Annotated in this window: 56 protein-coding genes, 1 riboswitch and 1 other annotated feature (1 of these 58 only partly in view); of the genes, 37 read left to right on the top strand and 19 right to left on the bottom strand. The window is 42.0% G+C overall.

Annotated elements, in window-relative coordinates:
* The 6 genes from ACEQ1T_RS00365 to menC form a co-directional block, all read left to right on the top strand.
* Positions 1-1,345 carry the 3' portion of an isochorismate synthase MenF gene (locus tag ACEQ1T_RS00365; protein ID WP_370221398.1) on the top strand. The gene continues 62 nt to the left of window position 1, outside the view, so 1,345 of the gene's 1,407 nt are visible here — the last part of the coding sequence; the start codon falls outside the window, past its left edge; it ends in the stop codon at positions 1,343-1,345.
* Complete coding sequence (menD, locus tag ACEQ1T_RS00360; protein ID WP_370221397.1) at positions 1,342-3,087, top strand: 2-succinyl-5-enolpyruvyl-6-hydroxy-3-cyclohexene-1-carboxylic-acid synthase; 1,746 nt, start codon at positions 1,342-1,344, stop codon at positions 3,085-3,087. The genes ACEQ1T_RS00365 and menD overlap by 4 nt, the downstream gene beginning before the upstream one ends.
* A gap of 6 nt (positions 3,088-3,093) precedes the next feature.
* Positions 3,094-3,933, top strand: coding sequence for a 2-succinyl-6-hydroxy-2,4-cyclohexadiene-1-carboxylate synthase (menH, locus tag ACEQ1T_RS00355; RefSeq protein ID WP_206839249.1), 840 nt, complete (start codon positions 3,094-3,096; stop codon positions 3,931-3,933).
* A gap of 77 nt (positions 3,934-4,010) precedes the next feature.
* Positions 4,011-4,832 carry a 1,4-dihydroxy-2-naphthoyl-CoA synthase gene (gene menB / locus ACEQ1T_RS00350; protein ID WP_206839248.1) on the top strand — a complete coding sequence of 274 codons (822 nt, stop codon included), beginning with the start codon at positions 4,011-4,013 and terminating at the stop codon, positions 4,830-4,832.
* Positions 4,833-4,913: 81 nt separating this feature from the next.
* Complete coding sequence (locus ACEQ1T_RS00345; protein WP_370221403.1) at positions 4,914-6,401, top strand: o-succinylbenzoate--CoA ligase; 1,488 nt, start codon at positions 4,914-4,916, stop codon at positions 6,399-6,401.
* A 1-nt stretch (position 6,402) separates the two neighbouring features.
* Positions 6,403-7,509 carry an o-succinylbenzoate synthase gene (gene menC, locus ACEQ1T_RS00340; protein WP_370221396.1) on the top strand — a complete coding sequence of 369 codons (1,107 nt, stop codon included), beginning with the start codon at positions 6,403-6,405 and terminating at the stop codon, positions 7,507-7,509.
* Positions 7,510-7,880: 371 nt separating this feature from the next.
* On the opposite strand, the gene ACEQ1T_RS00335 is transcribed toward menC, so the two are convergent.
* Positions 7,881-8,039 carry a DUF1540 domain-containing protein gene (locus tag ACEQ1T_RS00335; RefSeq protein WP_113885567.1) on the bottom strand — a complete coding sequence of 53 codons (159 nt, stop codon included), beginning with the start codon at positions 8,037-8,039 and terminating at the stop codon, positions 7,881-7,883.
* A 185-nt stretch (positions 8,040-8,224) separates the two neighbouring features.
* On the bottom strand, positions 8,225-9,262 hold the full coding sequence (locus ACEQ1T_RS00330) for a metal ABC transporter substrate-binding protein (RefSeq protein ID WP_370221395.1): 1,038 nt from the start codon (positions 9,260-9,262) through the stop codon (positions 8,225-8,227).
* A 332-nt stretch (positions 9,263-9,594) separates the two neighbouring features.
* Here ACEQ1T_RS00330 and ACEQ1T_RS00325 point away from each other — a divergent pair, with 332 nt between their 5' ends.
* Complete coding sequence (locus tag ACEQ1T_RS00325; protein ID WP_370221394.1) at positions 9,595-10,158, top strand: beta-class carbonic anhydrase; 564 nt, start codon at positions 9,595-9,597, stop codon at positions 10,156-10,158.
* Here the strand turns inward: ACEQ1T_RS00325 and yidD are convergent.
* Entirely contained in the window at positions 10,155-10,394 is a 240-nt protein-coding gene (gene yidD, locus ACEQ1T_RS00320; protein ID WP_206839241.1) for a membrane protein insertion efficiency factor YidD, read from the bottom strand. The genes ACEQ1T_RS00325 and yidD overlap by 4 nt on opposite strands.
* 140 nt (positions 10,395-10,534) lie before the next feature.
* On the opposite strand from yidD, the gene ACEQ1T_RS00315 reads away from it, so the two are divergent.
* Complete coding sequence (locus ACEQ1T_RS00315; protein WP_370221393.1) at positions 10,535-11,008, top strand: S-ribosylhomocysteine lyase; 474 nt, start codon at positions 10,535-10,537, stop codon at positions 11,006-11,008.
* Between the two features lie 73 nt (positions 11,009-11,081).
* Here ACEQ1T_RS00315 and cls read toward each other — a convergent pair whose 3' ends face one another.
* Positions 11,082-12,530, bottom strand: coding sequence for a cardiolipin synthase (gene cls, locus ACEQ1T_RS00310; RefSeq protein WP_206839238.1), 1,449 nt, complete (start codon positions 12,528-12,530; stop codon positions 11,082-11,084).
* 90 nt (positions 12,531-12,620) lie between these two features.
* On the bottom strand, positions 12,621-12,803 hold the full coding sequence (ytzI, locus tag ACEQ1T_RS00305; protein ID WP_206839237.1) for a YtzI protein: 183 nt from the start codon (positions 12,801-12,803) through the stop codon (positions 12,621-12,623).
* A 130-nt stretch (positions 12,804-12,933) separates the two neighbouring features.
* Between ytzI and ACEQ1T_RS00300 the strand changes: the two genes are divergently transcribed.
* Positions 12,934-13,371 carry a Dps family protein gene (locus tag ACEQ1T_RS00300; protein WP_206839236.1) on the top strand — a complete coding sequence of 146 codons (438 nt, stop codon included), beginning with the start codon at positions 12,934-12,936 and terminating at the stop codon, positions 13,369-13,371.
* Positions 13,372-13,520: 149 nt separating this feature from the next.
* On the opposite strand, the gene ACEQ1T_RS00295 is transcribed toward ACEQ1T_RS00300, so the two are convergent.
* Positions 13,521-13,778 (bottom strand): DUF6154 family protein, encoded by a 258-nt coding sequence (locus ACEQ1T_RS00295; RefSeq protein ID WP_053434021.1) that lies wholly within the window; start codon positions 13,776-13,778, stop codon positions 13,521-13,523.
* A gap of 277 nt (positions 13,779-14,055) precedes the next feature.
* Here ACEQ1T_RS00295 and ACEQ1T_RS00290 point away from each other — a divergent pair, with 277 nt between their 5' ends.
* A complete protein-coding gene (locus ACEQ1T_RS00290) occupies positions 14,056-14,385 on the top strand; it encodes a hydrolase (protein ID WP_243505549.1) in 330 nt (109 codons plus the stop codon).
* Between the two features lie 28 nt (positions 14,386-14,413).
* Here ACEQ1T_RS00290 and ACEQ1T_RS00285 read toward each other — a convergent pair whose 3' ends face one another.
* Positions 14,414-15,292, bottom strand: coding sequence for a DUF6612 family protein (locus tag ACEQ1T_RS00285; protein ID WP_206839234.1), 879 nt, complete (start codon positions 15,290-15,292; stop codon positions 14,414-14,416).
* Positions 15,293-15,447: 155 nt separating this feature from the next.
* On the opposite strand from ACEQ1T_RS00285, the gene ytkD reads away from it, so the two are divergent.
* On the top strand, positions 15,448-15,915 hold the full coding sequence (gene ytkD, locus ACEQ1T_RS00280) for an RNA deprotection pyrophosphohydrolase (protein WP_206839233.1): 468 nt from the start codon (positions 15,448-15,450) through the stop codon (positions 15,913-15,915).
* 28 nt (positions 15,916-15,943) lie between these two features.
* On the opposite strand, the gene ACEQ1T_RS00275 is transcribed toward ytkD, so the two are convergent.
* Genes ACEQ1T_RS00275 through ACEQ1T_RS00265 form a run of 3 tightly spaced genes read right to left on the bottom strand, consistent with a single transcriptional unit; the run spans position 15,944 to position 18,528 of the window.
* A complete protein-coding gene (locus tag ACEQ1T_RS00275; RefSeq protein ID WP_206839232.1) occupies positions 15,944-16,753 on the bottom strand; it encodes an ABC transporter permease in 810 nt (269 codons plus the stop codon).
* Positions 16,731-17,510 (bottom strand): ABC transporter ATP-binding protein, encoded by a 780-nt coding sequence (locus tag ACEQ1T_RS00270; RefSeq protein ID WP_206839231.1) that lies wholly within the window; start codon positions 17,508-17,510, stop codon positions 16,731-16,733. Before ACEQ1T_RS00270 ends, ACEQ1T_RS00275 begins: the two co-directional genes overlap by 23 nt.
* Before the next feature lie 22 nt (positions 17,511-17,532).
* The gene (locus tag ACEQ1T_RS00265) at positions 17,533-18,528 is read right to left on the bottom strand and encodes an ABC transporter substrate-binding protein (protein WP_206839229.1); all 996 of its coding nucleotides are present in this window, start codon (positions 18,526-18,528) and stop codon (positions 17,533-17,535) included.
* A 165-nt stretch (positions 18,529-18,693) separates the two neighbouring features.
* Here ACEQ1T_RS00265 and ACEQ1T_RS00260 point away from each other — a divergent pair, with 165 nt between their 5' ends.
* Positions 18,694-19,509, top strand: a complete 816-nt coding sequence (locus ACEQ1T_RS00260; RefSeq protein ID WP_370221392.1) for an alpha/beta hydrolase family protein — start codon at positions 18,694-18,696, stop codon at positions 19,507-19,509.
* 49 nt (positions 19,510-19,558) lie between these two features.
* Positions 19,559-19,801: a DUF2584 domain-containing protein gene (locus ACEQ1T_RS00255; protein WP_206839226.1), complete on the top strand. Its 243-nt coding sequence runs from the start codon at positions 19,559-19,561 to the stop codon at positions 19,799-19,801.
* 445 nt (positions 19,802-20,246) lie between these two features.
* Here ACEQ1T_RS00255 and pckA read toward each other — a convergent pair whose 3' ends face one another.
* The gene (gene pckA / locus ACEQ1T_RS00250) at positions 20,247-21,833 is read right to left on the bottom strand and encodes a phosphoenolpyruvate carboxykinase (ATP) (RefSeq protein WP_206839224.1); all 1,587 of its coding nucleotides are present in this window, start codon (positions 21,831-21,833) and stop codon (positions 20,247-20,249) included.
* Between the two features lie 218 nt (positions 21,834-22,051).
* Here pckA and ACEQ1T_RS00245 point away from each other — a divergent pair, with 218 nt between their 5' ends.
* The 3 genes from ACEQ1T_RS00245 (at position 22,052) to asnB (ending at position 26,698) form a co-directional block, all read left to right on the top strand.
* A complete protein-coding gene (locus tag ACEQ1T_RS00245) occupies positions 22,052-22,426 on the top strand; it encodes a thiol-disulfide oxidoreductase DCC family protein (protein WP_206839222.1) in 375 nt (124 codons plus the stop codon).
* 105 nt (positions 22,427-22,531) lie between these two features.
* Positions 22,532-22,647, top strand: a riboswitch (SAM riboswitch).
* Between the two features lie 440 nt (positions 22,648-23,087).
* Entirely contained in the window at positions 23,088-24,284 is a 1,197-nt protein-coding gene (gene metK / locus ACEQ1T_RS00240) for a methionine adenosyltransferase (protein ID WP_370221391.1), read from the top strand.
* A gap of 509 nt (positions 24,285-24,793) precedes the next feature.
* Complete coding sequence (gene asnB, locus ACEQ1T_RS00235) at positions 24,794-26,698, top strand: asparagine synthase (glutamine-hydrolyzing) (RefSeq protein WP_370221390.1); 1,905 nt, start codon at positions 24,794-24,796, stop codon at positions 26,696-26,698.
* 39 nt (positions 26,699-26,737) lie between these two features.
* Here asnB and ACEQ1T_RS00230 read toward each other — a convergent pair whose 3' ends face one another.
* Positions 26,738-27,589 carry a C39 family peptidase gene (locus ACEQ1T_RS00230; RefSeq protein WP_206839219.1) on the bottom strand — a complete coding sequence of 284 codons (852 nt, stop codon included), beginning with the start codon at positions 27,587-27,589 and terminating at the stop codon, positions 26,738-26,740.
* A gap of 81 nt (positions 27,590-27,670) precedes the next feature.
* Positions 27,671-28,192, bottom strand: a complete 522-nt coding sequence (locus tag ACEQ1T_RS00225) for a gamma carbonic anhydrase family protein (RefSeq protein ID WP_206839218.1) — start codon at positions 28,190-28,192, stop codon at positions 27,671-27,673.
* 176 nt (positions 28,193-28,368) lie between these two features.
* Here ACEQ1T_RS00225 and ACEQ1T_RS00220 point away from each other — a divergent pair, with 176 nt between their 5' ends.
* Positions 28,369-29,172, top strand: a complete 804-nt coding sequence (locus ACEQ1T_RS00220; protein WP_370221389.1) for a lysophospholipase — start codon at positions 28,369-28,371, stop codon at positions 29,170-29,172.
* Between the two features lie 85 nt (positions 29,173-29,257).
* A complete protein-coding gene (locus ACEQ1T_RS00215; RefSeq protein ID WP_370221387.1) occupies positions 29,258-30,352 on the top strand; it encodes a tetraprenyl-beta-curcumene synthase family protein in 1,095 nt (364 codons plus the stop codon).
* Positions 30,353-30,379: 27 nt separating this feature from the next.
* On the opposite strand, the gene ACEQ1T_RS00210 is transcribed toward ACEQ1T_RS00215, so the two are convergent.
* Together ACEQ1T_RS00210 and ACEQ1T_RS00205 are read right to left on the bottom strand one after the other, a co-directional pair.
* Positions 30,380-30,952, bottom strand: a complete 573-nt coding sequence (locus ACEQ1T_RS00210) for a class I SAM-dependent methyltransferase (RefSeq protein ID WP_019383011.1) — start codon at positions 30,950-30,952, stop codon at positions 30,380-30,382.
* Positions 30,949-31,917 carry a TIGR01212 family radical SAM protein gene (locus ACEQ1T_RS00205; RefSeq protein ID WP_370221385.1) on the bottom strand — a complete coding sequence of 323 codons (969 nt, stop codon included), beginning with the start codon at positions 31,915-31,917 and terminating at the stop codon, positions 30,949-30,951. Before ACEQ1T_RS00205 ends, ACEQ1T_RS00210 begins: the two co-directional genes overlap by 4 nt.
* A 203-nt stretch (positions 31,918-32,120) precedes the next feature.
* Here ACEQ1T_RS00205 and ACEQ1T_RS00200 point away from each other — a divergent pair, with 203 nt between their 5' ends.
* The 3 genes from ACEQ1T_RS00200 (at position 32,121) to ACEQ1T_RS00190 (ending at position 34,114) form a co-directional block, all read left to right on the top strand.
* A complete protein-coding gene (locus ACEQ1T_RS00200; RefSeq protein ID WP_009333375.1) occupies positions 32,121-32,384 on the top strand; it encodes a YtzC family protein in 264 nt (87 codons plus the stop codon).
* 14 nt (positions 32,385-32,398) lie between these two features.
* The gene (locus ACEQ1T_RS00195) at positions 32,399-32,581 is read left to right on the top strand and encodes a glycogen biosynthesis protein GlgD (protein ID WP_206839210.1); all 183 of its coding nucleotides are present in this window, start codon (positions 32,399-32,401) and stop codon (positions 32,579-32,581) included.
* Between the two features lie 351 nt (positions 32,582-32,932).
* Positions 32,933-34,114 (top strand): MDR family MFS transporter, encoded by a 1,182-nt coding sequence (locus ACEQ1T_RS00190; RefSeq protein WP_370221383.1) that lies wholly within the window; start codon positions 32,933-32,935, stop codon positions 34,112-34,114.
* A gap of 46 nt (positions 34,115-34,160) precedes the next feature.
* Here ACEQ1T_RS00190 and ACEQ1T_RS00185 read toward each other — a convergent pair whose 3' ends face one another.
* A complete protein-coding gene (locus tag ACEQ1T_RS00185; RefSeq protein WP_370221381.1) occupies positions 34,161-34,622 on the bottom strand; it encodes a hypothetical protein in 462 nt (153 codons plus the stop codon).
* Positions 34,623-34,654: 32 nt separating this feature from the next.
* On the opposite strand from ACEQ1T_RS00185, the gene ACEQ1T_RS00180 reads away from it, so the two are divergent.
* From ACEQ1T_RS00180 to ACEQ1T_RS00155, 6 genes are all read left to right on the top strand, one after another.
* Positions 34,655-36,016: a sigma-54-dependent Fis family transcriptional regulator gene (locus ACEQ1T_RS00180; RefSeq protein ID WP_206839208.1), complete on the top strand. Its 1,362-nt coding sequence runs from the start codon at positions 34,655-34,657 to the stop codon at positions 36,014-36,016.
* A 329-nt stretch (positions 36,017-36,345) separates the two neighbouring features.
* Positions 36,346-37,665 (top strand): GntP family permease, encoded by a 1,320-nt coding sequence (locus ACEQ1T_RS00175; RefSeq protein WP_009333370.1) that lies wholly within the window; start codon positions 36,346-36,348, stop codon positions 37,663-37,665.
* Positions 37,666-37,723: 58 nt separating this feature from the next.
* Entirely contained in the window at positions 37,724-38,500 is a 777-nt protein-coding gene (locus ACEQ1T_RS00170) for a 3-hydroxybutyrate dehydrogenase (RefSeq protein WP_370221380.1), read from the top strand.
* A 111-nt stretch (positions 38,501-38,611) separates the two neighbouring features.
* Positions 38,612-38,835 (top strand) — a binding site (T-box leader).
* 175 nt (positions 38,836-39,010) lie between these two features.
* The gene (gene leuS, locus ACEQ1T_RS00165; RefSeq protein WP_370221379.1) at positions 39,011-41,428 is read left to right on the top strand and encodes a leucine--tRNA ligase; all 2,418 of its coding nucleotides are present in this window, start codon (positions 39,011-39,013) and stop codon (positions 41,426-41,428) included.
* A 165-nt stretch (positions 41,429-41,593) separates the two neighbouring features.
* Positions 41,594-41,899 carry a rhodanese-like domain-containing protein gene (locus tag ACEQ1T_RS00160; protein ID WP_370221377.1) on the top strand — a complete coding sequence of 102 codons (306 nt, stop codon included), beginning with the start codon at positions 41,594-41,596 and terminating at the stop codon, positions 41,897-41,899.
* Positions 41,900-42,001: 102 nt separating this feature from the next.
* A complete protein-coding gene (locus ACEQ1T_RS00155; protein WP_009333366.1) occupies positions 42,002-42,184 on the top strand; it encodes a sporulation protein Cse60 in 183 nt (60 codons plus the stop codon).
* Between the two features lie 29 nt (positions 42,185-42,213).
* Here ACEQ1T_RS00155 and ACEQ1T_RS00150 read toward each other — a convergent pair whose 3' ends face one another.
* On the bottom strand, positions 42,214-43,482 hold the full coding sequence (locus tag ACEQ1T_RS00150) for an NAD(P)/FAD-dependent oxidoreductase (RefSeq protein WP_370221376.1): 1,269 nt from the start codon (positions 43,480-43,482) through the stop codon (positions 42,214-42,216).
* Positions 43,483-43,868: 386 nt separating this feature from the next.
* Between ACEQ1T_RS00150 and ACEQ1T_RS00145 the strand changes: the two genes are divergently transcribed.
* Positions 43,869-45,485, top strand: coding sequence for an oligosaccharide flippase family protein (locus ACEQ1T_RS00145; protein ID WP_370221375.1), 1,617 nt, complete (start codon positions 43,869-43,871; stop codon positions 45,483-45,485).
* Between the two features lie 92 nt (positions 45,486-45,577).
* On the top strand, positions 45,578-46,297 hold the full coding sequence (locus tag ACEQ1T_RS00140; protein ID WP_370221373.1) for a pseudouridine synthase: 720 nt from the start codon (positions 45,578-45,580) through the stop codon (positions 46,295-46,297).
* Positions 46,298-46,363: 66 nt separating this feature from the next.
* Here the strand turns inward: ACEQ1T_RS00140 and ACEQ1T_RS00135 are convergent, their stop codons facing one another.
* Entirely contained in the window at positions 46,364-46,585 is a 222-nt protein-coding gene (locus tag ACEQ1T_RS00135) for a DeoR family transcriptional regulator (RefSeq protein WP_026041817.1), read from the bottom strand.
* Positions 46,586-47,043: 458 nt separating this feature from the next.
* Between ACEQ1T_RS00135 and ACEQ1T_RS00130 the strand changes: the two genes are divergently transcribed.
* The 5 genes from ACEQ1T_RS00130 (at position 47,044) to dat (ending at position 52,787) form a co-directional block, all read left to right on the top strand.
* Positions 47,044-48,318, top strand: coding sequence for a M48 family metallopeptidase (locus tag ACEQ1T_RS00130; protein WP_370221372.1), 1,275 nt, complete (start codon positions 47,044-47,046; stop codon positions 48,316-48,318).
* A gap of 107 nt (positions 48,319-48,425) precedes the next feature.
* On the top strand, positions 48,426-49,142 hold the full coding sequence (locus tag ACEQ1T_RS00125; RefSeq protein ID WP_206839197.1) for an ABC transporter ATP-binding protein: 717 nt from the start codon (positions 48,426-48,428) through the stop codon (positions 49,140-49,142).
* A complete protein-coding gene (locus ACEQ1T_RS00120; RefSeq protein ID WP_206839196.1) occupies positions 49,132-50,310 on the top strand; it encodes an ABC transporter permease in 1,179 nt (392 codons plus the stop codon). Before ACEQ1T_RS00125 ends, ACEQ1T_RS00120 begins: the two co-directional genes overlap by 11 nt.
* 101 nt (positions 50,311-50,411) lie before the next feature.
* A complete protein-coding gene (gene pepV, locus ACEQ1T_RS00115; RefSeq protein WP_370221371.1) occupies positions 50,412-51,830 on the top strand; it encodes a dipeptidase PepV in 1,419 nt (472 codons plus the stop codon).
* 87 nt (positions 51,831-51,917) lie between these two features.
* Complete coding sequence (dat, locus tag ACEQ1T_RS00110) at positions 51,918-52,787, top strand: D-amino-acid transaminase (RefSeq protein ID WP_370221370.1); 870 nt, start codon at positions 51,918-51,920, stop codon at positions 52,785-52,787.
* A 56-nt stretch (positions 52,788-52,843) separates the two neighbouring features.
* Here the strand turns inward: dat and cysK are convergent, their stop codons facing one another.
* Positions 52,844-53,776 (bottom strand): cysteine synthase A, encoded by a 933-nt coding sequence (cysK, locus tag ACEQ1T_RS00105; protein WP_206839192.1) that lies wholly within the window; start codon positions 53,774-53,776, stop codon positions 52,844-52,846.
* Between the two features lie 255 nt (positions 53,777-54,031).
* Between cysK and thpR the strand changes: the two genes are divergently transcribed.
* The 3 genes from thpR (at position 54,032) to ACEQ1T_RS00090 (ending at position 56,810) form a co-directional block, all read left to right on the top strand.
* Positions 54,032-54,610 (top strand): RNA 2',3'-cyclic phosphodiesterase, encoded by a 579-nt coding sequence (gene thpR / locus ACEQ1T_RS00100; RefSeq protein WP_206839191.1) that lies wholly within the window; start codon positions 54,032-54,034, stop codon positions 54,608-54,610.
* Positions 54,611-54,853: 243 nt separating this feature from the next.
* Complete coding sequence (locus ACEQ1T_RS00095) at positions 54,854-55,831, top strand: nuclease-related domain-containing protein (protein ID WP_206839190.1); 978 nt, start codon at positions 54,854-54,856, stop codon at positions 55,829-55,831.
* The gene (locus ACEQ1T_RS00090) at positions 55,821-56,810 is read left to right on the top strand and encodes a diacylglycerol kinase family protein (RefSeq protein WP_370221369.1); all 990 of its coding nucleotides are present in this window, start codon (positions 55,821-55,823) and stop codon (positions 56,808-56,810) included. Before ACEQ1T_RS00095 ends, ACEQ1T_RS00090 begins: the two co-directional genes overlap by 11 nt.
* Positions 56,811-56,892: the final 82 nt, after the last annotated feature.

Genomic DNA, 56,892 nt, shown 5'->3' with positions numbered 1-56,892 from the left:
AGCTTTGTCAAAGCCTGTTTTAGTGAGCGAAGTTCAAAAAATAAATCATATAGACCCCCTTTCTTTTTATGCGGCAGGAAAGAGCCGTTTTTTTGGTGAACGCTTTTTCTGGAAGGATCCTTCTGGTGAAACTTATATAATCGGGCTCGGGATTTGCAGGCAAATCCAGTCAGATCAAAGTATAGGAAGATTTAAACGTGTTGAAAAGGAATGGAAGCGTTTTATTAATAACAGCATTATTTTTAACCCTTATGATAAAAATGCTACAGGGCCCGTGATGTTTGGCGGCTTTTCTTTCGATCCGCTAAAGAAGAAAACAAAGCTTTGGTCGAAATATTCCGATTCCCTTTTTCATGTGCCGACTTATATGTACAGTGAAATGAATGGACAGGCCTATCTGACAACAAATGTTGTCTGCACTCAGCATGATGGTGATTCTCTTTTTGAAAAGATAGTGGCCGAACGAGGCATGATAATGGCTTCAATCAAAGATTATCATCCTGAGAGTGTAAATACTCTTCAGGAGGAAGAGGATATAAATCCGGAAAAATGGATGGAGACAGTAGATGCGGTTGTGGATGAACTTAAATCCGGATCTTTAAAAAAGGTTGTGCTTGCCCGGGAATCAAGGCTCATTTATGATAAGCCAATTGAGATTGAAAGAGTTCTCTTGAATCTGATGGAAATGCAGAGAGAAAGCTTTGTCTTTGCTTTTGAATCGAACGGTGACTGCTTTATTGGAGCCTCCCCAGAACGGCTTATAAAGAAATATGGAGAAAATGTTTTCACAACTTGTCTGGCAGGTTCCATCCCAAGAGGCAAAACAGCAGAGGATGATCATATCCTGGGCGATGCTTTATTGCATGATCAGAAAAATTTAAAAGAACATCAATATGTGGTTGATATGATTAAGGAAGCAATGGGGGAATCCTGCTCAGAAGTTGAATTGCCTGAAGAGCCGCAGCTGATGAAGATGAGAGATATTCAGCACTTGTATACCCCTGTAATAGGAAAAACCAAGGGAGATGCTTCCCTTCTTGCATTAGTTGACCGTCTGCATCCGACTCCTGCTCTTGGAGGTCTTCCTAAAAGAGAAGCAGTGGAAAAAATAAGAGAAGTAGAAGAACTGGATCGGGGCTTTTATGCTGCTCCATTAGGATGGATGGACTTCAGGGGAAATGGCGAATATGCTGTTGCAATCAGATCTGGTCTTATTCAGGGAAATGAAGCATCCTTGTTTGCAGGCTGCGGAGTGGTGCAGGATTCAAATGCCGAAAGCGAGTATCAGGAAACAAAAATTAAATTCCGGCCAATGCTTACGGCTCTTGGGGGTTATGAAAAGTGAATCATCAGGAAGCTTTAACTTCATATATAGCCGCATTTGTGGCTGAATTAGTAAAAAGCGGGGTAGAGGATGTCGTGGTCAGTCCCGGCTCCCGTTCTACCCCAATGGCTATGGTAATGGCAGAGCATCCGGAGCTTCGTGTACATATCCATGTGGACGAGCGCTCGGCTGCCTTTTTTGCGTTGGGGATTGCTAAGGCATCCCAAAGACCGGCAGCTTTGCTGTGTACATCTGGAACGGCTGCAGCCAATTACTATCCTGCCATTGTGGAAGCCCGGTATTCCAGAGTGCCGCTGATCGTGCTTACTGCGGACCGGCCTCATGAACTAAGGGATGTTGGTGCTCCACAGGCGATCGATCAGATCCATTTGTATGGAAAAAATGTAAAGTGGTTTGTTGAGATGGCTCCTCCAGAGAATACGGCTGAAATGCTTCGTTATGCCCGCACAGTATGCGCAAGAGCAGCTTCTGCTGCCCAGAGCTCACCAGCAGGTCCTGTTCATCTTAATTTTCCTTTCCGTGAGCCTTTAGTGCCGCAGCTTGACCGCAATGATCTATTTGAGCTGAGTGACCGCACCGAAGGTTATGTGAATATTCATAGCGGCCAGTTTGGTTTACCTAATGAAGAGTACAAGGAAATGGCACAGTTGTTAAACTCGGCACAAAAAGGGATTATTGTCTGCGGTCCTTTGGAGAAAGCTGACTTCCCTGCAGCCGTGATTAAGCTGGCGGAAATGCTGAACTATCCAATCATTGCTGATCCATTATCCCAGCTAAGAAGCGGGCTTCACGAAGGAAGCTTCATTATTGATGCATATGATAGCTTTTTGAAAAATGAGGATGCAAAAAAGGCGCTCAAGCCGGATGTCATTATACGGTTCGGTGCTATGCCTGTATCGAAGCCGTTGACCATTTTTATGAAAGAAAACAGCACTGCCCGCCAGATTATTGTTGATGGAGGCGGCGGTTGGCGGGATCCTTCACTGCTTTCGACCGAAATGATTCATTGTGATGAGCTTCTATTCTGCGAGTCTGTCACGTCATATTTAAACACTTCAGAGAATGATGAATTCATTGCTTTATGGAAAAAAATCAATGATCTAACCAGATCAAGGCTTGCGGATATTAATGAAGTGGATGAATTGAGCGAGGGTAAATTATTTTTCCAGCTTGCGGAATTGCTGCCGGAAGGCTCTGCTCTATTTGTAGGAAATAGTATGCCTATACGGGATCTGGATACATTCTTCCATTATAATCAAAAGGGCATTAGAGTAATGGCCAACAGGGGAGCAAATGGCATTGATGGCACCGTTTCAACTGCTCTTGGTGCTGGAATGGCATCACAGCCGCTGTATTTAGTGCTTGGCGATTTAACCTTTTTCCATGACTTAAATGGCTTAATTGCCTCTAAACAGTATGGAATAGATATCAATATACTGCTGATTAATAATAATGGAGGCGGAATTTTTTCATTCCTGCCGCAGGCAAATCACCCCAGAAATTTTGAAAAACTGTTTGGAACACCTCTTGATCTGGATTTCAGCCATGCCATTAAGATGTTTGGCGGTCAATATGACTTAATCTTAGATTGGGAACATTTTATTTCCGCCTTCCAGCAGAACATGGACAGATCAGGCATAAAGGTAATGGAGATTACGACAAATCGGGACAGAAATTTAACCGAGCATCGAGAATTGTGGGAATCTGTTTCCCGGGAAATAAGTCGATTGCTGGAAGGGTGAATGCCGATGAAATATGTCATTAATGGAGTTCAATATCATGTCGATACATGGGGAACGGGATTTCCGCTTCTGCTTCTTCATGGCTTCACAGGAAATAGTGAAGGTTGGAAAGAATTCGCTCCCTTCTGGAAGGATCATTCGAAAACAATAGCTTTGGACATCATCGGACATGGGAAATCTGGATCACCACCTGATATTGGCCATTATCAAATAGAAGAGTCGGCCGCAGTGATTAACAGTCTATTAGAAAAGATGGAAATCGGGAAGATCGATGTTCTTGGATATTCTATGGGAGGGCGCCTTGCGCTAACTTTTGCGGTTAAATACCCTGAAAAGGTCCGCACTCTGATTTTGGAAAGTGCTTCTCCTGGGCTTAGGACGGAAAAGGAGCGGCACGAAAGAAGAATTCAGGATAAAAAATTGTCTAAAAGAATCCGGCAGGAAGGCATTAAGAATTTTATTGACTATTGGGAGAACATCCCTTTATTTCAAAGCCAAAAAAGTCTTCCAGAAAAAATCCGAGCCAGAATAAGAAGCCAGCGTTTGGCCAATTCTATTGATGGTCTGGCAAACAGCCTGAATGGCATGGGCACTGGTGCTCAGCCATCCTGGTGGGACGGGCTTGCTCATCTCGAAATGCCTGTACTTCTGATTACTGGAGAACTGGATCAAAAATTCTGCAGAATTGCGGAAGAAATGTCAAAAATTTTGCCAAATGTTCATTGGAAGACCGCTGAAGGTGCAGGACATGCAATTCATGTGGAGAAACCTGAATTATTTGGTACAATAGTAAGTGGGTTTTTGTCGCATACAGGGGAGATTAATACAAATAGCAGCAAAGATTGAGGAATAATATCATTTGCTGCAGAAAAAGCCGGTGCGGCAATTAACGCTTTCTAATACATATTAAGGAGGATTCATGTATGTCAGCTGTTGAATGGGTTGCAGGAAAACAGTACGAAGAAATCATTTATGAAACATACAATGGAATTGCGAAAATTACGATTAACAGACCGCAAGTCCATAATGCCTTTACTCCAAGAACGGTAATGGAATTAATTGATGCATTTGCGTACGCACGCGATGATGAAAATGTAGGTGTAATTGTCCTAACGGGTGCCGGAGACAAAGCATTTTGTTCAGGCGGAGACCAATCTGTCAGAGGACATGGCGGATATGTAGGCGACGACCAGATCCCCCGTTTAAATGTACTGGATTTGCAGCGCCTGATCCGTGTTATTCCTAAGCCGGTTATTGCAATGGTAAAAGGCTATGCGATTGGCGGAGGACATGTCCTTCATATCGTATGTGACTTAACGATTGCAGCAGATAACGCTGTATTCGGACAAACAGGACCTAAAGTAGGAAGCTTCGATGCAGGTTATGGTTCAGGATATCTTGCCAGAATCGTGGGCCATAAGAAAGCACGCGAAATTTGGTATCTGTGCCGCCAGTACGGGGCTCAGGAAGCTTTAGATATGGGGCTTGTTAATACAGTGGTGCCGCTTGAGAAAGTGGAAGAAGAAACAATTAAGTGGTGTGAAGAAATACTTGAGAAGAGCCCGACGGCTATCCGCTTCTTGAAGGCTGCCTTCAATGCCGATACTGATGGGCTTGCAGGAATCCAGCAATTCGCCGGAGATGCAACACTTCTATACTATACAACGGATGAAGCGAAAGAAGGCCGTGACGCATTTAAAGAAAAACGCAAGCCTGACTTCGGCCAATTCCCGCGTTTCCCTTGATTGAATATGAATTTTTTCAGCTTGATGGCTTGCCATCAGGCTGTTTTTATATGAAGAATCGCATGAAATGAGGAGTTTATGATGGAAGCGCAATTAGTGCCGAATTTTCTTCAAAAGCGGACTTTTTTAACCCCCGATCGCCCTGCCCTTTCCTTTTTGGGGAAAACCTATACATTTTCGGAAGTATATGAGCGTGCATACACGATAGCGGGACAGTTGCAGGCTGCTGGATGCATGAGAGGACAATTTGCAGGTGTCCTTCTCCGAAATCATGAAGACACTGTTTTTATTCTTTTGGCCCTGCAGCTACTCGATGTAAAGGCCGTCATATTAAATAACAGGCTGACTGCGGAGGAATTGATTTGGCAAATGAATGATTCGAAGTCCGCTTTCCTCTTAACTGAGAATACATTTAGTGAAGTAAGCCAAAGAGTTGTAAACTCTTTAGGAGAAATTTCGGCAATCTATAAAGAAGAGCTATTCAGGAAAGTTCCCCATGAGCCGTTATTAGTAGAAGAGATAAGTCTTGATGAGGTTTGTACGGTCATGTATACATCCGGTACAACCGGCAATCCGAAAGGTGTACTGCAAACCTATGGAAATCATTGGTGGAGTGCAGTGGGGTCTGCATTGAATTTAGGGTTGAATGAAAACGACAGCTGGCTGTGTGCTGTCCCGATTTTTCATATTAGCGGCTATTCCATTTTAATGCGCAGCATTATCTATGGCATGAAAATGGTTCTTTTTGAATCTTTCTATGAAGAGAAGGCTATTGAGGCCATTTCCATCGAGAAAGTGACCATCATGTCTGTTGTAAGTACAATGCTGACCAGGATAGCAGATGCACTTAAAGGTGAAAAGCTGCCGGAGTATTTCAGATGTATGTTATTAGGAGGAGGGCCCGCAGCGAAATCCCTTCTGGAAGATTGCAGGGATAAGGGAATCCCTGTTTACCAGACTTACGGAATGACAGAAACTTCGTCCCAGATTGTTACACTGGCTCCGGAATACAGTCTCAGCAAATTGGGTTCCGCCGGTAAGCCTTTATTTCCTTCCCAGCTGAAAGTTGCTGCTCCAAATGGGAAGCATGCTGACCCCGGGGAAGCGGGAGAAATTCTTGTAAAAGGTCCAAATGTGACAAAAGGGTATTTAAACCGAAAAGAGGAAACAGCCGAAAGACTAAAGGGTGGCTGGCTTTCAACTGGAGATATTGGATATGTGGATAAAGAAGGATTTTTATTTGTGCTTGATCGGCGGTCCGATTTAATTATTTCAGGCGGAGAAAATATCTATCCGGCTGAAGTCGAGGGTGTTCTTATTTCTCACTCCCAAATATCGGATGCAGGGGTCATTGGCATGAAGGACGATGTTTGGGGTGAAGTGCCTGTCGCCTTTATTGCTGGAGACGAGAATCTGGATGAAAAAGAAGTGATGAAGTACTGCTTTGAGAAGCTGGCGAAGTATAAAGCACCTAAAAAACTAATCATCATTAATGAAATCCCGAGGAACGCTTCAAAAAAGATTTTAAGAAGAAAACTTCGGGAACTGCTTGAGGAAAGCGGGAATTAGCATGGATATAAAGACAATTACTTTATATAAAATCACGATGCCTTTGAAAACTCCTTTTTACACGCATTTAGGGACAGTGAAGGATAGAGACGGAATTATTGTTGAGGTAATCGATCAAGAAGGACGAAAAGGCTACGGGGAAGGAGTCGCTTTTTCTTCACCCTGGTATACGGAGGAAACGGTTGAAACGAGCTATCATATGCTAAAAGAATTCCTTATCCCAATAATGCGTAATGCGAATATAAAGCATCCTTCAGAAGCAGGCCGGGTTTTTGACGTCTTCAGAAGGAATCAAATGGCGAAAGCAGCACTTGAGACGGCTTTATGGGACTTGGCAGCCAAAAAAGAAGATATTTCTCTATCAAAATATATAGGCGGCCAGCGGGAATTGATTCCATCCGGCGTGGTTGTTGGCGCTAAAACAAAGGAAGAAGTAAGAAGGCAAATTGAATACTATCTGGAAAGCGGCTATCAAAGGGTCAAAATAAAGATCAGCCCCGCGAACGATTATGAATTTATTTCAGAGATCCGCCGCTTTTATCCCGATTTGCCAATCATGGCAGATGCTAATTCAGCTTACTCATTGAACGACATTGAACATTTAAAAAGGCTTGATGAATTCGGGCTGCTGATGATTGAACAGCCGCTGGAATATGATGATATTGTTGATCATGCAAAGCTTCAGAAAGAACTGAAGACTCCAATTTGCCTGGATGAGAGTATTGTCACCTTTAATGATGCCAGGAGAGCTGTCGAGCTGGGAAGCTGTAAAGTCATCAATATTAAGATTGGCCGGGTTGGAGGTCTGGGGACAGCAAAGAAGATTCATGATTATTGCCTGGATAAAGGGATCCAGGTCTGGTGTGGAGGCATGCTGGAATTCGGTATCTCCCGTGCACATAATATTGCTCTTGCCTCTATGGAGGGTTTTTCAATTCCAGGTGATATTTCAGCGTCGGGGAGGTATTGGGAAGAAGACATCATTCTGCCCGAAGTCACCGTTGAAAACGGGATGATAAAAGTTCCTGATAAGCCGGGAATCGGTTATGAGATTAATGAAAAAAGGCTGAACGAAGTTTGCACCTCAAAAGAAAGCATTGCTTTATAAGTAAAAAACCGCATTTCTCTATTTGTCAGAATTGCGGTTTTCATATTATTGCAAAAAAAATAAGGCGCATGATCAGCGCCTTTTATTATAAATTATTGTGTAATTTCGTCTTGAATAAATGAATCCTCTTTAATGGCAAAGGAGCTTAATCCGGCAGCAGCAGCAAAAGCAGCTCCAAGCAAAATAATGGTTGATAACATTTGTATCACTCCTAAAAGTTGTTGTTACTCTATACATTCCCGGTAAAAATCTTAATAAACTTGTTTATATAAAAAACACAAAAGCGATACATAAAATGCACCGCTTTTGCAGCCTTATTCAATGAAATGCAAAACCGCCAAACGACAACACCCTTTAGGTGCTGTCACCCATTAAAGGTCATGAGGCTCGAACGTTTTGCAGTCTGTTTCTTTGCTGTTGTCTGCAGTTTCGCCAGTATGGCTGACTACGTATATTTGGTCTGCACTGCATCGGTTCCCATTTTTCCAGAAAGTGCAGTTATTAACTTCACATAGGACATCTTTTGCCATTGCTGATCACTCCTAAGCAGAAAATATGACCAAGCCGAAAATTGCAAATTTCGGGCGGCACCTGGGTACCAGGGTCTTTTTTATTTTTTGCAGAGTCTTTGGATTCAGACATGGTATTTGAAGGAATTGTCAAGTTTGGACTGTTTTTAAATGAAAAAACCTCCCAAGCCGGGAGGTGAAAGTATTTATTCATTTAGAGCTTTTTCAAGGGCAGCAAGATTTTCGTTCATTAATGTAAAATACGTTTGGTTTTCTTTAATATTTTCTTCCGTCAGGACCGATAAATTATGAAGCATTAACGGTTCTGCGCCGATTTCCTTTTGCAGAGTTTCAGTCAGTCTCGAGCTGACATTCTGTTCAAAAAAGACATATTTCAAGTCATGTTCTTTTGCTTCCGCAATGATTTTCTGCAGTTCTTTCTGAGTAGGCTCGCTGGAAGAGTTTAACCCGGATACACTGATTTGATCCAAACCATATCGGTCTTCCCAATATCCATATGCTGCGTGTGAAACAATGAATTCCTTATGCACAGCATTTTGAACTGTCTGCTCAAATTCATTATGAAGATTATCGAGCTCCTCAGCAAGCTCCAAATAATTCTGTTCAAATTGCTCCTTCTGCTCAGGCATCTTTTCTACTAAAGCATCTTTAATTGATTCAGCCAATTCTTTGGAGTATAAAGGATCCAGCCAAACATGGGGGTCGATATCTCCATGGTTATGATCATGGCCCTCTTCGGATTCCCCTTCATGATCATGGCCCTCTTCAGATTCAGCACCGTGTTCATCAGCATGTTCTTCTTCATGCTCAGCTTCATCAGAATGTCCTTCGTCTTCATGGGCAGGATCATGATTTTCATCTGAGTGAACAAATTCGATATTTTCTCCTGCAGCGACCATTTTAACTTTTTCATTTTTCAATGTCTCTTTTGCATTTTCCACAAAGCCTTCAAGACCGAGTCCTATAAAAATAAAAAGATCTGAATCAGCCAGCTTCATCATATCTTTTTGTGATGGTTCAAAAGTGTGTTCATCCGATCCGGGAGGATAGATGGTTTCAACTTCTAACGCATCCCCTCCGATTCGTTCAGTAAAATATTGAAGCGGGTACACAGTTGTATAAACCTTAGTTTTATTGCTGCTGTTTTCCTCTGGCTTTTCCTCTGAGCATCCTGATAGAACAAGAGTTAGGCCTAGAATAAATACTAACCATTTCTTTGTCATTTTTTCTCCTCCTTTTATAAAACGTAGTTATTACGATTTAAAGCACGGACTATATTTTAGATAATGTTTATTAGGGCAGTTAATTCAGTTAATTGCCGCACTCAGCGTCCAGGTGATTAATAATACGTAATCATTACGATTTCACTTAGTTATCTTACAAAATATCCAGCTAAAAATCAAGGATAAAAATTTGTTTGAAGCTCAAGCTTTATGTATCATAAATATAGATGCCTGTTAAAGGTCATCATTAGTATTGACATCTTTTACTCAAGTATTGCAGCATTTATGCCTGCTTAAAGTAAAGGAATGTATAAAAGACAGGAGTGGAACAAATGAAACTTTTAGAAGAAATCTTAGACCATAATCAGCAATTTGTTGAAGAAAAAAAGTATGAAGAATTTGAAACAACGAAATTCCCTAATAAGAAAATGGTTATCTTGACTTGCATGGACACACGTTTAGTGGAGCTTCTGCCAAAAGCGCTCAATGTAAGAAACGGTGATGTGAAAATTATCAAAAATGCAGGTGCTTTAGTAACGCATCCGTTTGGCAGCATTATGAGAAGCATATTAGTAGCTGTTTACCAGCTGCAGGCGAAAGAAGTGTTTGTTATTGGCCATCATGACTGCGGGATGAGCGGAATGAAGGCTGATGCGGTTGTCAGCAGCATGAAGGAGAGAGGCATTACCGAGGATGCATTGGATACGATGACATACTCAGGAATTGCTGCAGAGGACTGGCTAAGAGGATTTGAAAATGTAGAGGATAGTGTATCCCATAGCGTCCATATGGTGAAAAAGCACCCCTTAATGCCTGCAGATGTGCCTGTGCATGGGCTTGTTATACATCCTGGCACAGGCAAGCTTGATCTGGTAGTGGACGGATACGAGGGTTAATTCTTTTTCTTTTTGTGCCATTCCTCCGGAACAAGGTCAACACCGCCTGGATGAAAGGGATGACATTTTAAAATCCGTTTTATAGTCAGCCAGCCGCCCTTTAGGGCGCCGAATCGCTTAACAGACTCCAGCCCATAATGGGAACAAGTCGGATAAAACCGGCATGTTGGTGGCTTCAGCGGGGAAATCACAATTTGATAGAAACGAAATATCAAAATCAATATTTTTTTGATCATGGCATTACCTTTCCTGGTAAAACATATTTTCTTTTAAAATAACATATAATCGTGAAAACGTCATAATTTTCATATTAATTTGATGTATTTAGTCGGATATTGCGTTATAATAAAAGGAAAACTTTAGGGGAGTGTTTTGAATGCCTTCAGTAGAAAGTTTCGAATTGGACCACCACGCTGTTAAAGCTCCATATGTGAGGCACTGCGGTGTCCATAAAGTGGGAAGTGACGGTTTAGTTAACAAGTTTGATATCCGTTTCTGCCAGCCAAATAAGCAGGCGATGAAGCCGGATGTCATTCACACACTTGAGCATCTGCTTGCTTTTAATATCCGTACACATGCTGAGAAATATGATCATTTTGATATTATTGATATTTCCCCGATGGGCTGCCAGACAGGCTATTATCTAGTCGTTAGCGGAGAGCCTTCAGTTGAAGAAATAATCGATCTGCTTGAAGCTACAATGCAAGATGCGGTTGAAATAACCGAGATTCCTGCTGCAAATGAGAAGCAATGCGGACAGGCAAAACTTCATGATCTTGAAGGTGCAAAACGTCTTATGAGGTTCTGGATGGATCAATCGAAGGATGAATTGAAACAGGTTTTTGCATAAAGAAAACGGGCTGACTGGTCAGCCCGTTTTATAATAAGATAAGTATAAAATTGTGTAAGTCGATAACTGCATTTTATAAAATCGGCGATAAAAGCCTTGAGATGGATTCTTTCAATTTGATTTTTAAGGCTCTATTTCTGTAATCTTCTGCAGTCAGGTTAGTTGATAGCTGGACATCTTCCTGAAAGCTCTCAGTCAGTTCTTTCGAAACATCCTCATCATATATAAAGGCATTTACCTCAAAATTGAGCCTGAAGCTTCTAACATCTATATTCGCGGTTCCTACCGAAGAAACCTTCTCGTCAACAATCAAGGTTTTTGCATGGATGAAGCCATTTTCATATATATAGATGTTCGCATTTACTTTTAACATTTCCCCTATATAGGAGTAGGTTGCCCAATAAACAAACATATGGTCAGGCTTGTTCGGTACCATAATGTTCACTTCCACCCCAGATAATGCAGCTATTTTCAATGCATCCAGGAGACTGGCGTCCGGGATGAAATAGGGGGTTTGGATATAAATAGATTTACGGGCTGATGAAACCATTTTTATATACCCATTTTTAATCTGTTCCCATTCCGAATCAGGCCCGCTGGTAACAATTTGCATCCCTACGCTATCACGAGACTCGGCCAGCGGAAAATACTCCGGAGCATAGTAAATATCATGGCGATGCGAAGCCTGGTTCCAGTCCAGGATAAAGCGGGTCTGCAGGGAATGGACAGCACTCCCCCTGATTCTTAAATGAGTATCACGCCAATATCCAAACTTTGGATTAAGCCCGAGATATTCATCCCCGACATTAAACCCGCCAACATATCCAATTCGGCCGTCAATAATGGCAATTTTGCGATGGTTCCGGTAATTAATTCTCAAGTTGATAAAGTGCAGCCGGGAAGGGAAAAAGGCTTCAATCTCCCCACCAGCCGCAATCAGCTCTTTAAACACCCTTTTATGCAGGCTTCTTGAGCCCAGTTCATCATAGAGAAGCCTTACTTTTACGCCTTCCCTTGCCTTTTCCGTCAAAAGATTGATTAAGCTTTTCCCCAGATTATCTCTCTTGAAGATATAATATTGCAGATGGATGTGATCGGCTGCATTTTTGATATCCTCCACAAGCGAATTAAACTTTTCTTTCCCATCTGTAAAAATCCTGACCTCGTTGTCCTGCGTCAACACCGCATCATTGTTGACAAGGTGCATATATATAAGGTCCTTGGAGTTTTTAATTATGTCATTTCGAAAATGGAAATCCTTTTCCTTGATTCCTCTGATCTGATTGTTCAGCAGTTCATCAATTCCAATCTTTTTACGGTCTTCCCATTGGAACATCTTTCTTCTGGTTAAATTCTGCCCAAAGAAGAGGTACATGAAAAAACCAAGAAGAGGGAGAAAGAACAAAACCATGAGCCATGCCCATGTGGCGCCTGCATCCCTTCGCTCCAGAAAGATAACAAAAACAGCCAGGATAATATTTAATACTAAAAATACTGTAAGCATCATGGAGTATATATCCATCTCAATGTCCTCTCCACATGTATGTTATTTCCGTCCATTTAAAAGGAAAACCTCCGGTTGTACGGAGGCTGTATATATAATAGCGTATGCTTATGAACGGTTTTGGTTATCTTCTTGCTCTTCTTTAGCCTCTTTTTGTCCCTGCTCGCTGTCAGGAAGCGGATCAACCGGGTCTACTGTATGCTTGAATTGGTAAGCTTTTGAAGTGGTAATAACGCTTAAAAGCAGTACCACGATCACAATGATAATCGATATGACTAATACCGTATACATGTTTCTCCCCCTTTTCTCTCCTCAATATTTTACCATGAAAGCAGCACTTTCATGAAAGATTTCGCGATGGCCAAGGCACAGGTTTGAATTTTGTTATTGTGGGTAATCTATTGTTGGGAGGATGATTTATATGAGTAAAGAATTAGTAAAAGCTGTTAACCAGCAAGTAGCAAACTGGACTGTTCTATATGTAAAGCTTCACAATTTCCATTGGTATATTAAAGGGAAAAACTTTTTTACCCTTCATGCAAAATTTGAAGAACTTTATAATGAAGCCAACGTACATGTAGATGAATTGGCTGAGAGAATCCTGGCTCTTGAGGCTAAGCCGGTTGCGACTATGAAGGAAGTTCTTGAAACCAGTTCCCTCGAAGAAGCGACAGGAAAAGAAAATGAGGAACAAATGGTCCAATCGGTCGTTGATGACTTTGAAAAAATGGTGGACGAGCTTCAGGAAGCAATTGAGCTTGCAGAAGAAGCCAAAGATGAAGGTACAGGCGACATGCTGATTGCTGTAAAGCAAAGTTTAAAGAAACATATCTGGATGCTAAAAGCATACCTTGGATAATAAACAAAGACTGGCTGGAAAGCTGGTCTTTTTATATGCAAAGAATAAAAGCGGAAGCGCCTTGCATAAGGAATGCCATAATAAAATAAAAAGCGGCTTATCGCCGCCTTCAAATAATATGGATAGTTAATTATTCGGATATGTATAGTTTAGTGTATGTTCCGGTGATGAATGATCGGGCTTCTGCGCTGGCCGTAATTCTCACTGGCAAATTTCCCTTTTAAGCTCTCAATCAAATAAAGCCCCATTAAATCATATAATTCCTGATTATCGAGATCCCTGATAATATTCAGCAGGTCTTCTCTGTCCATTTCTTCTAAGAAGGCAAAAGCGAGCATATCGATATCCTCTTCATCACCTGTCAGCTTATTCCTGTAAAGTTCATATAGCTCATCAATCAGTTTCATGATAACACCTCCTTAAAATATACTCCCGTTTTATATAGTATACTTAATTTAATACCCCTGATGCAGGAAAATATTCACCGCAGAATAATTGAGAAGCTGTTTCTCAATTATTTAACTTAGTATATGTAAGCTTATGAAGAATGATCTTAATTTCGTATAATTTTATCACAAATGTGGGATACGATAACTATAGAAATAAAAAAGTCATGATAAATAATGATAAAGTAACCGGTGTTGAAACAGCGTCACAGGAATGAAAAAAAAGGGGCTGACAGGATTGGAAGGTAATAAAAAGACGTATTATATCACGCTTGGTTCTGGGGAGATTTCACAAAGTGCCACTGGTTCAACATGGAATTTTAAAATAGAGGCGACAGATGATGAAATCATTGCCTTAAGGGAATATTTTGATCAGAACTACTCAACTGAGTGGCAGAATTTTTTCAGAGCCCATGTTCCTTATGTTCAATACCATTATGACCGTGAAAATGACGCTTATGATGATACAATGAAGAAAATATATGGAATGATTTATGATCTTGGAGATGATGAAGCAAGAAAACATATTGAAAGCATGGGGATCCTTACTGAAGAGGAACATAAATAAATAGCTGAGGCGAGTGCCTCAGCTTTTCTTACATTTCCATTTCTACAGCTGTATCAAGAACTTTTTGTGGAACGGCTATAGCCTCTACCTTATTATAGTTTGCATATTGGCCGTTCATGGTCTGCTTCATGGATATGGTCTGGCCTTCAGCCGTAATTTCCATTTCCATAATCATATTCAGAACGCTTGGATAAAAAGTTTCTTTATCAATCACGATTTCGTATTCCACGCCGTTAATTTTCATGTTATCAAGCATTTCTCCGTTGGCTGCCAGTTCAGGCGGAAGTGTTTCTGCTGCTGTTTCCTTCACAAAATCATTGAATTTTTCTCCATCGGCTTTCAGTTTTAGAATATAGCTTTTTGCATCCTGTTCAAACGTAAAGTCGTCCACGAACTCCTGCAATTTCTTTAGTTCTTCACCAGGATTTGTCTGCTGGCTGGACATTTGAAGCAAATCATCCGACATTTCTTTAGGGAACTTCATCCACTGCTTACCGGCTGCATCATAAAGGAACATGCCTTCTTCAGTAAAATAGCTTTCAATATCATACGATTCTTCTGTTCCGTCCATCGACATAGTCATTTTTTGGTAGAAGGCCATCGGATCTGTTGTAACATCCATATCAATGGCAGAATCGATATTCATATTTTCCCCTTCAGTGCCTGAGCTCATTTCCTGCCTCATATCCATATTTACCGAGAAGCTTTTTAGCTCTTCTGAAGCTTCGGTAGATTTCGTTAAAACTTCCTCCAGTGTCAATTCTGAAGCTTCTTCTGTTTTTGTCTCTTCCTTGCCCGTGCCGCCAGCAGATTCATTAACAGGTTTGGCTGTTTCATTGCACGCAGCCAGCATTAGAATCATCAAGAAGCCAGTAAGGATTGCAAGGGATTTTTTCAAGGTATACACTCCTCTATTTAGGTTAGTCAGCTAATTTTACGGAGAAAAAAGGAAAAAAGTTTCAAAAATATGTAATTTGATACTTTAGCCCCAGAAGTTTTTAAATATATGATTTACCTTTATAATGATAACATCAGAATTTAATTATCGAGTGAGGGAAAAGTATGGAAAACTTTTTGGATGAGAACGGCGGGGAAGTGCGATTTTCTTTTAATAAACGAGCTTTTGGAACCGATCCAAAACATGTTCTGGTCATTTGCCGCTATGGCGATCAATGGCTGCTGACGAATCACAAAAAGCGGGGGTGGGAATTTCCGGGAGGCAAGAGAGAAGAGGGGGAGTCTCTTGAAGAGGCAGCCAGAAGAGAAGTTTATGAGGAAACAGGAGCAGACTTAAAGAGTTTACATTTTATTGGTGAATATGAAGTTAATTTGGGTACAGAGCGTTTTGTCAAAGCCATTTTTTTCGCAGAGGTGAAAAGCCTTAACAAAACGGATCAATATTTTGAAACAAACGGTCCCATTCTGACAGCTGGAAACTTGCTGGAAGACAGGTGGAGCAGTCAATACAGTTTTATCATGAAGGATAAAGTAGTTGAAAAGAGCCTCGAAAAAATCATGCAGGGAAAGTAAAAAAACGGCATTATCGCTGCCGTTTTTATTATGAACCATTTTTTATCAGTTTTCGCTCGAGCAGTTCGACCAGCTGATACATCACTGTTGCAAAAATAGCAATTACCAGCAATGACAGCATGACAAGGGTAAAGTTGAAGACTTGGAAGCCGTAAATAATCATGTATCCGAGACCTTTTGAGGATACAAGGAATTCCCCGACAATAACACCGACCCATGATAGACCGACATTCACCTTTAAAGTTGAGATGATGGTTGGGAATGAAGCTGGCAAAATAGCTTCCCTGAAGATTTGAAATCGGTTTGCCCCAAAGGTTTGAAGCACCTTAATGTAATTAGGGTCAACTTCTTTAAAAGATGTATACACGACAATGGTTGTGATGATGATGGAAATAATCGCGCCCATTGCTACGATGGAAGTAAAGCTGGGGCCTAATGCGACGATTAATATCGGGCCAAGTGCAACCTTTGGCATTGAATTCAGGACAACCAAATAGGGGTCCGCTATTTTTGAAAGCAGCGGTGACCACCAGAGGATGGCTGCAAGCAATGTGCCTAGAAAAGTGCCCAATATGAATCCAAATACGGTTTCTGACAAAGTGTAGCCTAAATCCACCATCAAGGTCCCATCCTGGATTTTGGTTAAAAATAATCCCCATACTTTTGAGGGCGCACTGAAAATCAGCGGGTCAATCCATTGCTTCTGGCTTGCCAGCTCCCATCCCGAAAAAAACACGATAAAGATGACAGCCTGATAGAAGCGTACCCATTTTTTTTCACGGTTCAGCGACTGGATATATTTCTGGTGGAGGAATTTAACGTTCTCCTGCGGGCTCAAGGGACTCCAGCTCCTTCCATATAGTTTGAAAAATCGCTGGATATGCTTCATGATTTCTTGCGTTAAAGGGAGTTTGATCTCTTAATTCTTTTGGTATTACAAACGTTTTATGAAGCTGTCCGGGTCTCGCGGAAAAGAGAAAAACGCGATCACTCATGCTGATTGCCTCACCAATATCATGGGTAACCAGTATGGCTGTTTTTCCAAATGATTTGAGCGTGTTAGAGACCAAATCCTCAAGCTTCAGCTTGGTTTGATAATCTAATGCGGAAAAGGGTTCATCAAGCATGAGCAGCTTTGGTTCAGTTGCAAGTGTTCTTACAAGGGCAACACGCTGGCGCATTCCGCCAGAAAGCTGCTTTGGAAACTGTGACTCTACACCTTTTAATCCCATCTCCTGAAGGAGCTGCAGTGCATAAGCTTTTTTGTCGGGAGTAAGGCTGTTCCCGATTTTCAGCCCCAGCAGGATATTTTCTTCAATCGTTTTCCAGGGAAAAAGATAATCCTGCTGCAGCATATAGCCAATTTCATTTTCTGCCGTTTCAACGCGCTTTCCTTCAAGTGCTACAGTGCCTTCTGTGGGTTCAAACAGGCCTGCTATGATGGAAAGCAAAGTTGTCTTGCCGCATCCGCTTGGGCCGAGGAAGGAAACAAATTCTCCTTCCTCCACTTCAAGCGAAATATCGGAGAGGGCCGTTACAGCAGAGGTTTTCGTAAAATAAGTGTGGTGGACAGCATCTACCTTTAGAAAATTCATGTCGGCCTCCTCTTTCGTTTATTTACTTCATTACACCTTCAGCGATTTCTGTGTTGACAAGTGTGTCATGCTCTATGCGCTTAGGGAGCTCTCCTGCTTCGTCCATGATGTTCTGCAGGTTTTCCCATTCTTCAGTGTCCAGGATAGGATCTGCTGCAAAGGACCCCTGGCTCTTATAGCGGTCTACTACCATCTCAATGATTTCAAGCTCGGTATTGTCGAAATATCCTTGAATGGTTTCTGCCGTTTCTTTCGCACTATGTGTTTCAACCCATTGCTGTGCTTTATAAATCGCTCTTGTGAATTTTTCGACTGTCTCTTTATTTTCATCAATATAGCTTTGTTTTGTCATGAATGTGGTATATGGTACATGACCGGACTCTGTTCCGAAAGAAGCTACGATATAGCCTTTGCCTTCTTTTTCAAAAACACTGGCAGTCGGCTCGAACAGCTGAACAAACTCGCCTGTTCCTGAAGCGAAGGCCGGAGCGATATTGGCATAATCAATATTTTGAATCAAGTCCATATCTTCGTGAGGATCAATTCCATGCTTTTTCAAAACAAACTCGCCAACCATCTGCGGCATGCCGCCTTTGCGCTGACCCAGGAATGTTTTGCCTTTTAGCATATCCCATGAAAAGTTATCGATTTTTTTGCGGGAAACAAGAAATGTTCCATCCGTTTGAGTGAGCTGTGCAAAGTTAATGACCGGATCGTTGGAGCCCTGAGCCGAAACGTAAATGGAAGTTTCGGAACCTACAAGTGCAACATCAGCGCTATCCGACAGCAGAGCAGTCATCGTTTTATCTCCGCCTGCTGTAGTTGTAAGCTCTACTTTAAGCCCTTCTTCTTCAAAGAAACCCTTTTCAAGGGCTACATATTGCGGAGCATAGAAGATGGAGCGTGTCACTTCGGCAATACGGACCTTTTGCATTTCATCCTTGCCGCAAGCGGCCAAAGGAACAATAAGTATCGCTGTAAGCAAAAGAAGCATGCTTACTTTCATCCATTTTTTCATAAGCCATAAGACCTCCCTTATGCTAAAAAAGTCAGATTTAAAAGCCTAGGATATCGTATGAAAATCGAAAAAATGTGTGAATGCCCATGGAAACATTTTTAGGCGGAGTTCATAAAGCTCATACTATTAGTCGTATTCAGATTTACTTCAGAGGGAGATGAGGACATGGAATTCCTAAATGGCCAAGTCATAACTAAACAGAGATTTCCTTCGCCAAATCCGGCAATCGAATTATCTGTTGTCACATATTATGCAAACGGATTACATATAAAAGGCCTGCTGGCAGAGCCAAAGGGGGAGGAACAATATGATGGGTTTCTATACCTAAGAGGAGGCATAAAAAATGTCGGGAAAGTAAGGCCTTCCAGGATTGTCCAGTTTGCCTGTGAAGGCTTTATTGTATTCGCGCCTTTTTACAGAGGCAACCAAGGGGGAGATGGTAACGAAGATTTTGCAGGGGAGGACAGACAGGACGCATTTGCCGCTTTTACTCTTCTTCAGGAGCATGCCCGGGTAAAAAGAGTCCATATTTTTGGCTTTTCCCGTGGTGGCGTAATGGCATTGCTTACTGCAATCGAGTTTCCTGAAGCCGCGTCCATTGTTACATGGGGAGGGGTCAGTGATATGTTTCTCACCTATGTGGAGCGAAAGGATCTCCGGAGAATGATGAAACGTGTAATAGGAGGAACCCCGACTAAGTTTCCGGAACGGTATAAATATCGCACCCCGCTTTTTCAGCTGGAGCAGCTGCAGGCCCCCGTCTTAATTATTCATGGAGAACAGGACCATAATGTTTCGGTGGAGCATTCCTATCGCCTGGAAAAAAGGCTCAAGGCTCTAAAAAAAGAAGTGGGCAGCTGGTATTTCCCTGAATATACCCACTACTTTCCGCCAGACGTGAACCGGAAGACGGTAGAGGATTTATGCGCGTGGATGAAAAGCAAAGGGCAGATGAAATTAAGGACTTTCAGAGCGCAATAAGGTGGGGTAAAATAGAGAAAAGGATATTAAAAATGAAGGAGAGATACCAATGGGTATGCCTTTAGAGCTGAACACAATGATCGTGACAAAGGGCAGGGAGAACAGACTTGATGAGAATTTCTTTTCACTTGTCAAAGACGGGTACAGATTATATCCGCTCGATATTCCGGTCGAGGTAAAAAGAACAATTGAAGGCGACCTGAACGGTATGGGTGTCATCAGAAAAGTGGTATGGGAAAACAGTCAGACCCTTATAACCTACCAGCTTGTTTCTCTAAACTCAACAAACTAAAGAGCGCCTGGACTTAGTCCGGCGTTTTTTTGTTCGAAATGTTTCTGTAAATTGCAAGTGAGAATAGTGCTTTTAAAATTAGGGGAGGAAAAAGAGCCCGAAAGGAACTAAACAGTGGGAATAATGCCGCTGATCGAGGACTAGGGGTCGCGAAGGGAGCTAAACAGAGGGAATAGTGCCACTGAGCGGGAACAAGTCGTCGCGAAGGGAACTAAACAGAGGGAATAGTGCCACCGAGCAAGGACTAGGGGTTGCGAAAGGACCTAAACAGAAGGAATCGTGTCACTGAGAGATGGAAAAAGAGTGCGAAAGGAACAAGTCGAAGCGCACAGTGTCGATCAACGATTATAAGTCTGCATGTAAGAAACTTATCGTTCGAGCGGGCTGACTTCCAAAATAATATAGAAAAGGAATTGCCGCTAAAAGCGGCAATTCCTTTTCTATATTATGCGATTGGTCCGCCTTTTTCTTCGATTTCAGAAGAAACGCTTGTGAATTTCTTGAAGTTTTCACGGAATTTTGCAGCGAGTTCTTTTGCTTTTGCTTCATAAGCAGCCTGATCTGCCCAAGTTTTGTTTGGCTGAAGAACTTCGTCAGGCACACCCGTAACGTGCTGCGGAATTTCCAATCCGAAAATTTCGTCCTTGACTGTTTCTACATTGTTTAGTTCACCTTCAAGTGCAGCTTCCACCATAGCTCGAGTGTAAGCAAGTTTCATGCGTTCACCGACTCCGTACTCTCCGCCAGTCCATCCTGTGTTTACAAGGAAGACTTTAGCATTATGCTCATCGATTTTCTCGCCAAGCATTTCAGCATAACGGTTTGCAGGAAGCGGAAGGAAAGGTGATCCAAAGCATGTAGAGAACGTAGCCTGCGGTGAGGTAATGCCGCGCTCAGTTCCTGCAAGCTTGGAAGTATAGCCGCTTAAGAAATGGTACATTGCCTGCTCTTTTGATAGTTTAGAGATTGGAGGCAATACGCCAAATGCGTCAGCTGTTAAAAATACAATTGTATTAGGATGTCCGGCAATGCTTGGGTCAACAATATTATCGATTGCCTGAAGCTGGTATGCCGCACGTGTATTTTCAGTTAATGTGCTGTCATCGTAATCAGCAACCCGAGTTTCGCTGTTTACCACCACATTTTCCAATACAGCCCCAAAGCGGATAGCATCAAAAATTTGCGGTTCTTTCTCACGGGATAAGTTAATGCATTTCGCATAGCAGCCGCCTTCAATATTGAATACACCATTTGCAGACCAGCCATGCTCGTCATCACCAATCAGCTTGCGATTAGGGTCTGCAGATAAGGTTGTTTTCCCTGTTCCGGATAAGCCGAAGAATAAAGCGACATCTCCTTCGCGGCCAACGTTCGCGGAGCAGTGCATCGGAAGAATCCCGTTTTCTGGAAGCATATAGTTCATAACAGAGAAAATGGACTTTTTCATTTCGCCTGCATATTCAGTACCGCCAATTAAAACAGTGCGGCGCTCGAATGAAATGATGATGAATGTTTCGGACTTAGTGCCGTCAACTGCAGGGTCTGCTTTGAAATTAGGAGCAGAAATGACTGTGAACTCTGATTGATGATCCAATAGCTCGTCTTCTGCCGGACGAATGAATAACTGATGTGCGAAAAGATTGTGCCAGGCATATTCATTAATTACCTGGATTGGCATGCGGTGCTTTTTATCAGCACCTGCGAAGCCTTTGAAAACAAATACTTCTTCTTTTTCTTTTAAGTAGTTGATTACTTTATTATAAAGATTAGAGAATGCTTCTTCAGAGATAGGCTGGTTTACGCTACCCCAGTCCATTTTATCTTTGTTTGATGCTTCTTCAACAATGTATTTATCTTTAGGGGAACGTCCTGTATACTTTCCTGTAGTAGCGCGTACGGCACCAGTAGAGGTAAGGGACCCTTCATTGCGGTTTAATACTTTTTCCACAAGCTGAGGAACGGATAATTGCACTTGAATGTTGCTGCCATTTAGTAATTCGCTCAATTCGTTTGATATGCTTACAGAGTTCATCTGATGAATACCTTCCTTTTTCCCGATTTTTTTATGAAAGTGATTACATCTCGAAATTAGTATAACACATTAAAATGATTAGTCTATACTATTACGAAATTTTTTTATTCATGTTATAAAAATGTCATAATTGGACAAGTAATCCACTTTAATCACCTTATAACTGGTATATGTTAATATAGAAGAAAGTGTTAATTTTAACATGGGACTGATCTAAAATGAAGACAATTGCCCTCTATGATGGAACTTGTTCCTTATGCAAGGAAACAAAGAAGATGTTTAAAAAACTCGATTGGCTGAATAAAGTGGAATGGATTTCTCTGCAGGAGTATGAAAAAATCCCGAACTCGCTCTCGTTTTCCAAGATTGATTTGCGCAGAGAGCTTCATATTATTACCCCATCGGGTGGCGTGAAAAGGGGTTATTCTGCAGTAAGGAGACTGCTGTTCCTCTTTCCTGCATCCTTTTTAATCGGCCTCCTTTTATATCTCCCATTGACGCCAATGCTGGGCGATCCGATCTATAAATGGATTGCTAAAAACAGGCATAAATTTCTAAAGAAAAAATGTGACGACGGAAGCTGTTCGCTGTAAGCATGGAGCATAATCTTAAATGCTTAAAACTTACAGTGAAAAATAATGAAAATCTGTTGACATGATTCGATAAAATACGGTATGATTCAACCTTGAACGGATACTCTCTTATCCCGAGCTGGTGGAGGGACAGGCCCTATGAAACCCAGCAACCTGCTAAAGGCAATAATCAGCAAAGGTGCTAACCTGACGCAAGGACGTAATTCCTTGAACGATAAGAGTGAAAGGCGCGAATCGATTTGCTTTCAACCTTTTCACTAATGGGAAGGTTTTTTATTTTTTATCCAGCTCCAGCACCCAGCCCCTCGAGGTCATCAGCCATTCCCTTGCAGAAGGCAAAGAACGCCTTCTTCCAGGGACTGTCTTATGCTTGTCGGGGCTAACCGGGTGCTTGTGCTTTTAAGGCAATGAAATGAACGGCTTTTGGAATGTACTATTTATGTGAGTTTTTAGCAGCTTGCAGTGTGCAAAAGAAAAAATGGGTGCCTGGCTTCTGGTCAGTGCTGTCTATTTTTCTAATAAAAACTCCATGTTTATTTCATACTACTAAGGGAATGAGTTCCGTATCAAACAGAGATCCATGAAATGACAGGGAAAAGTTATTTCCGCTTCCCCATTTCTAAATTCTCGCTCAATTTTCTATTTATAAGGAGGAAGCCAGATGTCAACAAAGCGTCGTTTGTTTACTTCTGAATCAGTTACTGAAGGTCATCCGGATAAAATCTGTGGCCAAATTTCTGATGCAATCTTAGATGCGATTTTAGCTAAAGATGCGAATGCCCGTGTTGCTGCAGAGACTTCTGTAACAACTGGACTTGTATTAGTTGCAGGTGAAATCACAACATCTACATACGTAGATATTCCAAAAATCGTTCGTGAAACGGTAAAAGAAATCGGTTATACCCGTGCTAAATATGGTTTTGATTCCGAAACATGTGCAGTTTTAACTTCCATTGATGAGCAGTCAGCAGATATTGCAATGGGTGTTGACCAGGCCCTTGAAGCACGTGAAGGACAAATGAGCGATCAGGAAATCGAAGCAATCGGTGCAGGAGACCAGGGCTTAATGTTCGGTTTTGCCTGCAACGAAACGAAAGAGCTTATGCCTCTTCCGATTTCTTTAGCACATAAACTTTCCCGCCGCCTGACTGAAGTTCGTAAAGAAGAAATCCTTCCTTACCTTCGTCCGGACGGAAAAACTCAGGTAACGGTTGAGTATGATGAAAATGACAGGCCTGTCCGCATTGACACAATTGTTATTTCTACTCAGCACCACCCTGAGATCAGCCTGGAGCAAATCCAGCGCAATCTGAAGGAACATGTTATTAACCCGGTTGTTCCTAAAGAACTAATCGATGAGAATACTAAGTACTTCATCAACCCAACAGGACGTTTCGTTATCGGCGGACCTCAAGGGGATGCTGGCCTGACTGGACGCAAAATCATTGTTGATACTTACGGCGGATATGCCCGTCATGGCGGAGGAGCGTTCTCCGGTAAGGATCCTACAAAGGTTGACCGCTCTGCTGCTTATGCTGCTCGTTATGTAGCTAAGAATCTTGTGGCAGCCGGCTTAGCTGAAAAAGTTGAGGTTCAGCTTGCTTATGCGATCGGTGTGGCACAGCCTGTATCGATTTCTGTTGATACATTCGGAACAGGCAAAGTGGGCGAAGATGTACTTGTTGATCTGGTAAGAAAGCATTTTGATCTTCGTCCTGCAGGAATTATTAACATGCTTGGCCTTCGCCGCCCAATTTACAAGCAGACAGCTGCTTACGGACATTTCGGACGTACAGATGTAGATCTTCCTTGGGAGCGTACAGATAAGGCAGAAATTCTTCGTTCTGAAGCTGAATAGAAAAGCGGAAGCGCCTTGCCCACGAAGGAACGCAGACTAAGAACGCCACGTCCTGTGGCAACGTCTGCATGACCCCCATCCCCGGAAAGGCGTCCTTTGCCTTTTGGGGAGGGGTGGCTTGTGACCTCGAGGGGGTAGGCGCTCCTCCTAAAAGCTAGCGCTTTTAGTCGTGCGATGATAAAGCTGTCGAAGCGTTCCTTGTGGAGCTAGACAATAATATAAAAAGCGGGAGTTGCATTTACTATGTAACTCCCGCTTTCTTTTTTGCGTCTTTATACATATAGGGTGATAATTCACTTTTCGGTCTTTATGCTCTTTAGTCGTTTATAATTATATGTTATCGTTTAAACTTCGGATAATGGCTTAATTTTCCGAGCATATTTTTTTATAATCCGCGTGCTAATTATAAATGATTAGTGGTAGTATTATAGGGTATGTTTTCTAAGACAAAGGAGCCGTTAAGGCTGTATCTAAATATTGAGAATAGAATGGAGTAGGTGACGTACATAATGTGTGGTTTTATTGGTTGTGTACATGAAAAAGCACAAAATTACCGTGACGCAGATAAAGAACAATTCCAAAATATGAATGATATCATTACCCATCGGGGTCCGGACGATTCAGGATACTATTTTGATGATCATATTCAATTCGGCTTCCGCCGGTTGAGCATTATCGATATTGAAAGCGGGCACCAGCCGCTGACTTACGAGAATGAGCGTTATTGGATTATCTTTAATGGTGAAATCTATAACTATGTGGAACTTCGTGAAGAACTTCTCAAAGCTGGCTTAAGCTTTGAAACAAGTTCCGATACAGAAGTCATAATTGCCCTATACAGCCATATGAAAGAAAGAGCTGTTGAAAAATTGCGCGGGATGTTTGCGTTTGTCATTTGGGATAAACAGGAGCAGTCCCTATATGGAGCCAGAGATCCATTTGGGATTAAGCCTTTCTTTTATTACGATAAGGGAGACCGCACGTTCTTTGGATCAGAGAAGAAGAGCATTCTATTGGCGCTTCAGAATGATGTATTAAACTATGACTCCCTCCAGCATTATTTGACTTATCAGTTTGTGCCTGAGCCAAACACGATGTCAGAGGGAATCCATAAGCTGGAGCCTGGCCATTATTTTACTAAAAAAATCGGTGCTCCGATGGATATTAAGCGTTATTGGAAAGCTGCGTTCCATCCAGTGCAGAAGTCAGAAGCTGATTTCACGAAAGAAATAAGAGATGTGTTGTTCGACTCAGTCAAAATGCATATGCGTGCCGATGTGCCGGTAGGTTCATTCCTTTCAGGCGGAATCGATTCTTCCATCATTGCTTCCATTGCGAAAGAATTCCATCCTGCTATCAAAACCTTCTCTGTCGGGTTTGAACGCAATGGCTTCAGCGAGGTGGATGTAGCGAAAGAAACAGCAGAAAAGCTGGGTGTCGAAAACATAAGCTACATCATAACTCCTGAGGAATACATGAATGAGATTCCGAGAATCATGTGGCATATGGACGATCCGCTTGCTGACCCGGCTTGTGTGCCCCTTTATTTTGTAGCAAGAGAAGCACGCAAGCATGTAACAGTTGTACTTTCAGGTGAGGGCGCTGATGAGCTATTCGGCGGCTATAATATTTACCGTGAACCACAATCCCTGGAAGCCTTCAATAAAATTCCTGCCATCGGTAAAAAGCTTCTTCGCATGATTGCAAACATGATGCCAGAGGGAATGAAGGGGAAAAGCTTTATCGAACGCGGTGTAACGCCAATGGAAGAGCGCTACATTGGAAATGCAAAAATGTTTACAGAGCAAGAGAAGCGCAGCCTGCTTCATGTTTATAAAGACAGCTTAAATTATACGGATATCACTAAACCGCTATATGAAGAAAGCCGCGGCTATGATCCGGTTGACCGCATGCAGTATATCGACATTCATACGTGGATGCGCGGAGACATTCTATTGAAAGCGGACAAAATGACGATGGCTCATTCTCTCGAGCTTCGTGTTCCGTTCCTTGATAAAGAAGTGTTTGAAGTGGCTTCCAAAATTCCGACCAGCATGAAAACGGCAAATGGCACTACGAAGTATATACTTCGCAAAGCTGCTGAAGGAGTCGTTCCAGACCATGTGCTGAACCGCAAGAAACTTGGATTCCCTGTTCCAATCCGCCACTGGCTGAAAGACGAGATGAATGAGTGGGCTAAAAATATTATCCGTGAAAGCAATGTGGATCACTTAATCAATAAAGATTATGTGTTAGGGCTTCTTGAAGACCATTGCCAGGATAAAGCGGACAACAGCCGCAAAATCTGGACAGTTCTTATGTTCATGGTTTGGCATCAGGTGTACGTGGAGAAAAAGTATTCTTTTGAGAAAGAGTATCTGTTAAATAATAACTTGCAGCCACTTAAAGGCTAAAATAAAAACGTTCATCAGGTGGCAACCTGGTGGACGTTTTTATTTTTGGTGATAAGTAATAGCCTGTTTGCCCATCTGCACCCATGCTTTTTCAAAATCGTTTATGGGTGCTTTTTTATTTTTCTCGCCTGTAAGCGGGTCATTGAAATACATATATTCCTGATCATAGCCTGTGAGCAGGACTGAATGCTCTTTATAGGTAATCTGGATTTTTCCGCTTGGCGTGTGCCAGGTCTGGAAAAAGTCATCAGAAAGCTGTTTATAGGCTGTGTTGATAATAACCCAGACTGGCCTGCCGTCTGACAAATGGATCTTTAAGTCTTCAAAACCGGATCCAGTAAGGTCTTCAATGGAGCCAGGCATGTACTTTTCCGCAAGTTCTTTTACGGGTTTATGATAAACGCCGAGACCAGGATTATCAAAGGAATACATATCGCCTATGAATCCGTCATTCGGGTGCCCGAAATAGATTTTTCCGTTTTCTATGCGATAAGGCTCAGGATTTTTCTTTATTTCTTTAGCGAGTGTCATTTTATCAGCCTGGATCCCTGCATGCTGAAGAAGCATGGCTAAGCTCGTCACTTCGCATCCCCTGGGGAGCTCAGGAAACTGATTGACTGCGGGAGCATCTATAAGTGTTTCTTCTTTGATCTTAATTACGGCAGTGTTGTGTCCAAGGAAGGAGCTGGCTTTCTCAGCAGGTTCAGACAGCCATGATTTAATTTGGTTTACGGCTGAAGCAGGCTGGCTTCCTGAAAGGTTGTCATAAACAAATGCACCAGAAATCAGAATGAAGACAATTAAAAACATTGGTGCCGTTTTTAACATTGTTTTTCTGAATATCACTATTAAAAATAAAAATAGAACAATAGCCGCAATATAAATCTTCAATTTCTTCACCCGCCCATTGATATTGCCTTATGTTTATTATCGGCTATTTTCCCATTCTATTAATAAAAGGAGGCAGGAGAGTTATTTATGCTTTTTCTGCAAAGACTTATAGTACTGCCCTTTTTCGGCGTATTCCCTGCTTATACGTTCCATATCTTTAATATCTTCTGGTGTCAGCTCGCGGATCACTTTTGCTGGCCTGCCGAATGCAAGTGTATTGGGAGGAATTTTCTTTCCCTGTGGAACAAGGCTCCCAGCTCCAATGAATGCTCCCTCTCCGATTTCAGCCTGATCTAATACAATCGAGCCCATCCCTATTAAAGCCCTTTTGCGGATAATGCAGCTATGAAGGATTACCTGATGGCCAACTGTTACTTCATCTTCCAATATCAGCGGGTTATTCGGGCTCTGATGCAGGACGGAATTGTCCTGGATATTGACTTTTTTGCCGATGATTGTTGGTGCTACATCTCCGCGTATAACGGAGTTGAACCAAACACTGGAATTCTCGCCAATTTCAACATCACCGGTAATGGTAGTAAAATCTGCAATAAATGCGGATTCAGCAATCTTAGGTTCTTTATCTTTATATGGATAGATCATGTGAAACACTCCTATATGCAGTTTGATTATTTTGATTTTATCATAAGAGGCATGATAAACGATATTTTGGCAAAAAGAATTCCATTTTGACAAAGGTTGATTCATGAACAATTTTAGCATCTAGGCTATAATATATTTACATAAGACAGTACGTAAAAAGGCTGGGAGGATTGACTATGTGGAAATGGGAAACTGAAGGAGATGCAAAGGGCGTTATTGTCATGGTGCATGGGGCAATGGAGCATCACCGCCGCTATGGCTGGCTGATTGAAATGTGGCGCTTGGCAGGTTTCCATGTCATAATGGGAGATCTTCCTGGCCAGGGGATGACTTCAAGATCCAGAAGAGGCCATATTGATTCCTTTGATGAATATATACTTGAAGTTCAGGATTGGGTACAGGCAGCCTATGAATTTGAATTGCCGGTATTTCTTTTAGGGCACAGCATGGGCGGACTGATTGCCATTCGTCTGCTGCAGGAGGAAAGAATGAATCTCGCTGGAGTGATTTTGTCATCTCCATGCTTAGGCTTGGTTCAACAGCCTTCGAAATTTCTGAACTTTTTATCGCTTGGACTCAATTCTGTGATGCCAGGCCTGAAAATGGATGCCGGTTTATCCGTGGACATGGCAACAAGGAATCAGGATGTCCTTGATGCTGATTTAAATGACTCATTGTATGTGACAAAAGTGTCGGTCAGATGGTACAGGGAACTTGTTTCTGCTATAAAGCTTGCCTTTGAAAATCTTGATAAAATCCAGGATGTGCCCCTCCTCGTATTGCAGGGCGGCGATGATAAGATCGTGAATAAAACAACTGTCAGAGAATGGTTTAACCTTGCGCCTTTCTCAGAGAAAAGGTTCAAAGAATGGCCTAAGTGCTACCACGAAGTCTTTAATGAACCTGAACGTGAAGAAGTCTTTGAATACGCGAAGGATTTCGTAAGCAGCCAATTAAAAGCGCTTGGTTATGTGGTTTAAGGACGGGGTTTTAATTATGGAGGGTGCAGGCTTAACATAAGAAACTGCTCACCTATCCCCTAAGCAAAAGGAGGTTTGTCATGTCATGAGTGTCCCTTCCATGCCAATTAGCTTAATGTCACATGTTTACAGGAAGGTTCTTCCTGCGGTCCATAAGGAACTTGCATATTGGAGAAGCAGGGCGGAAGCAATTCCTGATCCGGAGTTAAGAAAGCAGGCTCTTGCCAGCATTGATCATAAAACATTTCACTGTGAAGGCGGAGCAATTATGTCTTTAATGGCCAAGGAGAAATATGGACAAGCGATTAAGTTTATCATCGCATATCAGACAATCAGTGATTATTTGGACAATCTCTGCGACCGGAGCACCTCGCTTGATCCCCGGGATTTTGCGGCACTGCACGAGTCAATGGAGGATGCCCTCGATACGGGTGCAGCAGAGAAAAATTATTATCGGCTGAGAAAAGAACAGGATGATGGAAACTACCTTGCAGATTTAGCAGCAGCCTGCAGGGAAGTGCTGTACAGTCTGGAGAATTATACTCATATAAAAAGCCATCTGCTTGAATTATGCCGTTACTATTGTGATCTGCAAATACATAAGCATGTTGTGGTGGAAGAACGAGTTCCCCGTCTGCAGAACTGGTTTGACCAATATCGGTCTGATATTCCTGAGATGGAATGGTATGAGTTCTCTGCCTGCTCAGGATCGACTTTAGGAATTTTCTGCCTTGTTTCCTACGCACTGAGAGATGATTTTGAAGCTGAGCATGCAGTAAATATACGAAATGGATATTTTCCATACATCCAGGGTCTCCATATTCTTCTTGATTATCTGATTGACCAGGAAGAGGACAAAGCCGGTGGTGACTTGAATTTTTGCTTTTACTATGAGAATGAAGAAAAACTGTTTTCGAGATTGAAGCATTTTGTTGCCGAGGCAGATAAGCATACTGAAAAGCTGCCTCATAAACATTTCCATAAACTGATTAATCGCGGCTTGCTAGGGGTCTATCTATCCGATGAGAAGGTCCGGAAGCAGCGGAATGTCAGAAGATTAGCCAAAAGCATGATAAGAACAGGCGGAGTGGTAAGCTATTTCTTTTATGTAAACGGCAGGGCTTACCGGACTTTGCAGAAAATAATGCCTGCTGGCTTTTCAGGAGCAATTGAAAAATAATAAAAAGCCTGCATTTTTCGCAGGCTTTTACCGTTTTTCAATTGCTACAATAAACGGCGGGTTATTTTTTTGATTAATAAACTGATACTGCAATACATGGACGAGGCTTTGATCCAGCTGCCTTACATATCTGAGCAGATAATCACGCTCAACAGCTCCCTCAATATGGCCGTGATAAATCACTAAAAGAATAATCCCTTCCGGAGCCATCAGTTCCAAAAGCTGATCGATGGCAGAAATGGTTGTCTGCGGACGGGTGACAATATCTTTATCACCGCCAGGCAGGTAACCTAAATTAAAAATGGCTGCAGTTATTTTTCCATGATGGACAGGCGGCACATTCTCTAGAATGAATTCATGTCCTGTATGGAAAAGGGTAGCCCTGTCTGACAGGTCATGATCAGCCAGGCGTGTTTTTGTATTCTGGACAGCCTCTTCCTGAATATCGAATCCGTAAACTCTTCCATTATGTCCAACCAGATCCGCCAGAAATACTGTATCATGACCGTTGCCCAAAGTGGCATCTATAACGATATCTCCAGGTGATACTGCTTTCTCAAGCAGCTGTCTAGCATAAGGTAAGATTCTTTCAAGCTTCATGACAATGCCTCCATTTGGCTTGGTTTATAAAATTTGCCTTGCCAGCTGTTTCTGCGCTTTAATTCCGCATCAATGCTATTAAGCACTTCCCACTTATTCACGCTCCACATTGGCCCGATCATCAAGTCGATTGGCCCATCTCCTGTTATGCGGTGAACAATCATTTCCGGAGGTAAAATCTCCAGCTGGTCACATACTAAGTTTACATACTCATCAAGAGACAGAAACTCAAGCATGCCCTTTTCAAATTGTTTAACCAGTGGGGTTCCTTTTAATAAATGAAGGAGATGGATTTTAATCCCCTGCACATCCAGCTTCGCAACTTCCCGTGCGGTTTCCATCATCATGTCCGGTGTTTCAAGCGGAAGGCCATTAATGATATGGGAACAGATGCGGATGCCATGTTTGCGGAGCTTGTTTACTCCCTCCGCATAGCATGGATAATCATGTGCGCGGTTAATTAAAAGGGCAGTCCGTTCATGCACAGTCTGTAAGCCCAATTCAACCCAGAGGTATGTCCGCTGATTAAGCTCTGCCAGATATTCGACTACATCTTCAGGCAGACAGTCAGGGCGGGTCGCAATAGACAGTCCGACAACTCCGTCCTGCTCAAGCACTCTCTCATACATATCACGAAGCACTTCCACAGGGGCATGAGTATTCGTAAAGGCCTGAAAATAAGCCATGTATTTTCCGTCTTTCCATTTATGATGCATTTTTGTTTTTATAGCATTAAATTGTGTTTCCAAATCATCAGTACGGTTCCCGGCAAAGTCTCCCGAACCGGCTGCACTGCAGAATGTGCATCCTCCATGCGCGACCGTGCCATCACGGTTGGGGCAATCAAAGCCGCCATCGAGTGCCACCTTGAATACTTTATGGCCAAATTCATTACGCAAATGATAGTTCCATGTATGGTACCGTTTATTATCGGATGCATATGGAAAAGGATTTACTTTATCCACAATTATCCCTCCTTTTTCAAAGAGTAATCTATAAGGTGAAAATGAATATGAAGGATTTCATAAAATTAATCTTATCATGACCCCAAACCTTATCCAAGGGGAATTGGCAGGAAATAGAGTGGTAAGGATTACGGAAAAATGAACAAACTAACTAATGAAGCATGCAAGCTTCTAGACCCATTCTTTAAGGAGGGGAACAGATAATGGCTACCCGTGAATCGATGGATACACTCCTGCAGCAGTGTGAGGATGCAATCCGTTTTGCCCAGGAGCAGTTTGAATCAGGCAGGACGCAGGAGCATTACAATGATAACGAATACTCCAATGCACTTCAATCTTTAGAAGCTGCTTATAATGATATAACCCAGATGGCGCACAGCGCCAACTCACAGCAGCGGGAACAGCTTCACCGGATGAGGCTCCAGCTGCAGCAGCTCCAAAATCAGATGATAATACTTCCTCATTAAGGAGTGGTCCACAGATGGTAAAAAAGCGCTCAAAACAAAACAATCCGGAACAAAAGACCCGCAATGGCGCCAATAGCCAGGACGTTGAATTTGGCCGGGATTTTGATGTGGTTAAGCAGTCGAAAAAGAACTATGAGAAGTCAGGCGGCCAGCCAGTTAAATCAAAATTTCACCCTGAGCCGGAACAATCATCATAAGAAATGCGGAAGCGCCTTGCTCACCCCCGCTACCTCGAGGGAGCAGGCGCTGGAGCTAGACAGCTATCTACATTAAAATTTAATTTTTTTATTAATATGGAAAGCCCCGATTACTCAAAATCGGGGCTTTATTTTTTGTGCCGATTAACGAACTTTTCTCAATAGGTGCATTCTTTAAAAATCCACATTCAGCCCAAGTTTAAAAGAAGAAGTATTCTGTCTATTAAAATCGAATGAAAACCTGTTGCAAGGACAGGAAAAACCAACTAAAATTATTTTGGATTTCGAAATAGTGCCGGATGGCAATATGCCTGCTGACATAAAAAATATGAAAAAAAGGGGCGTAATTTTATGCCGCGGACCTTATGGCTTTTAATTATTGGGATGGCAGTGAATGTAACCGGATCTTCTTTTTTGTGGCCTCTTAATACTATCTACATTCATGACCACTTAGGCAAATCGTTATCGGTAGCCGGCCTGGTTCTGATGGTGAACGCAGCTGCCAGCGTAGCAGGAAATTTAATTGGGGGAAGCCTATATGATAAAATAGGCGGCTATCGTTCGATTCTTCTTGGAATTGCCATCACGGTAATGGCACTCCTCGGTTTGACCTTTTGGCATGACTGGCCTGCATACGTGGTGTTCCTGACCTTTGTCGGATTTGGATCTGGAATTGTTTTTCCTTCTATGTTTGCGATGGCGGGTTCTGTTTGGAAAGAAGGCGGCCGCAAAGCCTTCAATGCCATTTATGTAGCCCAGAATGCCGGTGTGGCCATTGGTGCTGCTCTCGGCGGCCTTGTGGCGTCGTACTCTTTTCAGTTGATTTTCCTGGCCAATACTGTCATGTATATCGTTTTTTTACTTATCGCTGTTTTTGGATACAGGGGAATAAATACTGTTTCGGGCCAGCAGACCTCCATCCTTCAGGAAAATCGCATGGTTAAAAATCATACCAAGCTTTACGCGCTGCTCATATTATGTGCAGGCTATTTATTGTGCTGGGTCGGATATGTGCAATGGCAATCGACTATCGCTGCTTACACACAGGAATTGAATATTTCTTTAAAGCAATACAGCCTGCTGTGGACTATCAATGGAGCTCTGATAGTATTGGGCCAGCCTTTTATCAGTGCTTTGCTAAAATGGTTTAAAACACTTAAGGTTCAGATGGTCGCCGGCATGGTCATATTTATAGGGTCGTTTGCTGCTGCAGCCAGTGCAGAACAGTTCTCAGCCTTTATTACTGCCATGGTTATTCTGACGATTGGTGAAATGCTTATATGGCCAGCAGTTCCGACCATTGCCAACCAGCTTGCTCCTAAAGGGCGGGAAGGTTTTTACCAGGGAATCGTAAACAGCACTGCAACAGGCGGACGGATGATTGGGCCATTATTGGGGGGGGTTCTGGTTGACCTTTACGGAATTTCCATGCTGTTTGCGGTATTAATGGTTCTATTTGTTTTTGCCATTCTGACAACTCTTGTTTATGACCGGAAATTGAAGGCGTCTAAAGAACTGGCGCATGTATCATAAGAAAGAAACCTGCAGTTTTATGCTGCAGGTTTTTTCAATTTCATTCTTAACCGGCGCCTTCGAAGTAATTTTCTTTTTGTTTAGCAGCAAATACAACTTCATTGAAGAAGCTTTTCAAAATCAGCCATCTTGCTGGATAAGAATTGATGAAGTCTTCGAGAACCTCTTCTGAATAAAGAAGCAGGATATCCAAATCAGGCTTTTTTTGCTTCAAATCATACAAAAGGGCATGCGGAATGGTGTAATAGTCATTCAGCTGCCATTGATTTAGTTTTACTGTAAAAATATTATAGTCCTCAATATAGGTTTCCAGCGCCTGTTTTTGAGCTTGAGCGCATTCCTGCTTTGATTTGTTTCCAGATTGCCAGTGCGGATTAATTAGATAGATGCCTTTCAGCTGAAACACCTCCCCTGTCTGCTGATTACTAATGTTATGGGCAGTAAAAGCAATAAGAATACCCATTGAAGTGAATTTGTTTTCAGAAAAATATGATAAAATAGTGATCATAATAGTAGATTTTCCTAAATGAGGGGATTCAAATGAAAAGTGCTTTATTCGATTTGCCTGTGGAAATTGTTGAAACCATTGTTGAGAACGCCTTTGGATGGCTGGTAGTTGTGAATAAAGAAGGAACGATCATTTACATCAATAAAAACTATTGTGACTTTCTGGAAGTGGAGAGGGAACAGGTTCTGGGAAAGCATGTGTCCGGGGTTATTGAAAACTCACGAATGCATATAGTGGCTGAATCAGGCAAGGAAGAAATTGCAGACCTGCAATATATAAGAGGCAACTATATGATAGCAAACCGCATTCCTATTTTTTCTGGTGGCGAAGTAATTGGCGCTTTCGGGACAGTCTTTTTTAGGGATACAAAAGAATGGATGCAGATGAACAGCCATGTAAAGAGCATGCTGACAAAAATCCAGAGCTATATCCAGGAAATTGATCCCAGTGTAAAATACAGCCTTGATGATATACTGGGAAACTCGAGCCAGATTCATAGCCTTAAAGAAAAGGTGAAAATGGTGGCAGCCAGTGATATTTCCGTTTTAATCCGCGGAGAAAGCGGGACTGGAAAAGAACTATTTGCCCATAGCATTCATCAGCTCAGCAACAGGAGCCATCAGCCGTTTGTAAAAATTAACTGCGGAGCCATACCTGAACATCTGCTTGAGTCTGAACTGTTTGGCTATGAAGAAGGAGCTTTTACAGGTGCGAAAAAAGGAGGCAAAAAGGGGAAATTCCAGCTTGCTGATGGAGGGACCTTATTTTTGGATGAAATCGGAGATATGCCGCTAAATATGCAGGTTAAGTTATTGCGTGCCCTGCAGGAAGGCGAGATTGAAAGCGTGGGTTCGACTTCTTCGGTTAAAGTAGATGTCCGGATTATTGCTGCAACTAACAGACCGCTCGAAAAAATGATGGAAGAAAAGCGCTTTAGGGAGGATTTATTCTATCGGATTAATGTGGTGCCGTTTATGGTACCATCTTTGCGCGACAGGATGGAAGATTTATCACTCTTAATCGATAGCTTTATCAAAAAAATAACGAAAAAATCGGGAAAGAGAATAAGTGCAATTGAAGATGAGGTAATAGAAAAGTTTCATCAATATAGCTGGCCCGGCAATATTAGAGAGCTTGAAAATGTAATAGAGGCATCCATTCATTTAACAAACAATGAAAGTATCACTACAGAATCATTGCCGGATTATATGAAAGAATCAGCCGTTTATCCCGTTGGAAAAAAGAACTTGAAGGATATTCTGGAAGAAACAGAAAAGCGGATATTGACACAAAGTTTGACCAAATATAACCATGACCGAATAGAAGCTGCAAAGGCTCTGGGAATCAGTAAATCTTCTATGTATGAAAAGCTAAAGAAATATGGAATTGAATAAATACAAACAGTCCAGAAATCCGGAATACGTTCCGGATTTCTGGACTGTTTGCATTCTAGTAATTTTGTGTACTTTCAGCCCTACTCTTAGACCGAATTATCAGAAAACTAGTCTATTATATAAATGGACTTGTTCCCTGTGTATTCCAGAATTCTGGAATAATGTTTCATTTATTGTTCACCATTCCCTTTACATACAAGCAGGCTCATGTTGGCACGCCTCTTGCATTATAATTTCTCAGCAAGTTATTTATCTGTTTTTTTGCAAACGTTTTCAAAGAAGGGGGATGACAAGGTTTTTCTTATTTTTAAAACAAAGGGGGAAATGAAATGCTAAGTATGATTGGATTAATAGGCGGGCTTGCCCTGCTGATTTACCTGACTATGCGGGGAATGAACCTGCTGGTTGTCGGGCCGTTATCTGCCTTGTTTGTAGCTCTTTTTAGCGGCATGCCATTGTTTCCGCAGCTTGCAGGTGAAGGAGAGGCCAATTTGGTCGGGAACTATATGTCCGGCTTTTCAGGGTTTGTTACATCATGGTACCTAATGTTCCTATTGGGTGCAATTTTTGGGAAGGTAATGGAAGACAGCGGTGCGGCCGACAGTGTATCCAAAATGGTAGTGGATAAGTTAGGAATGAAATATGCCGTTCTTGCCATTGTCGCTTCCTGTGCCATATTAACATATGGCGGTGTCAGTTTATTCGTTGTTGCGTTCTCTGTATATCCAATGGCATTAAGTTTATTTAAACAGGCAAACCTGCCAAGAAGGTTCATCCCTGCAGCACTTGCCTTTGGATCTGTAACCTTTACGATGACTTCTGCGGGTTCACCTGAAATTCAAAACTGGATTCCGATTGAATTTCTTGGAACGACTCCATATGCAGGCTGGGAAGTCAGCTTAATTGTCGCTGTGTTCATGATGATTTTTGGCTACTGGTGGCTGAAACGAATGATCACAAAGGCTGTAAACAAAGGAGAAACCTTTGAATCCCGCAAGCAGGATCCTGTGACTGAAAATAAAGAATTACCGCACCCTTTTATGGGGGTTCTCCCATTGGCTGTCGTTTTAATTATCTCATTCGTATTCCATGACTCTCTTGCACAATCTGCACTTATTCTTGCATTACTGGGCGGAGTTATTGCCACATATCTATTGAACAGAAAGTATTTCACAAATTTCTGGAATGCTGTGTCTGATGGAACATTAGGTGCATTGATTGCTATAGGGAATACGGCTGCTGTTGTCGGATTTGGCGGCGTGGCAAAGGCGGTGCCTGCATTTGCCACAGCAGTAGATTGGATGACAAGCATTCCTGGAAGCCCGCTGATAGGCGGTGCCATAGCAGTAAGTGTTATAGCCGGCATGACCGGTTCAGCTTCAGGCGGGCAGGCCATCGCATTGCCTATTCTGGCCCCGCATTATATGGACATGGGCGTCAATGCAGAAGCCCTGCACAGAACGGTTGCCATTTCATCTGGTGCCCTGGACTCTTTGCCGCATAATGGCTATGTCGTTACCACTGTAAGGGCAATCTGCGGGGAATCTCACCAGGCTGCATATGGAGCGGTAGCGGCTGTTACAGTAATCGTTCCGCTGATTGGTTTAGCACTTGCGATTGTATTATTCTCACTCGGACTAGGAATCTAAATTTCGGCAGGGGCTCATAAAATAGAGCCCCGGCTTTGTTTTTGAAAGGAGCTTATTCATGGTACAAAACAAAGTAGTTTTTATAACTGGTGCAGCGCAGGGAATTGGCTATGAAATTGGCAAGAGATTTGCCGAGCACGGCTCGAAAATTGTTTTGACAGATATTCAGGAAGATGCCGTGAAAAAAGCTGCGGAAAATTTGCAGGATGAAGGTTTTGAAGCGCTTGGGCTAAAGTGTGATGTGACCTCAGAGTCTGATATACAAGCGGCCATCAATGAAACCGTCAGCCAATTTGGTTCTTTGGATGTGCTCATTAACAATGCAGGGCTGCAGCATGTTTCCTTTATTGAAGATTTTCCTACTGAGAAATTCGAGTTTCTGATCAAAGTGATGCTGACTGCACCGTTCATGGCCATTAAACATGTCATGCCCGTCATGAAACAACAAAAGTCCGGCCGTATCCTGAACATGGCATCCATTAACGGTCTTGTTGGATTTGCAGGGAAAGCGGCATATAACAGTGCCAAGCATGGTGTTATAGGCCTTACTAAAGTTGCAGCATTGGAGGCTGCTGAAGATGGCATCACGGTTAATGCCATTTGCCCGGGCTATGTAGATACACCACTCGTAAGAAATCAGCTGAATGATCTTGCTAAAACAAGAAATGTACCTATTGAAAAAGCGCTGGAAGAAGTTATTTATCCCTTAGTGCCGCAAAAGAGGCTGCTGACGGTAGAAGAGATTGCAGATTATGCTATTTTTTTGGCTTGTGACGGAGCTAAAGGAATTACTGGCCAGGCGGCAGTTATTGATGGAGGATATACTGTTCAGTAGTTACTGGCACATTTTCGAAAAGCATTGCATATTCTAGATATTAAATTCCTGTCAGGATAAGCCTACTTGCATCCTGGCGGGAAATTTATTACAATAGTCATATTCTTATACTAAAATGCTTAGATAAGGAGCAGTAGTGGTGCAGCAGCCCGTTTTAGAGAGTTGACGGAAGGTGCAAGTCAGCCGGGCACATCATGAACTCGCCTTTGAGCAGCAAGTGTGAAGTACCAGTAATGCTTGCCGTTTTCCGCGTTAAGGATGAATGAAGCGAGTGACATGTTCACTAATGTGGGTGGTACCGCGGGAGATTTATACATAATCCTCTCGTCCCTTTTTTGGGATGAGAGGTTTTTTATTTTTTTAGGCTGTCTCGTAAAGTTTGTTGCTTACAGACTAAGTTTAACTATCTGAGTTGATTGCAGCGGAAATCAACGGGCATTATTCATAAGCCAAACAATGTTTTATAAGAAGAGAGCCTGATTTTATTTTCATTAATAGGAGGAAACAAAAATGAGTTTCAATCATCAGGAGATTGAAAAAAAGTGGCAAGGCTACTGGGAAGAAAATAAAACTTTCAAAACAACTGAAGATAAAGGCAAGCGCAAATTTTATGCACTTGATATGTTCCCTTACCCTTCAGGCGCAGGACTTCATGTCGGGCACCCGGAAGGATATACGGCAACAGACATCCTTTCCCGCATGAAGCGCATGCAGGGCTATAATGTCCTTCACCCAATGGGCTGGGATGCATTTGGTTTGCCTGCCGAGCAATACGCCCTTGATACAGGAAACGATCCTGCTGAATTCACAGAACAGAATATCAACACCTTCCGCCGCCAGATAAAGGCGTTAGGCTTTTCATATGACTGGGATCGTGAAGTAAACACAACAGACCCTGAATACTATAAATGGACTCAGTGGATATTCTTAAAGCTTTATGAAAAAGGGCTTGCATATATCGATGAAGTAGCTGTTAACTGGTGTCCCGCACTTGGAACAGTGCTTGCTAATGAAGAGGTCATTGACGGAAAAAGTGAACGCGGAGGCCATCCGGTAGAACGACGTCCAATGAGACAGTGGATGCTTAAAATTACAGCTTATGCGGATCGCCTGCTTGAAGATCTTGATTTACTGGATTGGCCAGAGAGCCTAAAGGATATGCAGCGAAACTGGATCGGCCGTTCGGAAGGAGCAGAAGTAACATTCAATATTGAAGGCCATGATGGCACGTTCACTGTTTTCACAACACGCCCTGACACATTATATGGTGCAACATATGCTGTTCTTGCTCCGGAACATGCGCTTGTTGATAAAATCACAACAGAAGGGCAGAGCGAGGCAGTTCAGGCTTACATTGACAAAGTAAAGAGCAAGAGCGACCTAGAGCGGACAGATCTTGCTAAAGAAAAAACAGGTGTCTTCACTGGTGCTTATGCGATTAACCCTGCCAATGGCGAAAAAATGCCAATCTGGATTGCAGATTATGTATTAGTCAGCTATGGAACTGGGGCCATCATGGCGGTTCCAGCTCATGACGAGCGGGACTATGAGTTCGCCAAGCAATTTGATCTTCCTATTATAGAAGTTGTTGCCGGCGGAGATGTTGAAAAAGAAGCATACACTGGCGACGGCGAGCATGTGAACTCAGGTTTCCTTAATGGTTTAAACAAAGAGGAAGCAATTGAGAAAATGATCACATGGCTTGAAGAAAAAGGCATTGGCACTAAGAAGATTACTTATCGTCTTCGTGACTGGCTATTCAGCCGCCAGCGCTATTGGGGCGAACCGATTCCAGTAATCCACTGGGAAGATGGCACAATGACTGCCGTGCCTGAAGATCAGCTGCCATTAGTGCTTCCAAAAACTACGGAAATCAAACCATCCGGCACTGGAGAGTCACCATTAGCCAACATTGATGAGTGGGTTAATGTTGTGGATCCTGAAACAGGCAAAAAAGGCCGCAGGGAAACAAACACAATGCCGCAATGGGCAGGCAGCTGCTGGTACTATCTTCGCTATATTGATCCGAAAAACAGTGAAGCTCTTGCAGACCCTGAGAAATTGAAAGAATGGCTTCCAGTTGATATTTATATCGGAGGAGCTGAACATGCGGTCCTTCATCTTCTATATGCCCGCTTCTGGCACAAGGTCCTTTACGATGTGGGAGTTGTCCATACGAAGGAACCTTTCCAAAAGCTATTTAACCAAGGTATGATTCTTGGGGAAAATAATGAGAAAATGAGTAAATCAAAAGGCAATGTCGTTAATCCGGATGAAATTGTTGAAAGCCACGGTGCTGATACTCTTCGTCTATACGAAATGTTCATGGGTCCGCTTGAAGCTTCCATCGCATGGTCTACAAATGGATTGGATGGTTCAAGAAGATTCCTTGATCGCATCTGGCGATTGTTTGTGGAAGAGACTGGTGAATTAAGCCCGGGAATTCAGGACATTGAAGAAGGCAGCAGCCTTGAAAAGGTTTACCACCAAACGGTGAAAAAAGTAACTGAGGATTACGAAGGGCTGCGTTTCAACACGGCTATTTCTCAAATGATGGTATTCATCAATGAAGCATATAAAGCAGATGTGCTTCCAAAGATCTTTGCAGAAGGCTTTGTTAAAATGCTTTCACCAATTGCTCCTCACATGTCCGAAGAGCTTTGGTCAAAATTAGGGCATGGTGAATCTATTGCTTATGAAGCCTGGCCTGCATTTGATGAAGCCAAAATGACAGATGATGAAGTTGAAATTGTTATCCAGATCAACGGCAAAGTTAAAGCAAAGCTTATGGTTCCTGCCGATGCCAAAAAAGACCTATTGGAGCAAATCGCAATGGGCGATGACAAAGTAAAAGAACAAATTGACGGAAAAACTGTCCGTAAAGTCATCGCGGTACCAGGTAAACTTGTAAATATCGTTGCAAATTAAGTTAGATCAGATGAAACCACCTCTATTAGATCAGGGGTGGTTTTTGTAGTTGTGTTATAGAAACTTCCCATTTATATTTTTTGTGCCATATAGGGTATTATAGGAGTGGCAGCATTATTAAATGCTAAGTGCTATTTATAAAGCTTTCCAGAAAGGGTGTTAGGATTGGACCGTATTGAAGAGATTACAACAGAAGAATTACAGAAAAAGCTTGAAGCTGGGGAGAAGCTTGAGCTTGTAGATGTGAGGGAAGATGAAGAGGTTGCATCCGGCATGATTCCAGGCGCGAGACATATCCGTATGGGCACGGTACCCGAGAATCTTGATAAATTTGATAAAGATACGGAGTACATTATTATTTGCCGTTCTGGCAATCGCAGCGGAAACGTATGCCACTATTTGCAGGACCAGGGATATAAAGTCCGCAATATGACAGGGGGCATGCTGAACTGGCAGGGGGAAACAAAATAGAATAGAGCGGAGCCGCAGAAGGCTTCGTTTTTTTTTATGTGTTTGTTTTAAAAATTCAGATAATTGACAAGACTGATAAAAAACTATGAAAGGAAGTTTCCTGTGATAAAGGTAAAGTTATTTGATCATGAACATGAAAAAGACCTGGAAAAGGATATGAATCATTTTCTGGAAAAGATTGAGGAAAAAAAGCTGCTGGATATAAAATATAATGTTGCGGCAGTGCAAGAGGATGAAGACGAACAAATTTATTGTTTCTCTGCCATGGTTATATATAGAGCCTGATTCTGAGGAGCATCAGGCTCTATCTTTATTTATAAGATTCTAGCTGAAACTGCTGCGTTTATTCCGGCTAACCTGCCTGTTACAAGTGCGGATGTAATATTATACCCGCCTGTGTAGCCATGGATGTCCAGGATTTCTCCGCAGAAGAAAAGTCCTTCCATCAATTTTGAAGCCATTGTTTGCGGTTCAATTTCTTTGACGGAAACCCCTCCGCCGGTAACAAAGGCTTTATCTAGAGGCAACGTCCCATTTACTTTAAATTGAAAAGATTTGCAGGCTTTAACAAAACTTCTGATCTTTTCGTTTGAAATCGCAGCTCCCTGTGAGGATGGATCCATTCCGTTCTGCTCAAAAAGAAACAAAAGATATCTTTCGGGAAGCATCCCTTTTAAGAGATTTTTAATACTTTTCTTTGGATCTTCTTTAATCTTTTTGGACACTTCCTGAAAAAGAGGCTCTTCCTTTGTATCCGGGATAGCGTCCAAATTCATGACTACTTCTTTTAAATTCCACTTCTTCATCGCTTTCACCGCATATTGGCTGCAGCGCAAAACGGCCGGGCCGCTAATGCCAAAATGGGTAAAAATCATATCCATCCGATGAGTTATGAGCGCTTTTCCTTTAGGGTTTAAAACACTAAGTGCCACACTCCGGAGCGACAGTCCCTGCAGCATTTTTTCTTTAATAAATTTCTCAGAAGATGTCAGCGGAACTTCGGTTGGGAAAAGCTCTGTAATCGTATGGCCTGCTTTTTCCGCCCATGCATAGCCGTCACCGGTTGAGCCGGTATGAGGGACTGATTTTCCTCCGACGGCTATCACAACTGAGTCTGCTTCATAAACATCGCCTGTTTTTAATTTTACCGCTTTCACCCTGCCATTTTCATAGCGAACATCCTGAATGGGGCTGTCCGTTTTGATATTGACGTTCAGCTCTTTCAGCCTTGAAATCAGGGCATCAACAACAGATTGTGCTTTGTCGGTAACGGGAAACATCCGCCCGTGATCTTCCTCTTTCAGCTTAATTCCCAAATTCTCAAAGAATCGGATAATATCTTCATTGCTGAAAATGGAGAATGCGCTGTACAAAAACCGGCCATTTCCAGGAATATGCTTAATGATTTCATCCACTGGCAGCCTGTTTGTGACATTGCACCGGCCTCCTCCGGAAATGGCAAGCTTTCTTCCAAGCTTGTTTCCTTTGTCAATCAGCAGGACCTTTGCCTTCTGTTCAGCAGCACCAATTGCTGCCATCAATCCCGATGGCCCCCCGCCTATAACTATTACATTATATTTCATGTTTTCACCAACTTATCTTATTAGCTAAAAAAGCAATAGCTCCATTATAAATCAAATATCCTATTTCTAAAAATAATGCCCCATTATGCGGTATTGCAAGTGGAATTTCTTCAGTAAGAAGAGTACACTACAAATAGTGTGTCTAAAAAGATAGAAAAATGACGAACTTAGCTTGGGCATTCATATACTGTTATAGTTTGCATGCTGCAGTTTTTTAAATAAGAAAGAACGATTTGAAAGTCGATAACTGTCTAGCTCCACAAGGAACGCTTCGACAGCTTTATCATCGCACGACTAAAAGCGCTAGCTTTTAGGAGGAGCGCCTACCCCCTCGAGGTGTCGGGGGTGGTCAAGGCGCTTCCGCATTTCATAAAGGAAGGGATTATATGTCATCTAAGCTCTTAAAGGGAACCTTCATCCTTACGCTTGGCACAATTATCTCGAAGGTTCTTGGTTTGTTTTATGTTATTCCTTTTTACCAAATTGTCGGGAAGGAAGGGACAGCCCTTTATTCCTTTTCGTATACACCTTATACAATCTTTATTAGTGTTGCAACAGCTGGGGTTCCGCTTGCTGTTTCAAAATTTATCTCTAAATATAATGCAATAGAGGAATATGCGGTCGGAAGAAAGCTGTTCAAATCAGGTTTGGCAGTCATGACGGCAAGCGGAATCATTTCATTCCTGATACTCTTCTTCCTTGCACCGGCGGTTGCCGAAATGACGCTGGCAGGGAAAGACGTTGAGGTTAGTGTTGAAGATGTTACAACTGTAATCAGAGCTGTATCATTTGCCCTGATTATAATTCCGTTCATGAGTTTGATAAGGGGGTTCTTTCAGGGACATCAGTCGATGGGTCCTACTGCTGTTTCACAGGTTGTGGAGCAGATTGTCCGCATCCTGTTTGTTCTAGCAGGTGCTTATGTTGTTTTAAATGTTATGGAGGGATCGCTGACCACAGCGATCAGTGTCGCCACCTTTGCTGCCTTTATTGGCGGCCTCGGAAGCCTCGGGGTATTATTCTGGTATTGGTATAAACGCAAGCCGCATTTGGATAAAATGCTTGAGGAAGATAAAGGGACCGTTGACATTTCCTTAAAGGAAATTTATAAAGAAATCATTCTTTATGCAGCACCGTTTGTATTTGTTGGTCTCGCGAATCCTCTCTTTCAGTTTATCGATCAGATTACATTTACCAGGGCGATGGATGCCATCGGTGAATCGAAAAATGCAGTAGCAGCCTTTTCTGTCCTGAACTTTGAGACGCATAAGCTGGTCATCATTCCCGTCTCGCTTGCCACAGCTTTCTCGCTGACGCTTGTGCCAAGTGTGACGAAAGCATTTATGGAAGAAGACAGGTCAGATTTAAACCGCCAGCTTAACCAGACTTTCCAGGTGCTTCTCTTTCTGACTCTTCCTGCCGTGGCAGGATTGTCCCTGCTTGCCGAGCCGGTTTTCACCCTGTTTTATGAACATAAAGATCTTGGTACTGAAGTGTTAAGAACTTATGCGCCAGTGGCGATTCTCTTTGCTTATTATTCGGTAACTGCAGCCATTCTGCAGGGAATCAATGAACAGCGTTTTACAATCTTAAGTTTGCTGACTGGCCTGCTTGTAAAGCTGTCACTGAATATTCCGCTCATAAAACTGTTCGAAACACAGGGAGCAGTATTTGCAACCGCTCTTGGCTATATCGCAGCTATTTTAATTAACCTTTTCGTAATTAAAACATTTGCAAAATATCCTTTCAAGCTTGTCTTAAGAAGAGGAATATTGATTGTATTATTTACTGCATGCATGTACATTGCTGCAGGCGTGGTTTATAAAATCACAACTGCCTTCTTATCGCCGGCATCCAATTTCCAGGCTATCATCATTGTCATTACCTGCGCAGCAGCAGGAGCGGGAGTCTATTTTTACCTAAGCTTCAGAACAAAATTAATCTATCTTCTGTTCGGATCAAGAGTCGATAGAATGCTTAAGAAATTAAGATTGAAGTCATAAAAATAGAAGGTCTCCTTGATGGGGGCCTTTTTAAAGCGGAGGTATGTTAAAGCCTTTCGCTTACTCAAAATTATATTGGAGGAGGGGCAGCCATGAGAATTGACAAAATGCTGGCCAATCTGGGCTACGGCAGCCGTAAGGATGTTAAAAAGCTTTTAAAGGATGGAGCTGTAACCGTAAATGATGTAAAAGTAAAGGATCCCAAGCACCAGGTCAATCCTGAACAGGATGCTGTCATCATTAATGGGGAAAAGGTTGAATATAAGGAATTCATTTATTTGATGATGAACAAACCGCCAGGCGTCATTTCCGCAACGGAAGACTCTCAATTTGAAACCGTGGTGGACCTGCTCGAAATGGAAGACCTTGTTTTTTCTCCTTTTCCAGTAGGGCGCCTGGATAAGGATACAGAAGGGCTTTTGCTGCTGACCAATGACGGCCAGCTGGCACATCGGCTGCTTTCTCCAAAGAAGCATGTTCCTAAAACCTATTTTGCAGTCATAGACAGTGAAGTCACAGCAGATGATATTGTCGCATTTAAAAAAGGGGTTATATTGGATGACGGCTATGAAACTAAGCCTGGTGAGCTTGAGATTCTTAAATCCGGCATAACATCCGATATTGAGTTAACTATCACAGAGGGAAAGTTTCATCAGGTGAAAAGAATGTTTGAGGCAGTGGGCAAAAGAGTCATCTATTTAAAAAGACTCTCAATGGGCCCGCTCGAGCTGGATGAAACATTGGAATTGGGTGAATATCGGGAATTGACTGATGAAGAGCTTGATAAGCTGATGAATTATGAAATGAGATGAGACGGAAAAATCGCCCTGACAGCAGGGCGATTTTTTATTTTTATTAGGTTGATTATGCTTTGAGTGTTAAGATGACATCTTTACTTTCTTTTGAGTAATGGTCCATTTGCCTCTGCTCGGACTCTTAACCAAGTCATTGTAGGCGAGGACATTTAAATCTCTTTGTATGGTGCGAGGAGTAATACCAAATTCCTCTACAAGCTCCTGAGTTGTTACAGTTCCGCGCTTACTAATAAACATGTAGACGGATTTTACACGGTTTAACATCCGGTTAGTTGAAGGTTTCAAAAAACCACTCCCTATCCTTTTTTCAAACCCCATGGCAATTTCCTGCAACCGACAGCTACATTGAAGGATTTTCCTTCAATCGTATGTAGTTTTCTTTTCCCCAGACAACCCCTTTGTATTCTGGTTATTTTAATCAAGATGTCATACCTCTGACTATATTGTAACGCTATTATCTGATTATTTCTACTTTAAGAATACAATTTTACAAAAAATTTATAATGCTGCTTCTGTTTTAGTCTTTACATTCCCCTCCTTTTTAATGTATGTTCAATTCCCTAATTATTTGCGATTAAACCTCGATGGGAAAAGGGACTATTACTATAACTTATGGCAGAAGGGGCTTGTAATATGTACTGAAAATTCAAATAATCATTCAGGAAAGTTTCTATATCCTAAAATTTGTTTTTTGATTATAATCAATTGGTATATTTAAAAGAGATTGAAAGGAAGAAAGTGTTATGGAAGCTCACTCGCTGAGAGATCGCCTGGTATACCCGAAGGAAAACATTTATTTTGCGTTTGTTGCTTTATTTAGTATTTTGTCTTATATTTTTCTCGCATTCTCTATTATTGGGATTGTGATTATTTTGGGCTTAATCCTTGTATCTCTTCTGTTCCATGGGATTATGATGGGCGGGATCAGAAGAAACGGAGTAAGAATAAGTGAGAAACAATTTCCGGAGATTTATGAAAAAGCAGTACTAACTGCCAATGAAATGGGTCTGCGAGATCTGCCGGATATATATGTGATTGAGTCTGAAGGAGTCTTAAATGCCTTTGCAACCAGGTTTTTCAGAAGAAATATGGTTGTGTTATATTCTGGTATTTTTGAGTTGACTGCTCGGGGAGCTGAAAAGGAAGTGCTGTTCGTTCTGGCCCATGAGTTTGCTCATTTAAAAAGAAAGCATGTTATCATAAGCCTTCTTCTGCTTCCTGCTATGTGGGTTCCATTCCTCGGGAATGCGTACTTAAGAGCATGCGAGTATACTTGTGACCGTTATGCTGCCTTTTATATAAAGTCGTTTGAAGCATCAAGAGATGCCCTGACTATGCTTGCCATTGGAAAAGAACTTTATCCTAAGGTCAATAAGCAGGCATACATGGAGCAGCTCCAAACGGAAACCGGATTTTTTGTCTGGCTGAATGAAAAACTTTCCACCCATCCTCACCTGCCAAAAAGAATTTATGCTTTATCAAAAGTTTTTGCTGAAGAATCTGCAGTTGAGTTAAAAGAACCAAAGGGCAGGATATGGCTGGGGTTAGCAGCATCAGTCCTAACGCTGACTATTCTTTCCGGCGGACTTTGGGTTGGCTTTAAATCACTTGAAAAGATGGATTTGTGGACTGAAACGGTTATGGGCATTGAAGGGGCTACCGCTCTAATGAATGCGGCGAGTGAAAATGATACTGAAATGATCCGCACTTTACTGGCTGATGGAGCTGATATGGAGGAAATGGATGCAGATGGCACTACTGCCTTACACTGGGCTGTTTCTTATGGCCAGTATGACAGCGCTGCCCTTCTGCTGGAAAATGGCGCACAGCCTAATACGGCAGATAATTATCAAACCACCCCTTTAATGAGTGCAGTTTTTAATGAGGATAGTGAAATGGCTATGCTTCTTCTGGAATATGGTGCAGATCCCGCTGTGAAAGATGCGGATGGCTATACAGCCTATGATTACGCTGCAGACTTTGAAAATACAGAATTAATGGATATCCTCCAGCCCTAATGAAACTGCCCCTTTGTAGGGGCAGTTTTATTAAGGTCTTAAAGAAAATATGAAAAAGAGCAAACCTTTTCCAATTATATCCGTATGTATAGTCAGGAGGAGAGTAAATGAACTTATTAAACGCCGATATTGCATCAGCAGGCTATGAAAATGGAAAACCGATCATACATAATATTAATTTTGCTTTAAAAGCAGGGGAATTGATAGGGCTAATAGGTCCTAACGGAGCAGGAAAAAGCACAACGATTAAAACACTCCTTGGATTATTGGAACATAAAAAGGGGACAGTGGAATTTAAGCAGGGAGTTAAGTATTCCTATATACCTGAACGCCCCATTTTTTATGATGAGCTGACATTGTGGGAACACTTGGATTTTACAGCTGCCGTAGAGGGACTGCCGGAAATCCGGTATAAGAAGAGAGCGGCAGAGCTTTTGAAGGAGTACAATCTGTCTAAACACGCTCATAGATTTCCCGGCACATATTCAAAGGGTATGCAGCAAAAGGCCATGCTGATTCTCGCGATGCTTGCCAAGCCGGATGTCTATATTATTGATGAACCGTTTATTGGGCTGGATCCTAATGCTATGAAACTGTTTCTGGAATCAATTGAAAGAGAGAGGCAAAGGGGTGCAGGCATTCTAATGTCCACGCATGTTCTGGATACTGCTGAGAAAGTATGCGGCCGCTTTCTAATAGTGCATGATGGCCAGTTGAAAGCATCCGGCTCATTAGACGATATCAGGCAGCAATGCGGTCTTTTGACTGGTTCGCTTTATGATTGCTTTCATCAGATTGCAGAGGGAAATGACAATGAGAAGTAGTTCGCTCTTTCTTGGAAGGTTAATCAATAGCTGGAAGTATCAGTTTGGTATTTTCCGTTCCATTGCAGATTGGACCATCATGGTTTATCTCGTTGTTCCCGGTGCTGTCATTTTTGGAATGATATATCGCTCCTGGTGGTTAGAAGCGCCGGAATGGATTGCCGACTTGCCAATATTTATCCTTTTCTTCCTGCTTTATATTTTTTCATGGCTGGGAAACTTTCGCCCTTTTATACAAGAGGCTGATAAAGTATTTCTGGTGAAGAACAAGAGCCTCTATTTGGGAATGAGAAAATGGGGATTTGGCTATTCACTACTCTTTCAGGCAATCAGTACAGGCGCGATGATAGCTCTTCTTCTTCCCTTTCTAAAGAACAGTTATTTTTTGCAATGGAGTCAAATCATTGCCCTGCTGATTTTTTTCATTCCTATGAAATGGGTTATTATGACAATTTCCTATTATCTGAAAAGGATTGAAGGGAAGTTTAAAAGATATGTAATTTGCTTTCTGCTGTTTGTATTATTAAGCTGGTTCAGCCAGCTCGTCTATTCACTGTGGAATTTCGGTGCAGTCTTACCGGTTTATATGATTTCGGCAGTGCTGCTTTCCGGTACCCTAATGAGAGTCTCCCGGATGCTGAAAAAGATATCGGCGTTAGACTTTGAAATTATGCTGGAGCAGGAGGAAAAAACAAAGTATATCAAATGGATATTTATGATGGCTCCAGAAATAGAAAAGCCTGCTATTTCAATGAGGACAAAACCTCTATTATTCAGAAACTCCAGACGGATCTTTAAAAAGAGAACACCCATTACGGGACTGATAGAATTATTTATTAAGATTTTCATACGGAATCCCTCATATATTTTCAGTTATTTTCAAATCATTTCTGTAAGCGCAGCGGGGATTATTTCCATTCCGCCACTATGGATAAAAGTTATTGTGTCGGGCGTCTTCCTTTTCTTAATGTATACATGGCTTTCCATCACCTGGGATAAAGCCATTATGTCCCATCCTTTTACGAAAAAATATAGTGAAAAAGATTTCTATTTCACCGCAAGAAATAGAACGGTCATAGCCTTTTTCTTCCTCGCCATTTTGATCTTAAGCCTGATTGTAAGCGTCTTGACAATCATCTTGGCAAGGTTCAGCATTCCTGGTGCATAATAAAAGTATGTTCCTATTATCAGTCCCAAAAGCAAATTGCAGGCAATTGGGTTATAATGGGGAAATCATAACAGTTCAAATCAGGATAAGGAGGCAGCTTTATGAACATATTGGATTGGCAAAAAGAGGTTAATAACAGAAAAGACGCTTTAATTGAAGATACTCAAAAACTTTTGAGAATTAAAAGTCTGCTGGATGAAGAGAATGCAGCAGATGATGCGCCCCTTGGTGAAGGTGTAAAGGAAGCGCTCGATTTCATGCTTGAACTTGGAGAAAAGGATGGATTCACTGCTAAAAATGTCGGCAGCCTGGCTGGTCACCTGGAATTTGGCGAGGGTGAAGAAATTGTTGGTGTACTTTGTCATGTCGATGTAGTTCCTGAAGGAGATGGATGGACTAGCGATCCATTTGGTGCAGAAATCCGCGATGGAAAGATTTTTGCCAGAGGGGCGATCGACGACAAAGGCCCGACGATGGCTGCTTATTATGCTATGAAAATTGTAAAGGAATTAGAGCTGCCTTTAAGCAAACGGGTTCGAATGATTATTGGAACAGATGAAGAAAGTGACTGGCGCTGTGTAGAGCATTATTTTAAACACGAAGAAATGCCAGCAATGGGATTTGCACCTGATGCAGATTTCCCAATCATCTATGCAGAAAAGGGCATCTCAGATTTTGATCTTGTCCAAATTGGCCATACCGAAGAAACAGACAGGGAAGTATTGGCAGAGGTCGTGCATTTTCAGTCAGGAAGAAGATATAACATGGTTCCTGATTTTGCAAGAGCCAGTCTTGCAGTCCATCTTGAACACACTGAAGTGGTGCAAAGGTATATTGATTTCCTGAAAAAGACTGAGCTTGAAGGAAAGTATTACATAGATAACGGCGAACTGATTCTGGAGCTTCAGGGGGTTTCGGCTCATGGGATGGAGCCTGATAATGGAAAAAATGCAGGTATTCTGATGGCATCATTCCTGGCGTCCCTTCAGCTGGATGGGAAGGCATGCCAATATTTTCAGTTTGTATCCCGATACTTATGTGATGATTCCAGAGGAAGAAAGCTTGGCATCGCCTGTACGGATGAGATTACCGGAGATTTAACCGTTAATGTAGGAAAACTTTCATATACAAAAGAAAATGGCGGCCGTTTAGGCTTTAATGTACGTTATCCTGTCACTAACAATATGGATGATACGAAAAATAAGCTTCAGTCATTGATTGAAGACGAACATTTCAGATTAGAGAATTTCACTGATTCCAAGCCGCATCATGTGAAAGAAGATGATTTTCTTATACAGACCCTGAAAAAAGTGTATGAACAGCAGACTGGCGAAAAGGCAGAGCTCTTATCAATTGGCGGGGGCACATATGCACGTTCCTTGAAGTCTGGAGTGGCATTTGGCCCGCTTTTCCCAGGCAGGGAAGACGTGGCACATCAAAAAGATGAATATGTGTTTATTGAGGATTTAATAAAAGCTGCAGCTATTTATGCACAGGCGATTTATGAACTTGCGAAATAGCTCTGAAACCTGATATGATGGCTGAAAGATTTTACATAAACAGCTAATAGATTAGACAAAAAAACATATACAGGGAGTGGCTGGGAAATGGAATATGTTATTTTGAACGGAGACTTGATTGAACGATCAGAAGCGAAAGTGGATATCGAGGACCGGGGCTATCAATTTGGTGATGGCGTCTATGAAGTGATCCGCGTCTATAACGGAAAAATGTTTACGGCAGATGAGCACCTTGAAAGGCTGCTTGAGAGCGGAAGGAAAATAGAGCTCGATATCCCTTATTCTATAGGGCAGCTTAAACAGATGCTTGCAGAGATGATCGAAAGGAATAATCTCGAACTGGGAATAGTATATATGCAATTTTCCAGGGGGACTTCTCCAAGAAATCATGCTTATCCTGGAGCAGACGTTGCACCGGTGCTTACCGCCTATACCCGTGAAAACAAAAGACCTGTTGAGAGTATGAGAAATGGCGTTAAGGCAAGTTTGATTGAAGATATTCGCTGGCTGCGCTGTGATATAAAGAGCTTGAATTTGCTTGGCAATATCATGGCGAAGCAAAAAGCAGCTCAATCAGGCTGCTTTGAAGCTATTCAGCACCGAGGGGATACCGTGACTGAAGGGAGTTCCTCCAATATTGCAATCGTAAAAGATGGGACATTATATACTCATCCTGCAACAAATCTGATTCTAAATGGCATTACCCGGCGTAAGATTAATGAGATCTGCAGGGAAAATGGAATAGCGCTTGAAGAATCTGCTTTTACAAAAGCAGATCTGCTGGGCGCAGATGAAGTCGTTATGTCCAGTACATCAGCTGAAATTACTCCGATTACAGAGATTGAAGGAAAGCCTGTTGGTAATGGCAGACCTGGTCCATTAACAAATAAATTACAGAACCTTTTTGAAGAGGCAATTGAAAGTCAGTGCGGCAGTCTGACGGTTAAAATTAGATAATCTAAAACGAAAGACCCCAGGAACAATGGAACAATCCCTGGGGTCTTTTAACTTACTTACTCAAACTGAAATAGATCGCTTGAAAGATATCTTTCTCCAGTATCACATACAATAAATACGACAACATCATCCGGTTTAAGCCTTTTTGCTACCTGGATGGCGGCATAGCAGGCTGCTCCTGAGGATGGACCGACTAATATCCCTTCTTCTCTTGCCATTCTTCGTGTCGTATCATATGCTTCTTCATCTTTGATTTGGTGAATTTCATCATAAACATCCGTATTGAGAATCTCCGGAACAAATCCGGGACTTGTGCCGACAAGTTTGTGCCTGCCAGGCTTTCCGCCCGATAGGACGGGCGAGCCTTTTGGCTCCACAACATGCACTTCTAATCCAGGATAATGCTCTTTCAAAACTTCACCTGTGCCAGTAATCGTGCCGCCCGTCCCTGCCGTGGCAACAAAGGCTGAAAGTGGTTTGCCGATTTCCTTCATGCCCTCAATAATTTCGACTGCTGTTGAATGGCGATGTGCATCCGGGTTAGCGTTATTTTCAAATTGCATCGGCACAAAGCTGTTTGGAATCTCCTCAGCCAGTTCATTTGCTTTATTAATAGCCCCGGGCATTTTGTCATCTCCAGGAGTCAGGACAACTTCTGCTCCATATGCTTTCAAAAGGTTGATCCTCTCTGCCGTCATGGTATCAGGCATAACCAGAATAGCCTTATAGCCGCGTGCTGCTGCATTCATTGCAAGCCCGATACCGGTATTTCCGCTGGTTGGTTCAATAATGGTTGCCCCGGGTTTTAATTTGCCTGCTTTCTCAGCTTCGACAATCATATTATATGCCGCGCGGTCTTTTACACTGCGGCTTGGATTGTAGAATTCAAGTTTTGCATAAATGCTTGCGCCATTTTCGGGTGCAAGCTTATTTAATTTAACAAGTGGAGTATCTCCAATCAGGTCCGCGAGATTGTTGACAACTTTCATCTGACTCTCCCTTTCGAATAAGACTGTAATAACAAGGAAGTTTAATACTTTGTTATTTTATGTCCATCTGTTTAATTTCATCCTAACAAAGGAAATCTATAACTATTCATATTATATCCATCATACTAAACCAGACTATTCCAATCAAATCAAAAGGAATTGGAAAGAATACAAAAATAAAAGGACAAAACAGAAAGTATCTGCCAATCTTAACTGATGTTTGTTAAAATAAGTGAAAATATGGAGGAATTTCAAGTGTCTAATCAAATGAATGCTCATTTTTTCTTTGCGATGAAAATACCGGAGGAAACAAAGAAAAAACTGAAAGAATACATGGGGGATTTAAGACCAAAATTGACTTTTAGCCGCTGGGTCCATCATGAGGATTATCATATTACACTAGCATTTCTTGGGTCTGCACCCGAAGAAAAACTGCAGAAAGCAGCCAAGCTTGTCACTGACTCAATCAGAAACGAAGAAAGATTTCCACTTAATATCTGCAAACTTGGCGTATTTGGAAAACAAGAGGCTCCAAGAATTTTCTGGTGTGGAACACAGGAAGACAAGCATCTTCAAGAATTAAGATCAAAAGTATATTCAGCATGCCAGGAAGCGGGTTTTGAATTGGAGACAAGACCATTTAAACCTCATATCACTATGGCAAGAAAATGGGCTGGTATTCATCCATTTCAGGAAAGCATGCTGGACGCTAACAGTCCATTTAAAGACGGGCCCCTTGAATTTAAGGCTTCAGAAGTCGTCCTATACCAAACCCGCCTGGACAAAACTCCGAAATATGAAAGCATTGCCATCTTTCCGCTTTTGGAGGAATAAAATAAATACATACTATTAATGAATAACAGCTTAGGTGACATTGCTGCTTTTGAAAGAATATAAAATAGTTATCACTGAGTTGATTGGAGCGGAAGGTGCGAGACTCCAACGGGAGTAGCGCACCAGGGGAGACCCCGCAGCCCGTGGAAAGCGAGCACCTGTAGCGGAAATCAGCGGGCAAAATAAAAAGAACAAATGAATAATTAGAGATAGAAAGTTATATACGAAAGCAGGGCTAGGAGAATGGGACAGTTAATTAAATTGCAGGATTATGTTTCACGTTACCAACAAGACATTTTTGTATATCCTTCCCGTTTTGTCAGGCTAAAAAAACAGCAGTGGGATAAATGGCATAATGCATGGGAAACAAATGAATCCTTCAACCCCCACTCCGGGCAGCATTATACTGCCGGCACGGCAGACTGGCCTGAGGAAGAAAAAGAGCCGCTGATGGTAAAGCTAAAGGGGTTATTAAAGCGGGGGAGAAATGAAGAATTAGAGGGAAACGAGGCTGCCGGGAATGAGTTGAAAAAAGAGGGAGATGAGCTTGAATTTGAAGCCTCCTTTGCTGTGCGTCCAGAAACAATTGAGAATTTAAAACACCAGTTTCTGGATCAGCTTTATAGATTCCAGATGAAATGGGCAACCTCCACACTAACGGAAAAATCATTTCCAGATAAGCATTACTATTATGAAGAGAAGCTAAAGTATTTTTTGCAACGATATCCGGATACGTATCTTGTCATGTACAATCCGATCTTTTTACTGAAAAAGGCTCCGGTGGAAACAGAAAACATTGTTATAAGTCCGACTGAGGTATGGTGCATCAGCTTTTTGGAGGAAGAAGATTCAGCGGTATTCTCAGGTTCGAAGGATAGATTCTGGACAAAAAAGGGAAGAGGGGAAGAAAGAAAGGTCCTGAATCCGCTTCTTGCACTAAATAGAACTGAAAAGATTGTCCGAAAAATATTTGAAATTCATTCTATCGAATTGCCGATTAAAAAAGCTGTACTTACCCGAAATGGCTATATTGATTATCCTGCAGCTCCAATTGATGTTCAGCTAATCGAGAAAAGGACCTATGATCAATGGTTTCATACAATGAGAAGCCAGCGTTCGCCTCTTAAGCATGTTCAATTAAAAGGGGCACAGGCACTGCTTCAATATTGCAAGACTGCATCAGTCAAAAGGCTGGAGTGGGAGAATCGGGATGAATCATGAAAATTTACCCGAGGATAAAGCTCATAGCAGGGAAGAGCTTAAGTTCATTATTAACCCGCAGGCGAAAAATGGCTATTGTCTGAAAGTCTGGAAAAAAGTTGAGCTGATCCTGAAAGAGGAAAATATCTCTTACTCTGCTGTTAGGACAGAATATCAAAGCCATGCCAGGGAATTGGCGAAGATTTATGCAGAACAGGCAGGCGGGCAAAGATTATATCTTGTTGCTGTGGGCGGAGACGGGACGGTTCATGAGGTTATGAATGGCGCTGCGGGGCATCAGAATGTGACTGTTGGATTTATTCCTGGAGGATCTGGGAATGATTTCTCGCGGGGCTTTGGAGTCCCTAAAGCCCCTGCAGAATCTTTAAAAGCAATCCTTAAGGGGATCAGTAGTCATTCATCTGTGAAAGCTGATATCGGGATGATTAGGCACATAGATGGGAAAAAAACATATTTTATTAATAATATGGGTGCAGGATTTGATGCGCTGATTTCCCGGAAAGTTAACAGTTCAAAGATAAAAGGTATCTTGAATCAGTTATCTCTGGGCAAATTTGTATACGCTATCTTTCTTGTAAAAGAGCTGTTTACCTATAAATGCTCTGATCTTGAAATCGCTATTGGTGAAAAAAAACTCCAATTTAATTCTGCCTGGTTTATTACTATTTCCAATCAGCCATTCTATGGAGGCGGTATGAAGATTTCTCCGGATGCAAATCCTTTTGATGGAATCCTAAATGTTACGGTCGTCCACAATATATCAAGATTAAAACTTTTGTTTGTATTTGCCTCTGTCTTCAAGGGGCGTCACATAGGATTTAAAGAAGTCACATTTCTTCAGGGACAAAATGTCAGCATTAGATCTTCACACCCAATTCCTTTTCACGCAGATGGCGAGGCCTTAGGAAGCACCCCAATTTCAGCATCTGTTTGTCCCGAAGCCCTTCCTGTAATTATAGGAACTGTAAAAGATGGGTGATGATTTTAGGAGAGAGCTGCTCTTAAATTACCGTCCGACCAAGTAAAGGAGATGAGTTCGGAATGATAACGATTGAACGGAC

Origin of the sequence: Cytobacillus sp., from assembly GCF_964223445.1 — a bacterium.
Classification (GTDB): Bacteria; Bacillota; Bacilli; order Bacillales; family Cytobacillaceae; genus Cytobacillus.
Note: the sequence above shows the minus strand (reverse complement) of the source record. Positions and strands in the feature narration are given on the sequence as shown.

Bases quoted from the DNA above. Each gene is read 5' to 3' on its own strand.
- menH (WP_206839249.1), top strand. From the start codon at position 3,094: ATGAAATATGTCATTAATGGAGTTCAATATCATGTCGATACATGGGGA.
- menB (WP_206839248.1), top strand. From the start codon at position 4,011: ATGTCAGCTGTTGAATGGGTTGCAGGAAAACAGTACGAAGAAATCATT.
- ACEQ1T_RS00345 (WP_370221403.1), top strand. From the start codon at position 4,914: ATGGAAGCGCAATTAGTGCCGAATTTTCTTCAAAAGCGGACTTTTTTA.
- menC (WP_370221396.1), top strand. From the start codon at position 6,403: ATGGATATAAAGACAATTACTTTATATAAAATCACGATGCCTTTGAAA.
- ACEQ1T_RS00335 (WP_113885567.1), bottom strand. From the start codon at position 8,039: ATGGCAAAAGATGTCCTATGTGAAGTTAATAACTGCACTTTCTGGAAA.
- ACEQ1T_RS00330 (WP_370221395.1), bottom strand. From the start codon at position 9,262: ATGACAAAGAAATGGTTAGTATTTATTCTAGGCCTAACTCTTGTTCTA.
- ACEQ1T_RS00325 (WP_370221394.1), top strand. From the start codon at position 9,595: ATGAAACTTTTAGAAGAAATCTTAGACCATAATCAGCAATTTGTTGAA.
- yidD (WP_206839241.1), bottom strand. From the start codon at position 10,394: ATGATCAAAAAAATATTGATTTTGATATTTCGTTTCTATCAAATTGTG.
- ACEQ1T_RS00315 (WP_370221393.1), top strand. From the start codon at position 10,535: ATGCCTTCAGTAGAAAGTTTCGAATTGGACCACCACGCTGTTAAAGCT.
- cls (WP_206839238.1), bottom strand. From the start codon at position 12,530: ATGGATATATACTCCATGATGCTTACAGTATTTTTAGTATTAAATATT.
- ytzI (WP_206839237.1), bottom strand. From the start codon at position 12,803: ATGTATACGGTATTAGTCATATCGATTATCATTGTGATCGTGGTACTG.
- ACEQ1T_RS00300 (WP_206839236.1), top strand. From the start codon at position 12,934: ATGAGTAAAGAATTAGTAAAAGCTGTTAACCAGCAAGTAGCAAACTGG.
- ACEQ1T_RS00295 (WP_053434021.1), bottom strand. From the start codon at position 13,778: ATGAAACTGATTGATGAGCTATATGAACTTTACAGGAATAAGCTGACA.
- ytkD (WP_206839233.1), top strand. From the start codon at position 15,448: ATGGAAAACTTTTTGGATGAGAACGGCGGGGAAGTGCGATTTTCTTTT.
- ACEQ1T_RS00270 (WP_206839231.1), bottom strand. From the start codon at position 17,510: ATGAATTTTCTAAAGGTAGATGCTGTCCACCACACTTATTTTACGAAA.
- ACEQ1T_RS00265 (WP_206839229.1), bottom strand. From the start codon at position 18,528: ATGAAAAAATGGATGAAAGTAAGCATGCTTCTTTTGCTTACAGCGATA.
- ACEQ1T_RS00260 (WP_370221392.1), top strand. From the start codon at position 18,694: ATGGAATTCCTAAATGGCCAAGTCATAACTAAACAGAGATTTCCTTCG.
- ACEQ1T_RS00255 (WP_206839226.1), top strand. From the start codon at position 19,559: ATGGGTATGCCTTTAGAGCTGAACACAATGATCGTGACAAAGGGCAGG.
- pckA (WP_206839224.1), bottom strand. From the start codon at position 21,833: ATGAACTCTGTAAGCATATCAAACGAATTGAGCGAATTACTAAATGGC.
- ACEQ1T_RS00245 (WP_206839222.1), top strand. From the start codon at position 22,052: ATGAAGACAATTGCCCTCTATGATGGAACTTGTTCCTTATGCAAGGAA.
- metK (WP_370221391.1), top strand. From the start codon at position 23,088: ATGTCAACAAAGCGTCGTTTGTTTACTTCTGAATCAGTTACTGAAGGT.
- asnB (WP_370221390.1), top strand. From the start codon at position 24,794: ATGTGTGGTTTTATTGGTTGTGTACATGAAAAAGCACAAAATTACCGT.
- ACEQ1T_RS00225 (WP_206839218.1), bottom strand. From the start codon at position 28,192: ATGATCTATCCATATAAAGATAAAGAACCTAAGATTGCTGAATCCGCA.
- ACEQ1T_RS00220 (WP_370221389.1), top strand. From the start codon at position 28,369: ATGTGGAAATGGGAAACTGAAGGAGATGCAAAGGGCGTTATTGTCATG.
- ACEQ1T_RS00215 (WP_370221387.1), top strand. From the start codon at position 29,258: ATGAGTGTCCCTTCCATGCCAATTAGCTTAATGTCACATGTTTACAGG.
- ACEQ1T_RS00210 (WP_019383011.1), bottom strand. From the start codon at position 30,952: ATGAAGCTTGAAAGAATCTTACCTTATGCTAGACAGCTGCTTGAGAAA.
- ACEQ1T_RS00200 (WP_009333375.1), top strand. From the start codon at position 32,121: ATGGCTACCCGTGAATCGATGGATACACTCCTGCAGCAGTGTGAGGAT.
- ACEQ1T_RS00195 (WP_206839210.1), top strand. From the start codon at position 32,399: ATGGTAAAAAAGCGCTCAAAACAAAACAATCCGGAACAAAAGACCCGC.
- ACEQ1T_RS00190 (WP_370221383.1), top strand. From the start codon at position 32,933: ATGCCGCGGACCTTATGGCTTTTAATTATTGGGATGGCAGTGAATGTA.
- ACEQ1T_RS00185 (WP_370221381.1), bottom strand. From the start codon at position 34,622: ATGATCACTATTTTATCATATTTTTCTGAAAACAAATTCACTTCAATG.
- ACEQ1T_RS00180 (WP_206839208.1), top strand. From the start codon at position 34,655: ATGAAAAGTGCTTTATTCGATTTGCCTGTGGAAATTGTTGAAACCATT.
- ACEQ1T_RS00175 (WP_009333370.1), top strand. From the start codon at position 36,346: ATGCTAAGTATGATTGGATTAATAGGCGGGCTTGCCCTGCTGATTTAC.
- ACEQ1T_RS00170 (WP_370221380.1), top strand. From the start codon at position 37,724: ATGGTACAAAACAAAGTAGTTTTTATAACTGGTGCAGCGCAGGGAATT.
- leuS (WP_370221379.1), top strand. From the start codon at position 39,011: ATGAGTTTCAATCATCAGGAGATTGAAAAAAAGTGGCAAGGCTACTGG.
- ACEQ1T_RS00150 (WP_370221376.1), bottom strand. From the start codon at position 43,482: ATGAAATATAATGTAATAGTTATAGGCGGGGGGCCATCGGGATTGATG.
- ACEQ1T_RS00145 (WP_370221375.1), top strand. From the start codon at position 43,869: ATGTCATCTAAGCTCTTAAAGGGAACCTTCATCCTTACGCTTGGCACA.
- ACEQ1T_RS00140 (WP_370221373.1), top strand. From the start codon at position 45,578: ATGAGAATTGACAAAATGCTGGCCAATCTGGGCTACGGCAGCCGTAAG.
- ACEQ1T_RS00130 (WP_370221372.1), top strand. From the start codon at position 47,044: ATGGAAGCTCACTCGCTGAGAGATCGCCTGGTATACCCGAAGGAAAAC.
- ACEQ1T_RS00125 (WP_206839197.1), top strand. From the start codon at position 48,426: ATGAACTTATTAAACGCCGATATTGCATCAGCAGGCTATGAAAATGGA.
- ACEQ1T_RS00120 (WP_206839196.1), top strand. From the start codon at position 49,132: ATGAGAAGTAGTTCGCTCTTTCTTGGAAGGTTAATCAATAGCTGGAAG.
- pepV (WP_370221371.1), top strand. From the start codon at position 50,412: ATGAACATATTGGATTGGCAAAAAGAGGTTAATAACAGAAAAGACGCT.
- dat (WP_370221370.1), top strand. From the start codon at position 51,918: ATGGAATATGTTATTTTGAACGGAGACTTGATTGAACGATCAGAAGCG.
- cysK (WP_206839192.1), bottom strand. From the start codon at position 53,776: ATGAAAGTTGTCAACAATCTCGCGGACCTGATTGGAGATACTCCACTT.
- ACEQ1T_RS00095 (WP_206839190.1), top strand. From the start codon at position 54,854: ATGGGACAGTTAATTAAATTGCAGGATTATGTTTCACGTTACCAACAA.
- ACEQ1T_RS00090 (WP_370221369.1), top strand. From the start codon at position 55,821: ATGAATCATGAAAATTTACCCGAGGATAAAGCTCATAGCAGGGAAGAG.